The organism is Secundilactobacillus similis DSM 23365 = JCM 2765 (assembly GCF_001311075.1).
Lineage (GTDB): Bacteria > Bacillota > Bacilli > Lactobacillales > Lactobacillaceae > Secundilactobacillus > Secundilactobacillus similis.
Window position 1 is genome coordinate 1 of sequence record NZ_BBAD01000007.1, and the last position, 57671, is coordinate 57671.

The following is a 57671-nucleotide window of genomic DNA, read 5'->3' on the forward strand; positions in this document are numbered from 1 at the left end:
AAGCGACAGCAGATGACATGTAACTAGCTATCTAATTAAAATGAAAAACGCACGTCATACCAGCATCACTGGTACAACGTGCGTTCAAATTAATCATTGTCAGTCAAAATTTGGTAAATCGGTGCGCCTTCACACTGCTCAGGCACATGCGTCCCAAGTAGGGTGGCGATGGTAGGCGCAACGTCCACTTGGCGGATGACGCGCTTAGTGGTGTAGTTGGCTTTGATACCAGGGCCAGCGGCGACGAAGGTTGGGGTGACGGAAGTGCCGAAGTAGCCTTCAGCGGTGGATAAGCCATCACCGTGGAGTCGATTGAAGCCTTCGTTGACGGTGAAGAAGATGTCGCCGGCTTCGTCACCGTTAGTACCAAAGACCACGGCGTCCTTGTTGCGGACGGCCAGCCCGACAACCCGTTTGCCCGTTGCGGGGTCGCGGTAGTTGTAGAGGTCGTTGATGACCTGTTCTTCAAGGTCGTATTTGTCCTTTGGATCCACGATACCGTGCTTGTCACGGCCCTTGACGTTGATGTAGATGTAATTGCTACGAATCTGAACAGCGGTGGTTTTATCCCAATCCACTTCATCAATTTTGTTGCCATCAGCGTCCGTCTTCAGGGTGGTGTAACCGAGCTGTTCCATGACGGAGACGTTCAAGCCACCATATTCACCCAAGATTGGGGGCACGTTTTCGCCGACCAGCAATCCGTGATCAGAAACGACGAAGATCGTGTAGCCTTCATCCAAGAAGTGCAGGAAGCGGCCGATGTAGTCGTCGGTTTGTTGGAAGACCCGTTCGATGAAGCCTTGGTAGACCTTTTCATCGGTATTTTTCCAAGGTTCCAAGGTTTTACCTAAGTGCCAGAGTTGGTGACCGGCGCAATCCACGTTGTGCAGGTGGCTGAAGATGGCGTCGAACTGCTTGTGTTGTAGCAGGTACTCTAGGCAATCTGCTTGCCACTGGCAGTAGATGTCCCAAGATGGGATGAAGACTTCGCGAACGAGTTCGGCGTCTTCACCACCGATGAGGCTAACGGGTGGAATGGGGCCGACGTTTTTGATGATGTCGTGGAACAGATCGTTATCCGACCACAGCATACTGTTGGTGGTATCTAGCGCGTTGCTGATCCAGAAGCGGAGGTTTTTACCATCTGGTGAAAGTTCCAAAATCTTGTAAGAACGGCAGCTTGGCTTTGTGGCGCCCTTTTTGGTGACGTCATCGATGATGCCAGAAACCATTTTGCCCTTTGGGATGACCGCGAATGGTTCGGCGTCATCCTTGGTGTGGTAGAGGGCAACGGCATCGTAGTCACCGTTGGCACCCTTGGTGATGAGGGCGATGCGTTCCTCAGTCCCGCCGGAAACGACGAAGTGGAATTCTAAGGCACCTTCTGGGGCGTTGGCCCAACCTTCAGCGGGTTTGATGCCAGTGAAGAATTGATCGTACGCCACTTTAGCGCCAATCATCATTTCGGTGTCGTCCAGAGTTTTGATGTAGGTCCGAATCTCATTACCTTCACGGGATTTGTCGCCCCACCAGAGTTCCATCATTTCATCTTCTTCATCGGAAGCTTCACTGGATGGGTTCTTCAACACTTCACTCAAATCGGTGATGTTGCACCCAACGCCGGCGGCTTTATCGGTATGGCCGGTGAAGTGGTCTTTTTCGATATCAGCGTTGGCGTAGATGATCTTTTCCCAGTCCATTTGCGCAACGCCCATGTTGACGGAGCCGGGTTGGGTACCATCAACAACGCTCAAGAGGGGACTCTTTGAAGTTGGGGGCCATGAACAACCTGGCCAGTGCCAGACCATGGTTTTCTTACCGTTCTTGGTGGTTTCGTTCCAGATTGGTTCGGCCTTGCAGTTGCGGGAGTCCATGTTGTAGACCACGGCGTCCAGACTTTCAGGGGCTTGGCGCCAGTAGCAGGTGATGCCGTGCGTACCGGATAGCGCCGGTGGCTAACGTCGTCCAGCAAGGTGGCGTAATCGTGGGAACGGATCCCAGTAGTTTGATGCCTTTGTGGGCGGAGCCCCGTTCAAGGTATTTTTTCAGATTGGGCATCTTGCCCTCGTTTACAAGTCGGTTGGCGGTGCGGGAGTCTAACCCGTCGATGCCAAGCACGATGACTTTATCGGTACGTGGTTTTTCGGTCATTCAAATGCCTCCAGTAATATATAGTAGTTTTTTAGTTTGATGACACCTGGTTCACTGCGTTGAGGCGCTCTTGCAGGGCCTGCGTAATGACTTGGTGGTCTTCTAGGGTTGGTAAAAAGATGCTGTCGGGTTGAATCGCTGTGACCCGGTCGCGAATCCGGTTGGCCAAGCGCCCGTCCGTCAAGAAAAGGCGTTGGACGATCAGTGGTTCGCTGTCCGGTTTCACGACGTTTTGGATCAGGTGATGCCCGATATAGTTAGCGCAACGCACGGTGACGCCTAAGTCATCTTCAAGGTGTTCAGCGATGGCCTTCAACTGGGTGTAAGGTTCGTTATAGTGCGGGGTGCCGTGAGCAATCAGGAGAACTGGTCGTTCGGGGTTCTCCGCTAAGGCGTCGCTGATTTGGTCCCGCAGAAAGTCGTAAACGGCGATGGTCGTTGCCAGCGGTTTGAGGAACGTCAGCGACACATCCGGTGAGACCGTTGCCAGTATCCGTCGTGGAATGTCTTGTTTCACGTGGGTGGCAGCGAAGAGCAGCACCGGCGCAATGATAATGTGGTCAACTTGTTCCTGCAACTGGCGTAAGCCATCTTCAAGGGTGAGCTGCTTGCCTTCAAGGAAGCCGATACAAGCTGGCGTTCCAGTCGTTTCGATGAAGTCGCGGAGTAGTTGAATGTTGGCCTTAGGAAGCTTATTATGCCGGCCGTGAAGCACATAAATAATGCCTGTCGCCATAACTTGTCATCTCCTTTAACTTAAATGATGGGTGTTAAATGCTGGTGATCGTTGCTGCAAGTTGCTTGAGGGCTTCAGTCGCTTCGTCATCGGGAGCGAGTTCAATCTTTAGTCCGGGCGCGATGATGTTGGCGCCGGCTTCCTTAACGCGACCTTCGATGTCGTCAACAGCGCTGCAGAAGTCATCGTAACTGGTATCGCCGGTACCGATAACCGAAACGTTAAACCCGTTGAGATCGGCATCCTCAACGTCATCGGCAAAATCAATGATGCCGTCTGGCAACTCAGCATCGCCATCGGTGTAACTCGCAATCACGTACGCATCGGCATCGGTAAAGAAGTCGGCCACTTCGATGCCATCATCACCGTCAAATGCTTCAACGTCGGCGCCTTATCGGTGAGGGCGTCACTGAGAACGTCCACAGCTTCTTTGGTGTTGCCGGTTAGGCTGGTATAAATAATTTTCACTTTCATTTCGCAATTTCCTCCGGTTTCAATTGATCAAAGTAGTGGGTCAGGACCGCTTGGAAGTGGTCCGTGCCTTGACGCTGGTAGTACTCGTAGAAGCTTTCGCCGTTTTGCAGGTTATCTTGGTAGTCTTGTAGCAGACTGGCCGTGGCGTCAACGATTTGGTCAGCGACCACCTTGCCTTTGAGGTTCTCGTTAAAGTGACCGCCATCGAGGAGCTACCGCCAACTGAGAACTGGTAACCTTCTACCTTGTCACCGTCAGCGGTCCGGGCATGGACCTTCAATGCCGATGTCGGCAATGCTCCGGTGCGCACAGTTGTTACCACACCCGGTTAAGGTGATGGCAACTGGTTTTTCAAAGGTGAAGCGGGCGTCCAAGGCGTTGAGAATTGGCTCGAAAATTTCCTTAGTATGTGAATTGGCGAGATTACAATATTCAGCGCCGGTACAGGTTGTGGCGAGGTCCAGTAACGTTTCAGGCTTCGTGTTGAAGCGGGTGAAGATCTCGTTGGCCTTAACCGTTTCGAGGTCGGCCGCTGAAATCCACGGAATGATGAGGTTCTGTTCGTGATCAAAGCGGATTTCGTCGCGACCGTATTGACGAGCAATGTCGATAAATGCTTTGAAGTCCTCGGCATTGATCCGACCAGTTGGGACAGAAACGCCAACGTAGTAGTAACCCTTTTGGGCTTGTTCGTGGATGCCCAGTGCGCTGCCGCCGTTGGACCAGCCGCGGACTTCACTGTGACCAGCCGTTTCGAGGTCGGGAAGTTGTTCGCGGATGGCGGCTTCGAATTTGTTGATGCCCCAGTCTTGAATCAGGAATTTTAACCGCGCCTTCGCCCGACTACGACGAGGACCGTTGTCCCGGTAGAGCTGAACGACGACTTCCGCTAGGTCAGCGACTTGGTCAGGGGTCACGAAGATGTTGGTTGAAAGGCCTAGGTAAGGGACCATGCCAAGGCCGCCACCGATTTTAACGTTGAAGCCCTGTACGGTTTGACCGTCGATTGCCTTGGTCGCTGGAATCAAAGCTAAGTCGTTGATTTCCGCGTTGCCGGCGTTGTAGATGTTACTGTTGATTGAAATCTTGAACTTCCGGGGCAAGTTTGAATAATCGCGGTTACCTTGGAAGCGTTCGTAAACTTGGAGCACCGTTTCGCGGGTGTCAAATAACTCGTTGGGGTCGATGCCGGAGAGCGGGTTATCGACGACGTTTCTGGTGATATCACCCTCGGCCCCGGCCGTGGTCAAACCAACTTCATTCAGTTGGTCGAACAATTCCGGCAGTTTCACAAAGGGAATCCAGTGGTACTGAACGGCTTGCCGGGTCGTTAAATCAACGAAGCCGTGCCCGTAAGTCTCGGCGATCCAAGCAATCAAGTCAGCCTGTTTTAGGTTGATGCGGCCGCCAGGAATCTTGATCCGAAACATGAAGTTACCTTGTTCCTGCGGCTTTTGAACCGTTAGGCCAGCGTATTTAAAATACATGTAGTAACTCTTATCAACTTCCGAGAAGGGATGCTTGATCAATTCCGGAAGGTCCTTGAAGACGTCCAGGCCGTCCTCTTTTAACTTACTTTTTTCATTCTTGTTGATGCGTTGATCCGCCCAAATTGCGTCGTAACTCATAACAACACCCTCTATTCATCATGGTTAGTGGACCAAAAAACGCGCCCCTTTCCAGATTGCTCTGAAAAAGGACGCGCTTGGCGTGGTACCACCTTTTTTTAATTCAACATCATTGTTAAATCCTCAAGGTCAGCATCATCACTCGGGATGACGCTGACAGCCTGATAACGGCGGCTGATCGTTACGGGCTTACACGCTGGCTCACCCGTAAAACTCCAAGACCATCTTCGGAGGCCCCACGTGACCTGCTTGCACCATCTCAGGCTCGCTATTACTGGTGGGGTGACTCGTACTCATCTTGTCATTGTTCCTGTGCGGTATTTAATTTTGATGTTATTCTAATCAGTTTTTAATTGACTGGCAAGTGTTCGCAATAGCTAAAATTTATCACTGACGAGAATTTGAACCGGTTTGATGATGATGATTGCCGGTAATTCGCACGGATCGGCATAGTTAAATTCTATCAAGCCCCGATTTGTTGGTGATGGTTAAAATACTGCCGGAGCTCGTGCCGGGCCGCTGCCGCGATTGGCGGAATATCAGTGTTGGCGGTTCGAATCAGAAGGACGTGGATCGTATTAGCGCCCGTCAACTTTTTGGCAATCAGGCCAACGGATGCCGGGGTGGTGAGCGGACCGAGGTCGGTGGCGTAAGCATCGGACTCTCGGATGAGGTCGACCGTTGTTAACGGATCACTGCAAGTAATGGTCGGGGTCGAACTAGGGTGGGTGTCGGGGGTTGCGATAACGTGGGGATACGCAGTCAGGTCAGCTAACCGGAGTTCGGCCTTGTTAGCTAACGGGTGCGTTGGTCGCAGAAATACTTGCGTCTGATAAGTGCTGAGGGTTTCGTAAACGAGGTGCTGTTGCGCCAACGTGTTGGTCAATTGCGGCAAATCGAGGTCTGCGACAGCGAGAATGCCCAGTTGGCAATGGAACTGAGCAACTTCCGCAATGATTTTTTGGTAGTCGCCATCGACTAAGCGAAATGATTGATAGTCGGGATAGCTTGTCGTGAGTGACGTTAATAGGGGCGACAATGCCGCACAGTATTGACTGGCGATGGCGAAGCTTTGATGGTCGTGATGCACGTTCGCAAAGCGGTGCTGTAAGTTCTCAACATCGCCAACGATTTTACGAGCGTGTTTCACGAACTGGGTACCGGCGGGCGTTAAAAAGTTGCCCTGCCGCGTCCGTTTAAAGAGTTGCGCGTTGAGCTCCAGTTCTAGTGCTTTGATACCGTGAGAGAGGCTAGGCTGTGACACGTATAATTTTTTGGCAGCGGCGTGGAAGCTGCCGTTATCGACAACGGCGAGCACGTAACGCATTTGTTGAATGTTCATAAAAAATCACCTTCCTTGGGGATACAAAAAGCCCTTCACAGCTTAAATGCTATGAAGGGACGCAGTTTGCGTGGTACCACCCAGTTTTGTATGGCAGTTGCCATACCTCAATTCGGTACCGGTTTGATACCTAGTCTGGTAACGGGGACGACCGGTCAATCAGCGTGAACTGACTGACAACTCCGAGTTCATATTCGCTGTGGTCACGGGGGCCCCTTTTTCACCATCCGGGTTCTCTGACGACGTGACTAACAGTTACTCTTCTCTTCAACGTGATTCGTATTATTAGAAAATGATTAAAGAATACGGGCTAGTCTAGCGAGTTTCAGTGACCGTGTCAAGACGAAGATTTTTATCAGGCGGTGCCGAATTTAGCGATGTAGTAGTGACAAAGTGGCCGGTGATGCGGTTATCGCTGGGGTTAAAAATAACGGATCGTTAGTCTATGAAGTGAATCGCTGCTTGACAGTTATCTTGTGGAAGTGATAAATTGCCGAGTATTAAGTTTAAGGATAACTGGTATCGGCACTGACATAGCCATGTGAGGTTGGCCTAACCAGTTTTAGGAGGCGTGCTGATGCAAAGTGATGAACATTTATATGATTTAACCGTTGTTGGTGGTGGACCCGTGGGAATGTTTGCGGCCATGTATGCGGGGATGCGGAATCTGGATACCCAGTTAATCGAAAGCTTGCCAGAGTTAGGTGGCCAGGTTGAAGCACTGTATCCGGAAAAAACGATTCACGATATTGCGGGCTTTGTGTCGGGGAAGGGGTCTGAGCTGATCGCCAACTTGAAACAGCAATTGGCCGAGGTCCAAGATCAAGTGTCGATCCACTTATCAGAAGAAGTGATTGGACTTGAAAAACAGGCGATGGGACGTTTATTCTGACCACGTCTAAGCGGACGACCCACACGAAAACGATTTTGATTTCAGTAGGGAGCGGTGCCTTTACCCCACGTCAATTAGCTTGCGATTACGACCACGCGTTGGATGGTAAACAGGTCCGCTACTTCGTTAAACGGTTAGCTGATTTTGCCGGTAAAACGTGGCGGTTGCGGGCGGTGGAGACGCTGCGATTGACTGGGCGTTAGCGCTGGAGCCAATCGCGAACCACGTCTCAATCATTCACCGGCGTAATAACTTCCGGGGCTTGGAATCCAGTGTTGCACAGTTGCAGCAGTCCAGCGTGGAACTAGTGACACCGTTTAACATTACTGGGGTGACTGCTCAGGGTGAGGGCGTTCAAATCGAATTACAGGAAAACAAAGGTGACACCGCCAAGTCACTTACGGCTGATACCTTATTAGTGAACTACGGCTTTATTGCGGATAATCATTTGTTGAAAGACTGGGGCCTTGAGCTGGAGCGTCGGGCGTTGGTGGTTAACGAGTTCATGATGTCATCTGAACCCGGAATTTATGGCATCGGTGATGCCTCGACCTATCCCGGTAAAGTGAAACTGATTTCTAGTGGGTTTGGGGAAGCGCCGGCCGCAATTAATCATATTTCGACTGAGTTGTATCCGGATCGGCGGCAACCGTTGCATAGTACGTCGATGTAATGTGGTGGCTGACTGTGTTTCACGTGAAACAGGCTAGATTGTTGATTTGACAGCAGTTCAACGTATCACTAGATAACTAGTTAGCTGAAAATGATCATCATTCAGCCAATTTACTGAACAATTATCGCTAAAATGTTCCACATGAAACATTTTTGTCACTTGATTTAGGTCAAGGTAGCCAATCGTTAATCAGACTATGCTAGCGTCAAGTTGGAAACCAATGAGGGACTTAAGCTTTTTATTACTTCTTTTTTGGGTTTCCTTAAGGTTAATTCGGCATACTATAGTCATCAACAACGATAAGGAGCGTGAGGCACATGTTGCTTGATCACGATACAAAAATGGCAAATATTATTGCTGCTCAAATTACGAAGGTGTTCTACCCCTTCGTTGTAGCAAAAACCGAAACCGGTGAGTACTTACACCTCAATGTATCCGACACGGAACGTGCAGATCCGCTGTTCTGGGATGAACTTCGGAGTATCCTCCAAGCAAAATTGTGGGTTCCCGTTGGTAAGAAGTACCACCAACTACTTGATAACGGCTGGTTAGTGACAGACCCCGTTTTGGATTAACTAAAATTTGAATTGATTGCGTGCAACCGCCAGCGTGCTTGTTGGTGGTTGCTTTTTTTGCTGTCGCTTGGGTCCAGCGTAAGTGTTGGGTGCGATTGGGGGAAGGCTGTTTGTCGTCGCTTCGCTCGCCAAAGCCGCATGAAACCCGGTGCTCTCAGACTACAAAATTCGGCGCCACTTAAACTGTTATTTCCAGGGTTCCTGAAGTTGTAAGAACTTGCCAACCACGCGCTTTCTGGCTACCACGCCGAATGGCAGATAGGCTTCTGACTTCGTCGAGTCGTGCTACGCGAGACTGAGAGCTGCATGTAAGGCGAGTCCGGTAAACCCGCCAAGCCCGGGCGCCTTCACCGAACTCACCTTACACACTGCTCTCAACCCGTCTCGCTCCGCACACTGTCTCAAAACGAGAACATCAGACTAAAATGTTTGACATCGTTAGCCAACCAACGTAAGCTTTGGACAGAGATTTAGAGCTTACTTTTCGTAACCAGAAATAAAAATGGTTAATTAAAATTGAAGGAAGCGTTACCCCTATGACAAAAGCTTTGATCGTATTAACCAATCATGCAAAGTTCGACACGCTTAACCGCGCAACTGGCGTATGGCTGAGTGAAGCCACTCACTTTAACCAAGTGATGACAGACAACCAGATCGATGTCGATTACGTCAGCCCTGCTGGTGGCTACGTGCCACTGGATCCCGGAAGTATTGCAGCGGATCAGTTAGATGCTGTTAACTTAGCATTCTACACCGATGCTGATTTTCGAAACCGGGCGCTAGGACAGTCGTTGAAGCCGAGCGATGTGAACGCGGCCGATTACGATATCATTTACTTTGCGGGTGGTCACGGAACTGTTTGGGATTTCCCCAAGAATCAGGAACTGGGTCAGTTGGCGAAACAAATTTATGATAACGGTGGCATTATTTCGGCCGTTTGCCACGGGTTAGTGGGGTTGCTGGCAATTCAAAATGCTGATGGCAACGCCTTTATCGACGGGAAGCAATTAACCGGCTTTACCAACGAAGAAGAGGCGATCAATCAGTTGACTGATGATGTGCCATTCTTAGCTGAAGACGCGCTTAAGGCTGCTGGTGCCCACCACACCAAGAGTGACCCTTACACCGAACACGTTGTCACTGATGGTCGGTTGGTCACGGGGCAGAACCCACAATCCGCTAAGGGTGTTGGTGAAGCTGTGATTGCTGTATTGAACAAGTAATTAATCATTGGGGGACGGTTGCAATCCGCAGTCGAACCCTATTTTAGATAGTGGAGGGTTTTATTAATGGTCACTTATGATGAAGCATTTAAATTTAAATCAGGGATTACGGTTAAAAATCGGCTGTTTATGTCGCCGATGACGACGTTGCAGAGTTTCTTTGACGGGACGATCACAACCGATGAATTGAACTATTATGCTGAACGCGCTAACGGCGTCGGTGCGGTAATTACCGGCGTTGCGAACGTCGAGGATGGTGGTAAAGGCTGGAAGGTGAGCTGAGTATCGCCGATGATGTCTATTTGCCCGGATTAACGAAACTTGCTAGCACAATCAAAAACCAAGGGGCGCGCGCAATTCTTCAGATTTTTGACGCCGGTCGAATGAGTACGCCGGAAGCCTTGAACGGCAAGCAGGCCGTATCTGCCAGTGCCGTTGCCGCCCAACACGGGAATGGTAAGGCCAAATCGGCGGTCCCACGTGAAATGACGGTTGATGACATTCACGCCACGATTGCGGCCTTTGGTGAGGCAACTCGCCGCGCCATTCAGGCGGGGTTTGACGGGGTTGAACTTCATGGCGCCAACCTGTACCTGATCCAACAGTTCTTTTCACCACATTCTAACCGGCGGACGGACGAGTATGGTGGCAGTCGCGAGAAGCGCTACACCTTTATTAAGGAACTACTGGCGAGCGTTTTTGCGGCCGTTGACCAGTACGCTGACCGGCCATTCTTAGTGGGCTACCGGTTCTCACCAGAGGAGTTCACGGAACCGGGAATCACGCTGGATGATACGTTCTACTTGGTTGATCAATTAGCTGAAACGCGCTTGGATTACCTCCACGTGTCACTCAGTAACTACGACCGGAAGTCACGGTCAACTGAGTACCAAGACAAGTCGATCTTAGCCTACCTCCACGACTACTTAGCTGGGCGCAAGCCACTGATTGGTGTTGGCGGCGTTCGCAATCGGCAAGACGTGACAGGGTTATTACAAAATGCCGAGTTCGCCGCAGTCGGTCAACAACTCCTCGTTGACCCAACTTGGGTGCAAAAACTTGAGACTGGTCACGATGCCGACATGGTGACCGCTGACTTTGTAGATGCGATTGAATACACGCATTTCAACCGGCCACTGTATAATTTCTTGGTCGCTCGGTATGCGTCAGAACCGAATTTCTAATCGACAAACCGCTTATTTTGCGGTAGGATAAGCTACACTGAAATAGCGTCACGGATCCTTAGTCCTTACTAGGTTGAGGGGATTCGTGCGCTTTTTTTGTGCGTTTTTTGAGAAGTGAAAGCTAAACAGACGGCATTTTAGCGCATCGCTGGTATATTATAAGTGATTTAATGACCTTGTGATCGTCAAGCTTTGCCATTTGTCAGGAGAGAAAGTGAGTTGAGGAACTTTGTTTGGCATTATTTTGCAACACCTGCATCATCGAGCGCGGTGGTGCTTCTTTTTAGCCCCGCTGATTATGCTGGGGGAAGTCTTGTGTGACCTCCAACAACCCACCTTGATGTCGCGGATTATCGACCGGGGATTGGCGCAGCACGATTTGAATTACGTGGTGAGTCATGCGGCGTTAATGTTGATGTTTGCGATTCTCGGCCTTGGATTTGGCGCCGGTAGCGGGACCTTGGGGACTTACGCCTCACTAAAAATGGGGGAGGCGTTGCGGGAACGGTTACTTCGAATCGCTCTACTGAATCGCAAGCCGGGTGGTTTAGCACCCGCTACGCTGATTACCCGAATCACCAACGACGTCACCCAGATGCAAAACCTCGTGATGCTAGTCACGCGGGGCATGGTGCGCTCACCAATGTTATTGCTTGGGGGCATCGTCATGTCGGTGATCGTTTGTCCGGATCTGTCACCGATTTTATTTGTGATCATGCCGATTCTGGTGATTTTTCTGCTGGTTGTCGTGAAGCGCAGTGTGCCGCTTTATACCAAAATGCAGCAAGCGGTTGATGGTGTGAACCGGAGTATGCGTGAGAATTTATTGGGGATGAAGACCATTAAGGCCTATGTGTTGGAGCACCATCAGCTGACCCGGTTCAACACCAGCAATCATAACCTGCAGCAAACCAGTCAAAAAGCAACGCTAGCCACGGTGCCACTGTCACCGGTGATTCAACTGATGCTCAACCTTGGCGTTGTGTTCGCATTAGGGTACGGTGGGCAACTCGCAATTAGTCACACCATCAGTAACGGCCAAATTATCGCTTTCGTGAACTATATGATCCAAATCACGACGGCGATGATCCAAACCGTTAACATTATCACCTCGTTTTCGCGGGCGATTACGAGTTCAGCGCGGGTTCAGGCGGTGTTGGATGAACAACCAGCCGAAGAACCGGTACAGGTAACCAACGCACAACCGGCTGATAGTTCGTTACAATTTAACGACGTGACGTTTGGCTACGAACAGAGTCGGCCCATCTTGAACCATTTGACGCTACAAGTGCCTGATGGCCAGTGGCTTGGCATCATTGGGGCGACGGGTTCTGGTAAAAGTTCGATGATCAATTTGCTGACGCGAAGTTTTGACCAATATAGCGGCCAAATCAAGATTGGCGGTGTGGACATTCAACACCTACCATTGGCAACGGTCCATCAACAGGTTGCGGTGGCATTGCAGGACTCACTCCTATTTTCGGGAAGTGTGCGCGGGAACCTTGCGTACGGGGTGTCAAATGCAACCACTGATACGTTGGCGGCCGCTGCTCACGTGGCGGATGCCGATGAATTTATCGATCAACTCCCGGGTGAACTTGATGCGCCGGTGGAACAACTTGGGAAGAATTTTTCGGGTGGCCAACGCCAACGGTTGAATCTGGCCCGGGCGATTGCCACCGATGCGCCCATTTTGGTGTTAGATGATGCGACCAGCGCGGTGGATCAGGTGACTAACGCGCGAATCAAACAACGCCTGCAACAGACACGGGCTGGTAAGACGACGCTGATTATTTCACAACGAGTGACCAACGTGATGGACTGCCAGCAAATTATTGTGTTAACGGACGGCCAGATTTCAGCTCAGGGGACGCATGATGAACTGATGCAACGATCGACCTTCTATCGCGACCTTGTCACAACCCAGCTAGGAGGTGGGCAACATGCAAATTAATCGACGCGTGCCGCGGAATGTGCACCGGGAAAAGGTCGACGTTGGCGACTGGCGACAAACGGTGCGGCGGCTTTGGCAATATCTAGTAACGTACCGAATTCGGCTAATAGTGGTGTTTTACTGACAATTGTCACAACGGTGGTCACGGTGGTCGGGACCCGAATCAACGGCATCGTGATCGACCGCTACATTGCGCACCATCAAGTACGCATGCTGATGATCGTTTGTGGCGCGATGGCGGTGATGTACCTGATTGCCAGCATTTTTACTTACTTTCAAAACAGCATCATGATTAAAGTTGCGCAGGCGACTAGTGCCGCAATTCGCCACGATATTTTTGCGAATTTGCAGTTATTGCCCATGCGGTATTTTGACACCCACGACAACGGCGACGTGATGAGTCGGTTGACGAATGATGTGGATAACATTAACACGGCGTTGATGCAGACCTTCGTGCAGTTATTTACCGGAATCATCAGCATCGTGGGGATGGGTATCGCTATGTTGATTTTATCGCCGGTACTGACCGGCATCACGTTGTTGGGGAGTGTGGCGACCTACTTCTTTTCACGCGGCATCGCAAAAATCACGCAAAAGGCGTTCATGACCCAACAACAAGCGTTGGGGAGTCTCAACACGCAAATTGAAGAGTCGGTTTCGGGGAAGCAAGTCGTTCAATTGTTTGACCACGTCGATGACACCATGGCAACTTTTGACGCCACCAACCGGGACTACACCCAAGCGGCGTTTCGGGCACAGGCCCTGTCCAGCATCATCGGGCCGTTTAACAATATGACCAATAATGTCGTTTACGTGCTGATTACGGCGGTGGGGGCACTGTCGATTTTAGGCGGTAATCACCTGATTACGGTGGGGATTATTTTCACCTTCCTGATTTACCTCCGCAACTTCACGGGTCCCATCAACAACTTACTGGACCTGATCAACACCCTGCAACTCTCGCTGGTCAGTGCCCAACGGGTTTTCGAAGTCATCGATGCCGAACCGGAACGCGACGTGCCAAATGCCGCCCAGATGCTGACGACTAAGGGCCAAGTGACCTTTGACCACGTCTCGTTCGCGTACGATGATACGCGGGTGATTCTAAAGGACATTAATTTGACCGCCGCACCGGGTGAAATGGTGGCGCTGGTTGGCCAAACGGGTGCGGGCAAGACGACCATTATGAATCTGTTGACGAACCTGTATCCGTTGCAAAGTGGTCGGGTGCTATTAGACGGTCAAGATGTCACCATGTTACGACGGGCTGACCTTCGCCACTTAATTACGGTGGTGCAACAGGAATCGTTTTTATTTGGCATGACGATTCGCGAAAATTTGCGAATGGGTCGACCAGAGGCAACGGATGCGGAAATCGAACAGGCAGCTCAAGCGGCCAATGCCCACAACTTTATCAGCCAGTTACCAGACGGGTATGACACCGAGCTACGGGAAAATGCCAGCGCGCTGTCACAGGGGCAACGGCAATTACTCAGTATCGCCAGAGCGTTCGTGGCCGCCGCACCGATTTTAGTCTTGGACGAGGCCACTGCTGCCATCGATAGTAATACCGAAGCGGACGTTCAGCGGGCAATGAGTCGCCTGATGACCGGCAAGACTAGTTTTGTAATCGCCCATCGGTTATCGACGATTCAGGCTGCTGATCAGATTTTAGTGATTGATCAGGGACAGGTGGTTGAGCGTGGGACGCATGAGGCGTTGTTGGCGCAAAATGGGGAGTATGCAGAACTTTATAATAGTCAGTTTGAAGGTTGATCGACTTACGTTTGTGGCTGGCCTAGGTGTTGGCTGTTTATCGTCGCTTCACTCGCCAAAGCCGCATTGAAAAGCGCTCGTTCAGGCTACAAAATTCGGCGTCACTTAAACTGTTATTTCCAAGGTTTCTGACTTCGTCGAATCGTGCTGCGCTCAACCCGTCTCGCTCCGCACACTATACTCTGCTATAATAAATAAACGTGCACAAAACGAGATATAACCATTATTTTAGGAGGTACCAAGGTGAAAGTAACAGTTAAGAAAACATCGGAATTGACGGTGCCAGAGTTATTGATGATCACCAAGGAGCGGATTCGGGTCTTCGTGGTTGAACAGGACTGCCCGTATCAAGAAATTGATGATCAAGATGACCAAGCGCTACACGTCATGCTCACGGTTAACGGCGAGTTTGCGGCGTATACTCGAATTGTTGAGCACGCTGACCACGTTCACATGAGTTTTGGCCGGGTGCTAGTGATCAAACGGTTCCGGGAACAACACCTTGGCTACCAAGTTGTGGCGGCAACGATTGCTGAGATTAAAGCGCGCTACCCAGAACGGGACGTGAAAATCGCTGCGCAGAACTACCTCAAGGCATTTTACGAATCCTTTGGGTTTAAGGCGGTTTCGGACGTTTATCTGGAGGATAACATTCCACACATTGATATGGAACTGCGGTTGTCGGAACCAACCAGCGATGAGATGTAGCGTTAATCAACTGAATTAAATTGAGAACGTCGTGGTGGCCTGAACATGGTTAGCCACGGCTTTTTTTACTTGGCATTTGCCAAAAAGCTATTTTACCAAGAATCTAATACTAATTATAAAAAATGTCATTTTTTGATTGACATTCTTTTTTGAGACCGATATGATAACCCCACAAGCTAACCAATTGAATGTGAATCAAACACGTTGAAAAGAACAGTAACGCTGGCAACCTTCTAAAGAGACTACCGAGTGGTGAGATGGTAGGTTGGACGTCAGGGTGAAGATCATCTTGGAGTGGCGGTGACGACAACAGTTGCCGATGGGAGCGCCCATTACAGCGACGGCTTATCTTCGGCAACGAACGTAAGCTTGAGGCTTTATTTTGAGAAGCAAATAATAGGTGGTACCGCGGAAACGCCCTATGGACTGTGATAGTCTGTGGGCGTTTTTTCGCGTTTAACGGGATTTGATAAACAAACTTAAAGGAGTGGTCAGGATGATTAATACAAGCACAAACAGCGTTGTTTCAAGTACATATGATTTGGTGAACATGCACGATATTCAGGAGCCAGAACCATTGTGGGCCAATATGCTCGCAAAACACCACTCATGCAGTCGATGTTTTTGAGCCGCAACGTTACGGGTGGTAACGTCTTTTTGAAGTTGGAAAATACCCAGTTGACCGGCTCCTTCAAGTTTCGGGGCGCCAATAATAAAATCAACCATTTGACGGATGCCGAAAAAGCGCGTGGCGTTATTGCGGCCTCTGCCGGCAACCACGCTCAAGGTGTAGCACTGACTGGTAAGTTGCTGGGCATCGAAACAACCGTCGTGATGCCTGAAGAAGCCCCCAAAATGAAGCGGGATGCCACAGCCGGTTACGGCGCAAGTGTTGATATTCACGGGGCAACCTTTGACGACTCATACGCGTGGATGGCGAAACGGGCTGAACGCGAAGGTAAAACCATCGTGGATCCGTTCAATGACCGATACGTCATTGCGGGTCAGGGGACGATCGGGTTGGAGATTCTTGAAGATATGTGGGACGTTGATACGGTCATCGTGCCCATCGGTGGCGGTGGGATGATTTCTGGCATCGCAACGGCGTTGAAGTCATACAACCCCAGCATCCACGTTGTTGGGGTGCAGTCCGAAAACGTTCACGGCATGGCGTCATCCTTAGCAGCGGGGCAAATCATGACTCAGCACGATGATTTCACACTGGCTGACGGGACTGATGTTGCCACACCGGGGGATTTAACCTTTGAAATCTGCCGAAACTTAGTGGATGAAGTGGTACTCGTCAACGAAATGGATATCGCGCGGGCGATGAAGGACCTTATGCAGCGGACAAAGGTTGTCGCAGAAGGCGCCGGGGCCTTGCCAACCGCAGCCTTGGAAGCCCACAAAATTGATGATTACTGGGTTAAGAACAAGAAAGTAGTTGCCTTGGTTTCGGGCGGGAACGTTGATTTAGCCGGTTAGCCGGGGTCATGGGGAAGTTTTGTTAACACATTTGAATATGAACTTATAGCGGCATGACTTTCGATTTTGGAAGTCTGTGCCGCTATTGGTTTAAATTCAGGAGGTAGTTGCGCTAAACTAGTTATTGAGGGAGGGACGACCCATGATTCAAATAATTAACGCAACCTCGAAAACGGATTTCGATGCCGTTCGAGAACTCTATTACGAGACTTGGCAAGCTGCCTATGCGGGGTTGCTACCGGCCTCGTTCTTAGCGCACTTGACTAAGGCGCGATGGCATCCGGAAACGCAGTGGCGAACGCTATTATTGGCGGTGACTGAAACCGGGCAGATCGTTGGCGTCTGTCGATATGGTAAGGCCCGTTTGCCAAAATACAGTGCTGGGGTGAACTGCAGTCGATTTACGTGTTACCAGCGTGGCAACATCAAGGCGTTGGTGCCCAATTGATACGGGTTTCGCAAGCGCGGTTGGCGGCCGAGTACGACCGAGCCTATTTAGCGGTACTGGACAGCAACCTAAGTGCACAACGGTTTTATCAGCAAATTGGGTTCCAACTGACAGCGGATGTTCAGCACCAACAAACGCCCGATGGTGCGCTAACGACGGTTATTATGACAACAACGTTCTAACGATAAAAAACACCCAAACTAACGCTGGTAAATCCACTTCCGAGCGATATAATGGAGGATATCAATGGCGTGAACGCCGTAATTGAGACCGACATCGTGTCGGAACAGGAGGAGTAACATGAGCTACCAAGTTGATTTTAAGACGGTTTCAGAGGTGGGATTGGCAAGTTCACCGGTTGCCCCAGCCTTGGCTGGTTTGCGGGCGAACGAAGCGCGGTATTTTTGGAACAAATTCAAGTTCACCTTCGTGACTGAACCAGCGGCCGACCATCCAGAAATTCTGGCGTACGTGAACGATGTGCTCAGTGAACGGGAGCTGGAAATCGCTGCGAAACCGCTAGAAGTCGCTCAATTTGAAGTTGAGGGGACGAAGTGGACTTACGTCTTCTATGAAGATGGCTTGAGTATCAACGTGATGTACAGCCTTGATCCGGAAGGCAAGCGAGCGGTGGGCTTTAAATTGTCAGACGGCATGGAAGTGCCAGCTGAATTAGCTGATAAGTTCAAGTTCGCCCGGCAACGGTCAAAGTTGGCGGGGACGATTCGCGGGAGTTATTTCAAAATTAAAGCGGAACATTAAGTAGGACATACAAAACACCGACGCCATGCGCCGGTGTTTTTGTATGTTTGAGGGAGTGTTCAAAATTAAAGTGGCTTGATGGGTGTAATCAAGGTTAATGCATGACTTGAACTTGGTGCTTATCAGCAGTGACGTAAGTGCCGTTGCTGAGTTGAAGGCGAACGTGCTGGCCGTCTTTAACGATTCGTTTAACGGACAGTTTAGCCTTAGCGTTGTAGTGGGATGCCTTCTTGCTGAGCCCCTTATCGCGGAAGCTGTTAAGGCCCTTAGGTGCGATGACCTTAACGCGGGTAACCTTGCTGGTGTACTCAGTTGCCGTGACGAGTCGCTTGTTGGTAGTGATGTAACCCACCTTGTTGAAGGTCTTAGATTTACGGTTCAAATCCTTCACCTTGTAACGGTAGCCATCCTTGGTGTGAACCCGGTTCAGCAAGCTAAAGCGTGGCCAAAGGTTTTGCTTAGCAGCCTTAAACCAGCGGTGAAGCGTGGACTTCGTGAAGTGGGTGGACTTGTAGAAGCCGAGTTTGCCGGTGGCGTAGAGGTGCTTGGCCTTTTTACTTGGCGTTGGTTTAACTTGATGGCCGTGATTTGGTTTTTCGGGTACGGGTGTTGGCGTTTGATTGTTATCAGGTTGGCTTGGTTTTTGATCTGGTTTGTTTGTGGCGTTGTTATTGTTGCTACCACCGTTTTGAGTACCAGATTGGTTACCGTTATTGCTGTTGCCATGGTTACCTGATCCATTACCGTTATTGTCGGTTGAATGGTCGTTGTTGGTTTCGTTGAATAGGTCGACTAGAATTTCTTGGCCAGTCTGAGTACCGATCATTGCTTGGTTGATTGTTGCTGGCCTGTTACCATTTTTAAAGTTCAAGGTGACGAAACCATTCTTAGAAGATGGTTGTTCATCAAAGCTAAGTGTAAGCGTTAATACACCGTTTTTAACGCTTTGACGAAGAATTTTAGTACCACTGTTAGCTGGTAATTTAACATCAGTTAAAGTACGACCAGCTAAGTTAATTCGCATATCGGCAGTTCGTACAAGGTGTTTTAAATTACCAAGCTTTAAGTCAGCGTGGTTACCTTTTTGAGTTAAGGTAATTGCTTCGACGTCCCGGTGCTTTTTACTTAAGTCAGTTTGATCAAGAAAGGCGGATTTATCAAATACCTTACCGGTCATTGAAGCTGGTTGCTCAGCTTGGAGTGCGTGTAAAATAAGCGGGCTAATATCGGCGTTACTACCGCCTTTGAGACGACGGCCATTGTCAATAGTTTCGCCGCCAAGTGCCATGAAGATGTTGGTGTTTGATTCGGTAGTATCTTGACCGTGGTCCCGAGAAACACCACCATGGTCGGCATTGGCGATAACCAGCGTGTCATGAATATGGCCAGTCGCAATCAACTTATCCATAATGCCTTTAAAGAGACCGTCATAGGCGGCGTATTCATGCCAGTACTTATCATTGTAAAAACCAGTACCGTGACCAGTGTGATCCATGTAATCGGTTTGAACATAAGTCAGTGCAGTATTATCAAACTCGGCTTGGCCGATGTAGTCGGCTACATCCTTGAATGAATGCTTCAAGACGGAATACTTCGATGTTACCGCTGCGTCAGGTTCAACGATTCCGTTGATTAATGGTCCCCATTCAGAAAAAACCATCTTGGATTGGTTGGGGTTGTCAGCCTGAAGCGCCTTGAAGACGGATGGGTATTTTGGCGTTGCTTTATCAAGGTCAGAGAAGTAACTGTTACCGGCAATGCTGTTGGTAATTGATAGTCTTTGTCCATTGCGCCCCAAGTTACACCATGTAACATGGACGTGTAGTTTTGGGCGGAAATGGAAGGTACAACTGCATGAGCAGTCGTACTCATTGCAAATTGTTTGTTGAAGAGATCCATTGTGTACGTGTTTTCACGCTTTGCAAGGGTCTCGGCGTCAGTTTTCCAAACAGGATGGTGATCATTGTCTGGAGCGTAGTACATTCCTTTAGGGTCCCAAGGGTTCCCACCGCCATCGGTTGTTAAGACAATGACGTGTTTGTAAGGATGGATGACAGCTTCCTGCGCAACTGCTGCTTTTTTATCAGCGGGTGCAAGTGCAATGTCTCCGGCACCAACAATACCATCGCCGTTGTAGTCGGCAGATTTTGAGCCGTGAATCGTAATGTTTTGGTCACCGTCAATCTTTAGCTTAGGTGATTGAACCGGCGTGTTATTGATGGAAAACTCAGTCTTACCGAAGCTAATTTTGGTTTTGCTTGTAGTACCAGATGCTACTGGTTTAGCTCTGAGTTGAATTTTAGCTAATCGAGTTTGACCGTAGTTTTTAAAATCGTTACCGGACATTGGTCCCATTGAACGAACTCGAATGACCCCTGGACCAGCAGGAAGTGCAATGGTACCAGAGTGTGATTGAGTTGCACCAACGTAATCGAAACGTTCGGGATCATAATGAATTTCGTAGGTAGCATGGTTAATATCACCAGATTCCAACTGACGGCTGTGAACGTTAAATTCATAAATGTGTCCTGCAACAACATCGCTAGCACCTAATAATCGCGCTTCCATTGATTGTTCAACAATAGGAGTGGGTGCAACGTTGACCTGAGCGTTATCGTTTAAGGCCTTAATCTCGTCACTTGAAAGTGCGTGGTCGTAAACTCGAGCCGTTTTAATTTCTCCAGTCATGAAGGATTCGGCTTTAAAGTTATCGGCACTATCGCCACCAAGAACAAAGTGGTTGATGTTAGTTCCCGTTGCTAATTTTAACTTACCAGCAGGAACGGGAATTGTACTAACCAAACTACCATTTAGATAAAGCTTAACGGCTTTACCTGCTTTATCGATGACCCCGACAGCATGGACCCACTTGCCGGGTTGTAGTGCAGCATGTGGTTGTCTGTAACCGCCGTCAACGTGGGCGAAGAAAGTCACTTGACCGTTTACGGTACCTAAGCCGAAACCACCGCTGTTTTGGTTAGACAAGATATCATGTTCACCAGAGGTGCTGGCTTTAGGATCATAACGGAAAAAGGCTTCGATTGCCATGCCGTCGCTAAGTTTGGTGTATTGATCCTTATCAACGGGCAGACTGTAAGCTGATTTACCATCTAACTTAATGACCTTTTGATCACCCTTTAAACCCGTTGCCGTAGCAATGGTTGGAGTACCAATGGTGTTGATGGTTTTGAATTGCTGTGCCTGATCGGTTAATTTACCGTTAGACAACTGCAAGTCGGAAAATGCTTTAGGCAGGCTAACTTGGCGAGCTGTTTGCGTGATGCTTGGGGTGGTAGTACTAGCATTAACCGCAGCCGGTACAGCAACGGACAACAAGGTGGCGGAACAGAGTAAGGCACTTGCGATAACTCTTGGTTTCACTATTAATCACTCCAGATATCAGATTTAGATGGGTGGGTGAGCAGACAAAAACGATCAATTAGTGACAGTGCATAGGCGAACAACTTAATTTTTTATGATTAGAATTTGTAAGTTGACTATGCAGTTGCCGTAATTGGTCGAATTCACGTTGCTTAACCTCAACTAAGAGTGTAGCAAGTGGATGTAAAGGTTCGTTGTTGGTTGTGTAAAAGATATGTATCTATTACTTAAACGTTATGAAATTTTGTAGAAAGTGATTTAATTTTGTGATAATTGATAATCAAACTAAGTTATAAAAGTGAATGAATATCTTAGAATTAGTGGGTAAATACAATGTCGAATTACGCCAATTAAAATTAACCGCCTATAAACGTTGTTATATCAAGGATAATCAACGCTTGAAACATGAATGATTCGGTGAATCAATGCATAAAAATTAACGTCTTTCTTCCTATTATATAGTGTTTACAAAGCAACATGAAAAAGTCCCCGCTAGCATGATTGCTAGTGAGGACTTCTAATGATTTAAATTTAGTTACCCATGTAAATCCGAGTAATTACCGATTCACCAGTTTTTTGAATCCACTGGTTTGAGGCAATCATGGGGTGGTAAGTATCCAAGATGAAGGCGGGTTCCAATGATTGGGCGGTCCCGAAGTTCAGTTGGTTATTATCGATGCACAGGCCAATATCGGTGGATTTGGCAAGCAACGGTGCAACGGCGGTTAAAGCTTTGATGTTCAGTTGGCTCAGGGTGATGGCGTCAATGTTGGCAGTCCGGGCGATCTTGATGCGTTCTTGGATGCCCTTCAAGCCGTAAGTTTCAAAACCACTGAGGTTGATCATGAGTTCGATGTCGGTGCCAGCTAAGCGTTTACTCACCTGCTTCAACAGTTTGTTGAAGTTAAGGGTGGTGTAGGGGTGACCCTCTGCATCGAAGTCGTTAATGATGATCGTGTCAGCACCGTTGTCTGCCAAGGTTGCGGCAGTGTCGGCGATGCTGGTTGCGTCAGTAAAGGTGGGTGCTGCTTCAGCCAATAACTTGACATCAGTAGTGGTCCTCATGCACTTAAGATACTGGGCATATTCGGGTAGGCTGAGCGCTTCATCAGTGTTGGGGCCTAATAATTGAGCAGCCACGGAGTTTTGGTCTAAGTAGAGTGAATCAAACCCTTGGGATTCAAAATATTTTGCCATTGGTGCATTAGCGGTTGCTAGGATAATACTAGATGTCATTGATATCATTCCTTTCAAAGAATTAAGTGAGTTATCGGCTGTGGTGGTGACGTTTGAGAACAACAAGAAAGCGCCCTTTGAAGAAGCGAGTTCTTCAAAGGGCGCTTTTAACGCGGTACCACCTTTATTTTACAGTTATTAATTGACTGTCTTATCTGATACGCGGTTGCGTACCAGCTGGGATAATGGCCAGAGCCAGAAATCAAGTTGCCGTGGAGCTACTTTCATCGTTGGGTTGGATTCCGTTTCAGCTTACCGGAACTCTCTGAGCCGAACCTGCGCGATTACTTTTTCCACGTTGAATTTCTTAATCGTGTTCTCATTTCTGTTTAATATAGCACAGTTTATCACAAAAGGATAGGGGTAAAGCAAATTTAAATTTAGATTAGAGAAGCTTAAAGCGTTCGGATGTATTAATAGGAAGTTTTTGTATATTAATAGTTATTTTAGCGGGGATTTTATTGATGATCAAATTAGTGGTCATTAACGGATTAACCGATAGTGCTGGTATCAAGGCTATCCTGAATTAAAAAAGTTAAAATATTTTCACCGGCGTTATTAAGTAGTATAAAAAAATAAAATGCATAACTAAATTAAAAAAACATTAGATTTCGTGTTGACAATTCTCGCGGAGATGTTAAAGTAATACACATCACGAAGCACATAGCACAAACGCAACACCAACAAGTTAATCTAATTTTCATTTTCGTTTCGTGAGATTAGGTTTGATATCTCGAAAGGATGTGAATCAATATTGTGTGCAAATAAAGTTGAATCAGGGCCGCGATCCTTGTCGATAGTTTAAAGCAACAAGGCGTAGACAGAATTTTCGGTTATCCAGGTGGCGTTATTTTAGGATTATTCGATGCCATGTACGATGACGATTTCAACTGTATCCTCGTTCGTCACGAACAGGGCGCAACACATGCAGCTGAGGGCTACGCTAAAGCAACTGGTAAGACGGGTGCCGTTATCGTCACAAGTGGTCCAGGTGCTAGTAACACAATCACCGGTATCGCTGATGCCATGATGGATTCCGTACCATTAGTTGTTTTCACTGGCCAAGTTGGACACGCCGTTTTAGGCACTGAAGCTTTCCAGGAACTTGACATCATCGGCGTTTCAAAGCCAATCGTTAAAGCCAACTTCCAACCTAAGAACGCTGCTGAATTACAACAAACGATCAAGCGCGCCTTTGAAATCGCACAAGAAGGTCGTAAAGGACCAGTATTGATCGACTTACCGAAGGATGTTCTTGGTGGTGAAGCAACATTTGATCCAGATGCGAAGGCGCAGCCAGAAGCAAAGGGTCAAGACTTCTCAACTGAAACGCTTGAAGCCGGATTGAAAGCTTTAAGTCAAGCCAAGAAGCCAATTGCAATCGCCGGTGGCGGGATCACATTATCAGAAGCAACCGACGAATTCAATGAGTTTATACATAAATGGCAATTACCAACCGTTTCAACCTTACTAGGATTAGGGAACGTGAAAGATGACGATCCATTATTCTTAGGCATGGGTGGTCATCACGGGACCTACGCATCAAACATGGCGTTAGCCGAAACCGACTTTATCGTCAACATCGGTTCTCGATTCGATGATCGGTTAGTCCCAACTCCAGCAGGCTACACGGACGGCAAGACAATTCTACATATTGACATTGATACGAAAGAATTAAACAAGACGTTCGAAACCAAGTTTGCGGTAAATGCAGACGCTAAGGCCGCTTTAAAAGCTATCTTAGCAAGCGATACCCAACCTGGTGACACTTCTGAATGGCGCAAGACTACCGCCGAATGGCGGGGCACGAAGCCTGATCGGGCAAAGGGTGCAGATCAACCTGATACCTTTGATCCAGAAGAAGTAATTGCTGCCGCTGGTCGGGCAACGAACGGTGACGCAACCGTTGTTACCGACGTTGGCCAACACCAAATGTGGGCCGCTCACGCTTATCAATTTAACCGACCACGTCAAATCATCACTTCTGGCGGATTTGGGACAATGGGGTATGGCTTACCAGCCGCTTTAGGAGCTAAGTTAGCTCGACCTGACAAGGAAACGATCTTATTCGTTGGTGATGGTGGCTTCCAGATGACGAGTGAAGAACTCGAAGTTGCTGCTACCGAAGACATTAACATTAAGATCTTCTTGTTAAACAACAACGTGTTAGGCATGATTCGGCAATGGCAAGGCGCCTTCTTCGGTCAACACTATTACCGGTCAGAATTCCATCAACAACCAGATTTTGAGAAGTTAATGGAAGCGTACGGCTTAAAGTACCGCAAGTTATCTAAGGATGAAGACTTGGATGCTCAAATGAAGGACATTTTTGCGGATCCAGCAACGACTTTAATTGAAGTCCCAGTTTCAGACGCAGAACAAGCCTACCCATGGGTTACCCCAGGTCACAAGAACAACGAAATGATCGGCATGTAACTACCCGCTCACACTTTAAGGAGGTGAGGCGTATAAGGTCACAGGAACGTTCATATAACAGCGGTTGTTAACCACTGTTGCACCACAATTATAAAAAATTCATTACATATATCGGAGGAATTCACATGAGTGTAGAAATGTTGTACGAAAAAGATGTTACCACTAACTATTTGCAAGGTAAGAAAATCGCGTTTATCGGCTATGGTGCCCAAGGTCACGCCCAAGCTAACAACTTACGCGATTCAGGCTACGATGTTATCGTCGGTGTTCGTCCAGGTAAGTCATTTGACGCTGCCAAGACTGACGGCTTCGATGTATTCACCCCAGCAGAAGCAGCCAAGCAAGCTGACTGGATCCAAATGTTAACTCCTGATGAAGTTATGTCAGACGTTTACAAAGAATCTATTGCGCCTAACCTTGAAGAAGGTAACGTATTAGGCTTCTCACATGGTTTCAACGTGTACTACAAAGAAATCGTTCCTCCTACCAACGTTGACGTTGTTATGATGGCCCCTAAAGGCCAGGTAACCTTTGCCGTCGTACTTACAAAGAAGGTTTTGGTGTTCCCGCATTATACGGTTACGAACAAGACTTCTCTGGCCATGCCGAAGACCTTTCAAAGGAATTCGCCAAGGGTAACGGTGCCGCTCGTGCCGGCCTCTTGAAGACTACGTTCAAGGAAGAAACTGATGAAGACCTCTTCGGTGAACAAAACGTCCTTATGGGTGGTGTTACTTCCCTTATCGAAACTGGTTTCGAAGTCTTGACTGAAGACGGGTACTCACCACAGTTGGCTTACTTCGAAGTTGAACACGAAATGAAGTTGATCTGTGACCTGATCTACGAAGGCGGCTTCAACAAGATGTACGCCGATTGCTCAAACACTTCAGAATACGGTTCATACGTCATCGGACCTCGTGTCATCGGCCCAGAATCAAAAGCTGCTATGAAGCAAGCTTTGAAGGAAATCCAAGACGGTACCTTTGCCAAGAACTTTATGGATGACTACCGTGCCGGCTTCCCAGACTTGTACAAGATGCGTGAACGTTCAGCTAACTCACAATTGTCACAAGTTGGTGCAGAACTCCGTGCCCACATGCCATTCGTTAATGAAGCTGACAAGTACAGTACGCCAGAAAACTAATCTAATTCCTTTCGCGAGTTAATTAGATTAATAAAAGAGAGATTCGAATTCGAACCCAGAGAGGTTTGGGTTGGGGTCTCTTTTTTTAGAGTGCGAAATAGGGCGCCCAGAGACCGGAGCATAAGTGCTTCCGCTAAAAGCCCTAGGGCGTTGGGGCTTTTAGGCGGAAGGCACTTATGTGCAGGTCTTTGCCCTATTTCGCACGTTTCGGCGCGGAGGCCAGAAGGCACTTAAGTGGGCAAACTTCACAATGAAAACTGAATCCCAAGAAGTCAAAGCCAACCAAGCGCCGAAAACAACGTAATAGCAAAGCGCGTTGCCGGTACCACCTTGTGTAAGCGAACGGCCCGGGTCTGGCTTTTGGGTGGGACGCCCTTAGGTGCAACTCTCAGTTTTATTTCGCACGTTTCGGCGCGGAGGCCAGAAGAAGCTTAAGGCAGACAAACTTCACAGTGGAAGCTGAACCCCAAGAACGCAGAGCCAACCAAGCGCCGAAAACAAAGTAACAGCAAAGCACGTCGCCAGCATCACACAACGTACTCTAAAAAGCTAAAACTAGTTCCTCCAAAATAAAAGCACGACTAGTACAAACCATTCCCGCCATCCAACTACGACGGGAATCCTACATAACTAACTCATTATCGAAAGAGGTGCTCCAATGGAACGAATCCTAAAATTTGACGACGTCTCCGTCACCCGTGGCGTTGCCCGTCAAGGCTACAAAGAAATCTTAAAGCACATCAACTGGGAAGTGAAGAAGGGTGAAAATTGGGCCATTCTAGGCTTAATGGTGCCGGAAAGACAACCATGTTAAAGATGATTCAGGGTGATTTATGGCCAACTAGCGGTCACCTTGAAGTGTTAGGTGGCGTCTTTGGTCACGTCAACATTCCCGAATTAAAGACTAAGGTTGGCTGGGTCAGCACGGCGCTACAGGATCAACTGCATCCTGGCGATTCAGTTGAAAGTATCGTGTTATCTGGTAAATTCGCCAGTATTGGGGTGTATCAAGAAGTTACTCAGGCCGACATCGATGAAGCGCGGCAGGTGTTAACTGACATGGGTGGCGCTAAGCTGTTAGGGCGCCCATACGCCATCCTCTCGCAAGGGGAACGCCAATTGATTTTGATTGCGCGGGCAATGATGGCCCATCCGCAACTATTGATCTTGGACGAACCATGCAACGGCCTCGACTTATTTGCGCGCGAAGAATTACTAAAACGAGTGGCCCAAATCGCCGAAATGCCGGATCATCCAGCATTATTAATGGTCTCGCACTACACAGAAGAAATGCTCCCATGCTTCCAAAACGTGCTGTTACTTCGGCATGGCGAAATCATCAATCAGGGTGCGCGACATGATATTTTAAACGAAAAGACGCTCTCTGACTTTTATCAAAAGCCGATTCAAACGGTAACGATGCAGGGAGATCGGTTGGCGGTGTATCCAAAGTAGAGAGTGTGGAGAGAGGCGGTTAGGGACTGGAGCCCAAGGGACTTCCACCATAATCCCCGGGTTTTGGGGATTGTGGTGGAAGTCCCTTGGGTGCAAGCCCCTGCCTCTCGGAACACGTTTAGGCTTGGGGACAGAAACGCAGAGAGTGTGGAACAAAACGGGTTGAAAGCGGAGCCTAAGTTACTCCCGACAGAAAGGCTTGGTTTTCGGCTTTATGTCGGGAGTAACTTAGGTGCAGTTTTCAGTTTTGTGGAGCACGTTTAGGCTCGAGGACAGAAACGCAGTGCACGGAAATATGTTAGATATAGGTCATACCATCCCAAGACGTCATCGCCAAAAAATATTTCCACCATCATCTTACTCACATCGCCTAAACTTCGCCCTCAAACACGCCAAATCAACTCACACCAATAACCGCAAACTAATACACAATAAAATCGCTCCATATCACCTGGCATGCACAGTCACACCAGCAATATGGGGCGGTTTTCTTTGAGCTAAAGTATTTGTTCGCTTTCCAGATTCCTGCTACAATAGGGCAGCATTTTGAGGGGAAGGTGATCATTGTGAAACAAATTGTCTGGCACGAACGCACAGCGTTTGGGGCCTTACTGACCATGGCCGCAGGTGGGCTTGATGCCTATTCCTACCTTGAGCACGGAGAAGTATTTGCTGGATTGCAAACGGGGAATTTAATTCTATTCGGTGTTCAATTAGGCCAGGGTCACTTCGCTGGCAGTGGACGTTATTTGATATCGTTGACAGCGTTCTTTATCGGGACAATTATTGTGCGCGCCCTTCAAGAACATGCGTGGTTGGGGGCGCATGATAAGACGCGTAGGGAAACGATCGTGCTCTATGCGGCAGCGCTATTACTAGTCAGTGCGGCCATCAGCCCGTGGGTTTCTGATCAGGTCGCAACGGTGTTGTTGTCAATCGCAGCCGCTGCTGAGTTGCAGGAGTTCAGAAGGTTAAATGCAGGGCCGTTCACGCCGTTAATGATGACGGGGAACCTGCGAACACTTGCTGATAGCTTTTTCAGTGCGACGTGGCGCCATGATGCCGCGGCAAGTCAGCAATTACGACGCACTGGCACGATTATGTTAACCTTCGCAATTGGCGCTGGCTTAGTCGCATTTTTGCGTCAGTGGATGAGCGAGTTCACCGTGGTTGTGCCAGCGGTAGGGTTGTTAATCGCTTGGGGTTATCTGTTGATGACGCCAGCGGAAACGGGTGATGCGTAACCTACTTTGCACAGTTTGGATAGTTGCGGTCGATGATTCGACAATCATAGCGTCCTGGCGATTTGCCGGGACTTTTTAGGTTACCAACAACTGTACTTTCAAAACAAAACCTTCCTATTATATGTCCAATTTGATAAAGGTTATTTTACGAGGGATGCCAATGAATGTTAAGATTAAAATACAATGTGAAATTATATCCAAAATATGCTATATTTAAGTCATTAATTGCTGTGTAGAAGGACGTGACAATGTGAAGGCCTTATCTGAATTAAAGGAACGTGGAAAGTACATCATTGTTCAAGTGATTGGCGAGACGCGACTCGTTAAGCATTTGGCGGAAATTGGCATGATTGCCGGGAAGAACGTGACGGTGATTTCGTTAGCCACGGATAGCTCTGGATGATGATCTACTTCCAGGGTCAACGCTTGGCTATCAGTAACGATATTGCGCAGCGGATCGTTGTTCGAAACGTTGATGATAAATCCCCAGTAAAATTAAAGTCCTTAGCTGACCTGCACGTTAAACAGGCGGGAGTCATTCGAAAAATTCTGGGTGACCGAGCGTTACGGCGGCGGTTAATGGATATGGGATTGACGAATAATACGTTAATCAAAATCAAGCAAGTGGCACCGCTGGGCGATCCAATCGAGTTGATCGTTCGGGGCTATAAACTGAGTTTACGTAAACAGGAAGCCGCTTGCATTTTGTTAGAGGAGGTTGATGACGAATGGACATGAGTACGACCCTTGCCTTGGTAGGCAATCCAAATAGTGGCAAGACCACGTTGTTTAACGCGTTGACCGGCTCTAACCAACATATCGGCAACTGGCCGGGTGTGACGATTGAACGAAAGAGTGGCAAGCTAAAGCAAGATCATCAGATTGAAATTCAAGACTTGCCCGGTATCTATTCGCTGTCGCCATATAGTTCTGAGGAAATTATTACCCGGAACTACCTGCTTAACGACCAAGCGGACCGGTTGCTTGACGTGGTGGATGCGACTAACTTGGAACGCAATCTCTACCTCACGCTTCAGCTAATGGAAACGGGAATCCCGCTGGTCATGGGACTCAACATGATGGACCGCCTGCAAAAAGAGGGCAACCGGAAAATTAATTTAAAGAAACTCGAATACATATTAGGGGTTCCCGTCGTCAGCATTAGTGCGCTGAAGAAGCAACATATGCCGCAACTGATCAACCAGCTAGAAGCAACGAAGATCCCGGAATATAGCTATCCGGAGTATGATGCCGACTAGAATCCGCCATCAGTATGATTAGTGACCAAATTCGTGAAGTCGTGCCGGCGAAGCAACTGCGCTGGTACGCCATTAAGCTGTTTGAGCGGGACGAAGAAATCAGTGGCACCCTAACGTTAACGCCGGAACAGGAACGCGAAATTGAGGCCACCATCAACACCACCGAAAAAATCTACGATGATGTGAGTGACAGTATCGTCGTCAATGCGCGGTACGACTTTATCGCGCGGGTGATGAACATGTGTGTGATCGATGCGGATGATTTCCGAATGTCGTGGAGCGACCGGGTTGACCGAATCGTGACGAACCGGTTTCTGGCGTTACCGATCTTCGTGTTCGTCATGTGGGTCGTCTACTACCTGTCGATTCAAACGGTTGGGACGATTGGGAGCAACTGGATGAACGACGTCCTGTTTGGTAAATGGGTGCCGGATTTCGCCACCAACGTGCTAACGATGTGGCACATTCAACCGTGGCTGAAGAGTTTGGTGGTGAATGGTATCATCAACGGGATCGGTTCGGTGCTAGGCTTCTTGCCGCAGATCATGATGCTATTCCTATGTTTAGGCATCCTTGAAGATTGTGGCTACATGGCACGCATCTCATTCGTGATGGACCGCGTCTTTCACCGGTTTAACCTCTCCGGCAAATCGTTCATCCCGATGCTGATTGCGACTGGTTGTGGCGTTCCCGGTATCATGGCGACGCGAACGATTGAAAGCGAAAAGGACCGTCGAATGACAATCATGCTAACGACGTTCATGCCGTGTTCCGCCAAGCTAACCATTATCGCGCTGGTCAGTGGCACCTTCTTCCCGCAAAATACCTGGGTGGCGCCATCAGCTTACTTTATGGGCATTCTCGCGTGGTATTTTCCGGCATCTTCCTTAAGAAGACGAAGTTGTTTAGTGGTGCGCCGGCGCCGTTTGTGATGGAGCTACCCGCTTATCATTTACCGCGCTTTACTAACATGGTTCAAAGCGTTTGGTTGCGAGCGCGGTCGTTCGTGATCAAGGCGGGGACGATCATTTTCCTATCCTGCGTGGGCATCTGGTTCCTGTCGAGCTTTAACTGGCGGCTCCAAATGGTGGGACAGAATCAAAGTATGTTGAAGACGTTGGGTTCACTGATTGCACCATTGTTTGCGCCACTTGGTTTTGGCGATTGGCACGCAACCGTAGCCGTTATCGCTGGGTTGGTTGCTAAAGAGAACTGTGTGGGTGTTTTGCACATCACCTTTGGCGCCGGCAGTAATCAGGCGGCCTTTGCAACGGCGCTCCGGACAGTGTACACACCGATGGCTGGTTATGCGTTCTTAGTATTTAACCTCCTGTGTGCCCCGTGCTTTGCATCGATTGGGACGATGTACAAGGAGTTTGGTGATACGGGCTGGACGTTGCGGGCAGTGGGGTATCAAACCTTAGTGGCCTACATGGCGTCAGTCGTCATTTATCAAGGGTCGCAAGTGTTTGCGGCGAACTTCTCACCAGTCGGCTGATTATCGCCGCGATTGCGTTGGGATTAATGATCTACGGTGTCTTCTTAAAACGAGAACAAGCAGAACCCGAGTTAACGTTGAGCTAACGCGAGTGGTGACAAACGAAGGGAGTTTTGGCGATGTCGACAATTATCTTAGCAGCGTTTATCTTGGTTGCGGTAATTTTAGTTGTTTACTTACGCTTCTTCAAAAAAGGTGCCGAATCTGGCTGCCATAGTTGTTCGGAGGTCGGCTGTCCGTTGGCGGATCAGGCAAGGTTGATGAAGAATAAGAAGGCGTAGAGTGCGAACTGAAGCGGTTAAAGAGTGGAGTACAAGCGGCCCCTGATAAGACTACCCGGTTTTTGGGTAGTCTTATCAGGGGCCGCTTGTATGCAACTCTTTGCTTCAGTTCGCACGTTTCGGCGCGGTGGCCAGAAGGCGTTAAAGGCTGACAAGTTAGCCAAATTAAACGAACCCCAAGAAGACCAATTCAATAAGCGCCGAAAATAACGTAGCAGGAAAGCACGTCGCCGAAACCGGACGGAAATCGAGGCGCATTATATATGCAACGCTTTGCTTCAGTTAGAATCTCGCCAGAACCAAATAGTAAATAGAAAGGGCGTAATACTAGATTTAATTGAAAAGTACCGATAAGTACCTACTCATTACAAACCAACCCCAATCACGCATTTCTAATCAAAACAGTCAATTTAAGTTAACGTTAAGCTCCAGTTAAGTTGCCATTAAGCTCGCCTCGGTAAACTAGAGTCATTAAGTTGATAGAGAAAAGCAACTGCCAATAACGAAAGGATGTCTTGCCTTATGACTGTAACGACCGCACCGATGAACAACAACCCAATGAACGCTGTTTTGAGAACGAACCAACACCTTGTAATTAAAATGCCACCAGTGACCTTGCCGGAGGATCCAAAGCAGCGGATTTTGCCAAGATAGCAGAGAGTGGAATGAAACGGTTTGGGAACGGCGTGTAAGGTGACTTTAGTGAAAGCGCCTGGGCTTGGCGGTTTTACTGAAGTTACCTTACACATAGTTCCCAGTTTCGTGGAACTCGTTTCGGCTTGAGGACAGCAATGCACTTAATACCCGTCTGTGAGCGGGTTAGTGCTAGAAAGTAGTGGCATAGGATTATTAGTGAATTTGATAGAGCGCAAATAAAAAAGACGTCATCGTGAAGATCCTTTGTGGGGATTTTCGTGATGACGTCTTTTAGATGGGTTGGATTTTTACTTAGTATTAAGGGTTTGGCTCGATGCTGTCCTCGAGCCTAAACGTGTTCCGAGAGGCAGGGACTTGCACCTAAGGGACTTCCACCACAATCCCCAAAAACCGGGGATTCTGGCGGAAGTCCCTTAGGCTCCAGTCCCTAAACGCCTCTCTCCACACTCTCTCTACTTTGTAAAATCAACCTCCTTAGTCTCCTTAATCGTAACCAAAGAAATCAAGCAAGCCACGGCCATGATACCGAGGTAGGCACCAACTGATTGGATGCCCCAGTTGGTTGAGAGCCAAGTCGCGATGGTTGGGGCGAAGGCTGCACCGACGATGGCGGCAACGTTATATGAGATACCGGCACCTGAGTAACGAACCTTAGTTGAGAAGAGTTCTGGCAACACTGCGCCGACTGGGCCAAAGGCGGTTCCCATCAAGATGAAGCCGATAACGAGAAATGCCATGGCGCCAACGAAGTTTCGTTTACCTTGCAGCAGGTAAGGGAAGGCAACTGAGAAGACGACCAGTAAAGCGGATGCGGTGATCAACACGCGCCGCCGACCTAATTTATCAGCAAATTGAGAGGCAATCACGATCATCACGGCAAAGACGATAACGGCGGCCATCAACATTAACAGGTACTCTCGGTTGGTAAAGCCTAACGTCGTGGTAGCGTAGGTCAATGACCAAGTTGCCAAAGTATAGAACAACGTATAAGTTACTGAAACGATGAAGGTGCCTTGGATCAATTGACGCCAGCTGGTCTTGAAGACCGTTGTTAATGGCGACTTGGTAACGTTGTTTTGTTCTTGTGCTAAACGGAACAGTGGCGTTTCTTGCATCCGTTCCCGGACCCAGAAACCAACGATAACCAGCAAAGCTGAGGCCAAGAATGGGATCCGCCAGCCGAAGCTGATCATTTGAGCAGGGGTCAACGTTGATTCCAAGATGAAGAATAAGCCGTTACTAAGGAAGAAACCTAATGGCGCACCCAATTCTGGGAAGGCACCGTAGAGGGCCCGCTTGTTGGCTGGCGCATTTTCAGTCGCCACCAAAGCGGCACCGGACCATTCACCACCAAGGCCGATCCCTTGGATAAACCGACATGCACACAGTAAAATAACTGAAGTGATGCCTAACGTGGCATATCCTGGCAAAACACCGATCAAAACGGTTGAGCAGCCCATTAATAATAGCGAGACAATTAAAGTGTTTTTACGGCCGATCTTATCACCGAAGTGACCAAAAACCAGTGACCCTAAAGGCCGGGCAACGAAGGCCACCCCGAAGGTCAATAAACTCAGTAACGTGGCAATAACGGGTGTGACTTCAGGGAAGAACACCTTTGGAAAATACGCCGCTGCGGCAGTCCCGTAAGCGTAGAAATCGTAAAATTCGATCGCCGTCCCGATCATTGACGCAAAAATAACGGTTTTAACTGGATCTCGTGTGATGCCCTTCTTAGTGAGGGCACTTGTAGCATCAGTTTCTTGCATAATATCGCCTTCCTGAATAAGTATTTGGGTAATTCAATGACACTATGTGACGTGAAACAAACGACTCCTTCCCGTATCCAAACCGATAACAACAAAAAAGCCAAGAACCATCTGGCCCTTGGCTGTCCAAGCAGGGCCCGCAATTTGCGGGCATTCAAATAATACCCGCAATCTAAATAATAATAATTTGGGCAATCTTCTTAATGATTTGAATGTTTAAAGTTGCTTGGCTCATGGTTGCACCGTCCTTTGAATAACTAGAATGGTTGTAGCTTAACAGACTGAAAATGAAAAGTAAATGAGAAAATGATAAATTCGCTTAGCATTTACCAATGTTTGTGCAAGCCAATCGTAGACTTATCAAAGGATTGACCGGTAATTTCGCTTGTCTGAAAATAAATTGAAAAACTTTTTTTAGTGGCGAATAAGGCCAAAAAGCGTGTGCGCAATAGTCAACCTTAAAGCTATATGTATGAGAAAATGATGTGATAATCAATAAGAAAAACGGCTATTACAGCACGGATACCGGGAAACCACTGGTTGACAAATTAATTTTTGATGATAGTATTTTTAATAATCGGACGTTATCGGGGGCGGTCTAATTTGCTCACTAGCGTTCAAATTAATTGAATATCGGAGGTTAATGTCAATGAGTGATACCTTGAATTTCACCGTTAGCGGTGACGACATGCAAAAGCGCAGTGACGAAATTAAAGTCGGCGTGGATCGTGCACCAGGTCGGAGCCTGCTATACGCTACCGGGATGGTTAAGAATCCCGAAGATATGAAAAAACCGTTTATTGCAATTTGTAACTCCTACATAGAAATTGTTCCAGGACACGTGCACTTAAGAGAATTAGCTGATATTGCGAAGGAAGAGATTCGCAAAGCGGGTGGGATTCCATTCGAATTTAATACGATTGGGGTCGATGACGGGATCGCCATGGGCCACATTGGGATGCGTTACTCACTGCCAAGTCGTGAAATCATTGCCGACTCTGCTGAAACGGTGATCAACGCGCACTGGTTTGATGGTGTGTTATTCATGCCAAACTGTGACAAGATCACCCCAGGGATGATCATGGCGTCATTACGGACCAACGTGCCATGTGCGTTCGTTTCTGGTGGGCCAATGAAGGCCGGCCTTGATCCAAATGGGAAGGCTGCTAACTTGTCCACCGTGTTTGAAGCCGTTGGGGCCTTCAAGGATGGCAAGATGAGCAAGGAAGACTTCTTGGAATTGGAACAAAACGCCTGTCCAAGCTGTGGCTCGTGTGCCGGGATGTACACCGCCAACTCAATGAACTCCTTGATGGAAGCCATCGGGTTAGCCTTACCATACAACGGGACTGCCTTAGCGATTTCTGATGAACGGCGCGAATTAGTTCGCCAAGCTGCCCGCCAAGTCATGACCAACGTTAAGAACGATTTGAAGCCACGTGACATTATCACCAAGGAAGCGCTAGACGACGCCTTTGCTTTGGATATGGCCATGGGTGGTTCAACCAACACTGTTTTGCACGGTCTTGCCATTGCGCACGAAGCTGGCATTGACTACAGCGAAGCTGAAATCAACGAAGTGGCTAAGCGGACACCGCATTTGGCCAAAATTGCGCCATCTTCTGCTTGGAACATGGAAGACGTGCACGCCGCTGGTGGGATTCCTGCCATCATGAACGAACTGATTGAAAACGGCTCATTACATCCAGATCGCATCACTGTGACCGGGAAGACGATCCGCGAAAACGTGGCTGGTGCGCATACGCTGAACCCAGAAGTTATTCGGCCACTGGATAACCCATACTCTAAAGAAGGCGGCTTGTCCGTCCTCTACGGCAACATCGCCAAGGATGGGTCAGTTATCAAGGTTGCCGGGGTTGATCCTGACATCCACAAATTCGTGGGGACGGCTATCTGCTTTGACTCCCATGACGAAGCCGTTGAAGGCATCGATAACGGGTCCGTTAAGGCGGGCAACGTTGTTGTCATCCGCTACGAAGGCCCTAAGGGTGGCCCTGGGATGCCTGAAATGTTGAACCCAACCTCAGACATCATTGGTCGTGGCTTAGGTCGAACCGTTGCGTTGATCACTGATGGCCGGTTCTCCGGTGCCACTCACGGGATCTGTGTTGGTCACGTGTCACCAGAAGCCGCTGCCGGTGGTGAAATTGCCTTGATCCATGACGGTGACAAGATCACCATTGATCTGACGAACCGGACGATGGACGTTGACGTTTCTGAAGCGGAATTTGCTGAACGGCGTAAGTCATTGAAGCCATTCCAGCCTAAGGTGCGCTTCGGTTACCTGGCCCGTTACCAATATCTGGTAACCTCAGCCAACACTGGTGGTGTCATGTTAGGCGCCGACGAGTTGTTTGGCAAAGCCGACGACGAAACCAAGGATTAAACCATGAGGGGCGGTGTTCGCAATGGCGGAAAATGCAACAGCTGAAGCGGCGGACAAAGCCGCTGATTTACAGGACCGCATGATCGATGCGTTGCAGTCGGTGATCGATCCAGAACTAGGCGTTGACTTAGTGAATCTAGGGTTGATCTACGGCATGAGTTTGACCGATGGCGTGGCCACGGTTAGAATGACGTTAACGACCATGGGCTGCCCAATCACTCAAGTGTTATCCAACATGATCGAAAGTGCGCTGGAAAAGCTGCCGGAGATCGAATCAGTTAAAATTGACTTGGAGTGGGAGCCCGCTTGGACCCCGCAACGAATGAGTCGGTATGCGCGGATGGCGCTGGGGTATCATGGGTAGTTGAGAGAAACTGAGTAGAATGGTAACAACATAACAATTGAATTAATCACAAAAGACACACTGTCAAAAAGCATTTCGCCAGTGTGTTTTTTAGTATTACATATGGTAGGTGAGGACAATTGAAACAGCCAAATTGGCAACGCAATCTCTACTTTTTATGGTTTGGTAACTTTATGACGGGGATGGGGTTTTCAATGACGATGCCCTTCCTGTCGCTGTTCGTGGCAACGTTGGGGAACTTTACGCGACCGCAATTAAACCTGTTGAGTGGTTTTGCCTTCGCGATTACCTTCCTCGCCAAAGCCATCGTGTCGCCGTACTGGGGCAAGTTGGCCGATCAATATGGCCGTAAGTTGATGTGTTTGCGCGCTTCGCTGGGGATGGCGTTTACGATCACTGCCTGTGGGTTCGTCCCAAATGTATGGGTTTTGATTGTGCTCCGGGCCATTCAGGGGTGCTTCTCAGGTTATATTAACAACGCGAACGCGATTGTCGCAGCGAGTGTACCCATTGATCATAGTGGGAAGGCGTTGGGAACGTTGGCGACTGGTAACGTGGTCGGCACGCTACTCGGGCCCTTGGCTGGCGGTGTTTTGGCACAGACTTTTGGTTACCGAAGTTCGTTTTACGTCACCGGGGTCATGATGGTGATCGTGTTTGTCACCACGCTGGTATTCGTCCATGAGGACTTCACGCCAGTCGACAAACAAGCAATGGTGCCAACCAAACAGATTTTTCGGGAGTTAAAATACCCGATGTTGATCTGGGGCCTCTTCATCACCACGCTGGTGATTCAAGCGGCCAACATGTCGATCACGCCAATTATCAGTTTGCTGATCAAGGATCTGTTGCATCATGGCGGTCAAGTTGCGATGGTCAGCGGGGTGATCTCATCACTTCCGGGGATCGTGACGTTGGTTGAGTCGCCGTTGTTGGGGGCGTTGAGTGATCGAATCGGACCGGAAAAGGTGCTGGGTGTCGGTTTAGTTGCCGCCATTATCTGTTTTATCCCGATGAGTATGGTGCATAACGTTTGGCAACTGGGTGTTTGGCGCACGTTATTGGGTGTCTCGGATGCGGCGATGTTACCAGCCATTCAAACGTTGATGACCCATTACGTGCCGAAATCGGCATTTGGTCGAATTTTCAGTTACAATCAATCGTTTCAAGCGATGGGCAGTGTCAGCGGGCCAATGTTGGGGTCGGTTGTTGCCAATGCAGTCAGTTATCAAGGGGTGTTTATGATGACCGCCATTTTGGAAACGCTGAATCTGATGTTTTTGGTACCGGCGATGTGGTCGTTGTTTAAGGCTAAGCGGATTGAACAAAATTAAGAGTGAGACAAAACTCGTTTAGGTCCCAGAATATAAGGCAATCGCGGCGTTGACTCTGTTTTGGGGAGTCAACGCCGCGATTGCCTTATATGGCCGGGACCTGAGTTTTGGCGCAGGTTTAGGCTAGATAATAGTCGTAAAATGACATGAAATTTTTAATTGGTTTTGAGTTAAGAAACAACGTTGATACTTACCGATGACAGTTTCAAGCTGTCATCGTAGTTGAACCATCTTAAAAGCGCGTGATTGTCAATTTCGACAGTCACGCGCCTTTACTTTGGGGAAGCAAATTAAGGTGTTACCGATTACTCGTGCCGGCGCCGGTGACCGAGGCCGAACAGACTGAGGAGGGTGGCGAATAACAAGCCAAGTAAACTAGTTGTAGCGGATGTTTGTGTAGCATCATCTGTTTGTGGCAACGTTGCCGAATTGGTGGTCGTTGTCGCGGATGATTGCCGAGGATCATTGGCAGTTGTACTAATCGCCACAGTTGCTGATTGAACGCTGGCAGCGGTCGACGAAGTTGTGTTTGCCGCTTGAGCTGGTTGCGCCTCTTCAACTGTCGTGTTGTCCTGTGCTGCCGGGGTTGTTGGTGTCGCAATCGTGTTGGCTGGGGTTTCATCGGTGATAGTCGGTTCGGTTGGTGTACCAGTTGGTGCCGTTGGCGTAGTAGGTGGCGTAACCGGCGTTGTTGGCTCAGCTGGTCCAACCGGATCCGTTGGTGGTTTGGTATTGTCGTAGTAGTCCTCTGGTGTGACGAAGACCCCTTCAGGCACCTGTGTTTTGACCCAGATGCCGCCACCAGGAATCCCAGCGGTCCCAGGTCGACTTGAAGACCGGCCTTTAAGCCTCGGTTGGGTTCAACCCATTAGCGCTGATACGGTAACTGATATAGGCAGTTTGGCCAAGCATGGCCTTAGCGTCAACTTTGACCGGAATGGCAAGCTGTTGAACGTCGCTAGGAAGGTAATTGTCGCCGTTATAGGTGATTTTAAACCCGATGACTTGGCCGAAGTCAGGCACGTTGGTTGCGGTAACGTACGTGGTTGGATCACTTGCTAGCGCGTATGTTACCGTGGCGGCCTGCCAACCATCAGGTAATGTGATGGCACCGGTCAACGTGACGGGCATCGTGGTTCCCCGGTTAACGTCTGAATCTAAGATAGCCGTGTCGTTCAGTGCTGGTAGCGTCCCGATAATCGTCACATCTTGAAGGGCACCATCGGAGGCTGGTGTCAGGCTTAGACCGAAGTGGGCAGCCTGCCCGGCTTGGACTTTAACTAAAGCGCCAGTGTCACCAGCGAGGTTAGTTGCCGTTGCTGCAGCGTGAATTTGGTGTGAATCAACGGTGGTTGCGAATGACTTGCGGAGTTGGAACAGGGTGGTCGTGGTTGCATCGGCGTCAAGGTCATCGTTATCGGCAACCGCCTGGACGTCAGAGGCGCTCGCTGGGTCAATCGTGCCCGGCGTCACGGTGTCGGCCTCCTTAACGGTTGAATAAAGGGTCGGTGTGATGGTGCCGAGGCTCAAACCAGCATCAATGTTAACGGCCAAATCGAGTTTGTTTTGGTTGGTAGGCGCTAGATTCGTCCGCGTCCAATTGATGGTTAACTGCGTGCTACCGTCAGTTTGAACTGTGGCAGTCACTTCCGGATCATTACCGGTATAAGTAACCCCCGCCGGTAAGATTAGGAGGCTCTTAAGGTCGCTAAATGCCTGTAAGGAGGCCTTATTATTCTCAACCATCACGTGAAGCACATTATCACCAGTTGAGACGAAGCCGTTGGTTTGATTAGCGAAATTCAGGGTTTCGTTCAACACGCGCGGCGTATTTTCAGCTGGTTTAACGATTTCAGCCGTTTTGGGCTGCATGTAGCGGTTGTAGGCTTCTCGATAGTCGCTGGCCGAACCCGGTTCAATTGGTTGGCTACCGTTTACAAGGTGAACTTCTTGGCCCACTTTAACAAGTGGTGTCCGGATGGTGAATCGGGCACTAGACTTTGGACGTAGGCACCGTCCTTGCTGTATAAGATGTCGATCCAGCCCATACTGGTCCAACCGGCTTCTTCAACGGTAAAGTCGTTCGAAACGGTGCCGTAATAGCCGGCTTTAGGTGACATGTTGAAGTCCATGCTGGTACTGAATTTAACGGGAATGTTGGTGTAATCGAATTGTAGTTGGGCCACACCGCGTTCGTTATCGACCAAGGCGTTCATATCGAGAATCGGTGAATCATTGATGGTTTCTTGGGTGTAAACGGGTATTTCTTCAAAGTGAGTTTCATCTTGATAGCGGACGTAGACGTTTAGCTTGGGCGTGATGTTCGGTGCGTAGTAGTTATCCGCCAAGTAGGATTTTAAATGATATATTTTCAAGTCGTTAACGTTCAGGTGAGGGTCAACATTATAGGTCACCGTGTACTTGATGATTGGGTTCATCTTTGATTGAAAGACGCCGTAGAAATTGGCCGGGCCAGTTAAAACCTTGTAGGCCAGGTTGGCATCAGGCGTCACTTGGGGATCAACGTTATCCTTACTACCAGCAAGGTTACCGTTGCCATCAGCTGGCCCCCAACTGTACTGGTAAAGTTGGCTGCCGTCCGTTGGGATGTAAGGTAGTGCGAGGTCCATGGCGGTAGTGATCGTGCTGGCCGCAACGTCGGACATGACGGTTGTGCCATCAATGGTCGTTGCTTGAAGTTGGGAGACGGTGGTCAGTTCAGTTCCCGCAGGCGCATCGGCGTCGATTTTAGCTACTAAGTTAAAGTAGTCTGCAAACAGGTTATCGCTGGCCGCTTGCTGTTCAGCTAACGTTGGCGCTGGAATGGTGAATTCGATAACGGTTTGCCCAGTATTGGGATCAACGCCGTACTTGTAGGTCGCTTTGGATTGCGTGACCGTATCGATTCGGTCAAACGACAGCCCCTTAGGGAGTAAATACACTAAGTCGATCGGCGTATCCGGGTCAAAGTAGGCTTGGCCGAGTAATTGTTTTGGCGCCGAAATACCGATCTGGTAGGCCAGATAGTCACCAGCGATCCCCGTCATTTTGGTTTTGTCGATCGTGCTATTACCATTTTCGTCAATCAATAAGTTGCCATCAGCATCGTGTGGGAGCACGCCAATCAGTTCATTGGTGACGCCGTAAACCGGTTTGGTGGTGATGGTGACGGTTTGGGGACCAGAGGTTGCGAGTTGTTGGTCGCCGTCAAAGTAACTAGCAGCCATTGAGATTTTAGTGCCGTTTAAGATGGGTTGATCATCGGTGGCGAAGTTGTATTTTTTTGAGATCGACAACCCGTTCGTTGGCGTATCGAAATCGTAGATCAGCTGTGTGCCGGTCTCACTGAGGGTGGGTGTGACGCCATCGATGGTGAGGTCGGTATCTGCTGGTAGGGTGAAGTTAGTGGGGAGGTCGATGATGATGTGTTGCTGAGTTGTCGTTTTATCGATTCCCGAAATAGCCAGATTTAAATCAAACGTTGCGGTTTCGCCAGATTGAATTGTGTCGACGGCTGGCGTGAGCTGAAGGTCGGCTTGGACGACGGATGCGTTGACGGCAGCGCGAGCCGTTTTGTAGCTGACGGTTGGTGTCGTCGCTGATTTAACGGCAGACGAAGATGCCTCAGTCGTGGTACTCGACTGGGGTTGATTGGTGTCAGGTGTAGTTGTTGGTTCGGCTGAAGGCACAGTGGTATCGACTACCGATGCTTCATTAGATGGTGTTGTTACGGTTTCAGTTGAGGTCGCTGTTTCACTGCTTGAAGCGGTCGTGGAACGATCGCTAGTCGTAGTTGCGCTTGGTGTTGAATTGGTACTTGAATCGGTCGTGGTTCGCAAAGTTGTTGACCCGGTTAACTGGTTACTAGTTGTAGTTGTTGCGCTGGTGGTTGCAGTGGTGTCATCGGTTACCGTATCGGCACTGGCCTGCTTAGCCCCCACTAAGAACAGACCGCTCAAAACAGCACTCGAAATAAGCAACCGTTTAACAAATCCGGTTGATGTCATATTAAATTCCCCCGTGTAAAAATGCCGCTCCTGAAATTAGATTCCCCAAAGTAATTTCGTGTCATGTATCCGATTACAGAATAGCATATTTCCGGCAAAAACGGGAATCATTTATACAAATTTTTCGTGCATAATCGCTGATTGGTAGGGGCTGTTTGATGAGATCAAAAAAACAACGCCGCTGATTTGATCAACGGCGTTGCATTTGAAACGGTCATTAACTTAATCGTTGCGACGTTTGCGACTTAAGCCCAGACCACCAAGAATGGTAGCGAGTAGTAAGCCAATGAGGCTGGTTGTTGCAGGTGCTTGCTCGTCAGTTTGTGGTAACGTTGCGCTGGCGTTGTTGACGGTCTTAGCGGTAGTGGCATTGGTAGCGGCATTGGTAGCGGTAATTTGAGCTGCATCGTTTGCCGCCTTCGTTGCCGTGGCGTTGCTAGTTTGACTCATCGTGGTTGCCGATGCGTTATCGTTATCAGTTGCCTGAGCTGGGTTACTGTCGTTCTCAGTAGTATCGTTATCGGTTGCGTTATTATCAGTTGGCGTCCCAATGGTATTAGCTGGAGTGCTTGGCTCCGTGGAATCATTGTCGGGTGCATCTGGCGATACTGGCGTTGATGGTGTTGTTACCGGCGTCGTTGGCCCTGTTGGATCCGTTGTTGGGCCGGTCGGGTTATCGGGCGTTTTAGTGTTGTCATAGTAATCGTCAGGAGTAACGAAGACGCCTTCTGGGACCTGCGTTTTGACCCAGATGCCATCGCCTGGAATACCAGGCTTGGTGTAGTCGTAGTAATCGTCAGGTGTGACGAAGACTGGCTCTGGTGTTTTGGTAATGGTTTTAACTTGAATACCGGGGCCTAGTTCACCACTTGGCTGAAGCGCTAAGCCGGCCTTTAAGCCTTCGGTCGTTGCTAACCCGTTGGCGGTTACGGCGTAGCTAATGTAAGCAACTTGGCCGGCTTGGACGTCTTTGGCGACAGTCACTGGGATCCGTAACTGTTGCGCGGCATCGCTATTGAGGAAGCTATCACCAGCGTAAGTGATTTGGAAACCGACCACTTGGCTAAAGTCGGTGTCTGCATCAGCCGCAACGTAGGTCGTTGGATCGTCAGCCAAAGCGTAGGTGACGGTGGCTAAATTCTCCCAGGTCGCTGGCAGTTCAATCGGACCGTTTAAAGTTACTTGGCCAGTGGTCCCACGTGGCGTGGTGGAATCTAAAATCGCTGTATCGCCAGTTTGTGGCATGGTTCCCGTAATGGTGACGTTTTGTAGGGCACCATCGCTGGCTGGTGTCAGGCTGATTCCGAAGCTAGCGTTATTGCCAGCTTGGGCGTTGACTAAATTACCGGTATCGCCAGCCACGTTGGTAGCGGTGGCGGTGACGTGGATTTGGTGGGAGTTTGTGATTGAAGCAACGGCTAAAGTTTGTTGGAGCTTGAAGACTTTGGTGGTGTTTGCATCCTGATCAATGTCTGAGGTATCTTCGACCTCTTGAACATCGGTAGCTAGTGATGGGTCAATCGTTCCTGGTGTTACAGTGTCGGGTTCATTTACCGTTGAATAGATGGCCGGAGTGATACTGGTTAGGTTTAAACCTGCGTCAATATTAACTGCAATATTTAGCTTGTTTTGTTCATTAGGTGCTAAATCAGTTCGATTCCAATTAATGTTCAATTGCGTTGTACCATCAGATTGAGTAGTGGCTGTGATTGCATCATCGTTGCCAACATAATTTACGCCGGCTGGTAGTAAGACCACACTCTTTAAACCACTAAATTCTTGTAAGGAAGCTTGGTTATTTTCGACCATGACTTGAAGCGTGTTTTCGCCAGGGATGACCTGACCGGCTGTTTGGTTGTCGAAAGTCAGCGTCTCATTGAGAACTCGTGGTGTGTTTTCGCTAGGTTTTACAATTTCAGCGGTTTGAGGTTGCATAAATTGGTTGTAACTGGCGGTCGTGTCATAGGTAGGATCGCCTTTTTCAACCAGATTACCAATTTCGTCAGTTAGATGTTCTTCGTAACCAACTCGGCCCACACTACTTGCGGTGAGATAAGCACCATCCTTGCTATAATGAACTTCACTCCAACCACCAAGGACTTGCCATCCTGCAATATCAACCGTGAAATCGTTAGAAACTTGGCCATAATAACCAGCTTTTGGTGACATCCAGAAGTGAGTGTTAGTGTTAAGGCCATTTGGTATTTGAGTATAAACAAATTGTAACTGAGCGACGCCACGAGCGTTATCAATCAGTTGATTCATATCGAGGATGTTAGTGGTAGAAATTTGGCTTAATTCAGGAATAAGTTCGAACTTTTGTTCATCTTGATACCGAACGTAGACGTCTAAAATTGGCGTTTCTGACAAAGGGACATCGTTACCTTTAATAGCTGCCGAAGGTGAAGAAATCATCATTTGATTGACGTTTAAGTGAGAATCTACGTTGTAGGTAGCAACGTATTTAGTGATTGCTCTTGTATCGTCTACACCGGTGTATGAATCTGTGTAAAAAAACATGTCCGCGCCAGTTTGCATTAGAAACTGTAAAGTGGCATTGGGCGTTACTTGTGGATCAGCTCGGTTGGCACCAGGCTCCAGAGTACCTTTACCATCGGCGGGTCCCCAGTTATATTGATAGTAAACTGATCCTTCAACAAGGTTATTGGCGGAGGCGGCACTAAGCGTGGTTGTGATGGTACTTTGAGCGACTTTTGAAGTAACTTGATCTTGGTTGACAGAAGTTGCAGTAATCAATGATTCGGTAGTCAACGCGGTTAATTCAGGTGTGTCAGGATCAATTCTTGCGACTAAATCGAAATAACCAGAAAATAGGTTATCGGTAGCGGCTAATTGAGCCTCCGTGGTCGGCGCATCAATGGTAAAGGTAATCAAAGTTTGGCCTGCGGTGTTTGTTGCTGTTGTGTAAGTAGCCTTAGTGGCAGTTTCGTTATCAACTTTCCAGAAAGTTAACCCCTTAGGCAACAGATAGCTTAAGGTGATGGGTGAGTTTGGATCAAAGTAGGCTTGCCCGAGGATTTTTTTAGGTGCCGAAATACCTACTTGATAAACAACGTAATCGCCAGCAGCACCGGTTAATTTGTCCTTTTCAATTACAACGTTACCGTCAGCATCCAGCAGTACATTGCCATCAGCATCAGATGGTAAGATACCGGCCATTTGATTGGTTACACCGTAGTTCGCTTTAGAGGTAACAGTGACGGTTTGTAGCCCAGAGGTCGCTAACTGAGTTGTATCATCAAAGTAACTGGCTGCCATGCTAATGGTGGTGCCATTGGTAATGGGTTGGTTGCTAGTATCAAAAATGTATTTTTTTGAAATTGAGAGACCGTTAGTTGGTGTGGCAAAATCGTAGATCAGCTGAGTACCGGTCTCGTTTAAAGTTGGTGTGACACCATCAATCGTTAAATCGGTGCCATCGGATAACTGGAAGTTATCTGGTAAGTCGACCACCACGTGTTGTGGGTTAGTGGTCTTATCAATTCCCGAAATTGCCAGCTTTAAATCAAAAGTAGCGGCTTCGCCCGATTGAATCGTGTCGGCTTCAGGCGCTAATTGTAGGTCGGCTTTAACAACGGATGCGCTGACCACCGCGTCCCGAGCCGTTTTATAACTAACGGTTGGCGTGGTGGTTGCTGGCGTTTGTTTCGTCGTAACGGCAGACGAAGATGCCTCAGTCTTGGTGCTCGACTGGGGTTCAGTAGTAGTTGTGTCAGTGGTTGTCGTAGTTGGTGCTGGTGTTTCAGTTGCGTCAATGCTTGAAGGTGAAGCTGCTGTAACCGCAGGATCTGGAGTAGCATCGGTAACTGGAACCGTTGAGTCATCAGGTGTCGTTGTAGTATCCGTATCAGTAGTTGGCGTAGTGGTGCTCTCACTACTGGTGGCCTCGGCTACAACTGCGTCAGTCGAAGAAGCCGGGGTTGCTGTTTTTAAAGTAGTTGACCCCGTTAACTGATTGCTAGCTGTAGTGGTTGCGGTACTAGTGGCCGTAGTTGTGCCTTCGTTAGTGGTATCTGCGCTAGCCTGACTGGTCCCCACCAGAAATAGGCCGCTTAAAACGGCACTCGAGATGAGTAACCGTTTAACAAGTCCGGTTGTTTTCATATTAAATTCCCCCAAAGTAAAATGCCTACCGTGAAATTAAATTCCCCAAAATAATTTCGTGAGTTGTTGCTATTATTATCCGACTGTAGAATAACATATTTCTGGGAATAGTGGGAGAACTTTTTGCAAATTCTGTGATAAAACGAACATTATTTTTTTGATGGGAGCGGGTTTCGGTGGTTAGGGAATAAAAAAGGATCGAACATGGTGGTGTTCGGTCCTTTTTGTTTTTTAGGTTGTGGTTGATGTTGGTTTGGTGCGCTCATGTTCTTGAGCCGAAACGTGTTCCAAGAGGCAGAGAGCTGCACCTAAGGCACTTCCACCACAATTCCCAAAACCCGGGAATTCTGGCGAAAGTACCTTAGGCTCCGCTCTCTAAGCGCCTCTTTCCACACTGTGCGTTGCTGTCCTCGAGCCGAAACGTGTTCCACAAAGCAGAGAGCTGCACATAAGCCACTCCGACCACAAACCCTAAAACCGGGGTTTCTGGCCGGAGTGGCTTATGCTCCAGTCTCTAAACGCTTTGTTCCACACTCTGCATTGCTGTCCTCAAGCCGAAACGTGTTCCACAAAGCAGAGAGCTGCACGTAAGGCAACTTCGGTAAAACCGCCAAACCCGGGCGCTTTCACCGAAGTAACCTTACGCTCCGCTCTCTAAACGCTTTGTTCCACACTCTCTAATACTTCAAACGAAGCATCCACCTTCTCCGCACAACTCCGGCCCTCAAACACGCCCCAGATGACTAGGCTTGGTCCTCGGCGGCAGTCGCCTGCTACGAAGACTTGGCTATCGTTGGTGGTGTAGTTTTTGTTGACCTTGGTAATGCCGAAGTTATCGAACAGCCACTGTTCGGCGCCGGTGAAGCCCATTGCTAAGAGCACTAGGTCGGCCTTGACGCGGCGTTGGCTGCCGTTAACTGGTTTGAAGTGGTCTGTCGTACTGATTTCGACTTCGTTGACCTGACCGTGATCGCCGAAGAAGCCAGTTGCCGTTGCGGTGTATTCGGTGATGTCACCGAACAAGGCGCGGGCTTCCTGTTGGCCGTAGCCGTTCTTTTGAACCATCGGCCATTCTGGCCATTGGTTGGTTGCGGTACGTTCGTGAGGGAGCTCAGGGGCGATTTCTAACTGCGTCACCCCGGCAGCACCTTGACGAATGACCGTTCCGATACAATCGTTCCCGGTGTCGCCACCGCCTAGCACCAGCACGTGTTTGCCTTTCAAGGCATCGGTGGCACTCGTCCCGTTTTCTAGAACGGACTTGGTGGCCAAGGTCAGGTAATCAACGGCTTGGTAGATTCCGCCGAGTTCACGACCCGGCACGTCCAAATCACGCGCTTGCGAGATCCGGTACAGAGCACGATGCGGTCAAATGCTTTGCGGAGTTCAGCGACACTAATGTCCTTGCCGACTTCGGTATTATTGACTAACTTAATGCCAACTTCACGGAGCGCTTGGAACCGCCGTTCGACGATTTTTTTGTCCAACTTCATGTTCGGAATACCGTACATGAGTAGGCCACCAAACCGGTCGTCCCGTTCGAAAATGGTAACGGAATGCCCCAGTTGGTTTAACCGCCAAGCAGCGGCGATTCCGGCAGGGCCACTACCGACCACGGCAATTTTCTTGCCAGTTCGGTGTTGGGGCTTGCCAGAGTCAACGATCCAGCCGTTTTTGAAGGCTTGTTCGATGATGAATTTTTCGTTGTTGCGAATCGTGATACCGGGGCCGTTAAGTGCTTGCACACAGGCGGCTTCACAAGGTGCGGGGCAGACCCGGCCAGTCATATCTGGTAGGTAGTTCGTTCGGGTCAATCGCTCGAACGCTTGGCGATCCCGGTTACGGTAAACTAAGTCGTTCCATTCAGGAATCAGGTTGTCATTGGGGCAACCACTAACTGCCCGACCGCCACCGTAGAAAATACCGTGGTGGCAGAACGGAATCCCGCAGTTCATACAGCGGGCAGCCTGTTCTCGCCGGTCAGCGTCATCAAGATCGAGTTCCATCACGTCAAAATCCTTGATCCGTTGCATGACGGGGCGAACGGGGTTGTTCTTGCGTGAATATTTAATAAAGCCTCTTGGATCTCCCATTGCGCGTTCCTCCTAATCTTGATTGGTTGCGGCGTAGAACGCCTTTTCAATGACTTGTTCTTCGGTGCCGCCATCGGTTGCGAACTTGGCGATCAAGTCGCGCATCCGGTGGAAGTCCCGTGGATAAACCTTAATAAACTTCTGTTGTTCAGTTTCCCAGTTATCTAGGATTTCTTTTGCGAGTGAGGAACTGGTGAAGTAGTAGTGTTTTTCAATCAGTTGTTTGAGTTGACTGTCATCACCAGCTTCGTTGAGATGGTATAAATCAACCAGTTCAGGGTTGCAATGTTGTTTAAAGTCGTTCGCCCAGTCGTAAACGTAGGCGACCCCACCGGACATTCCGGCGGCGAAGTTTCGGCCAGTTTGACCAAGGATAACGGCGGTCCCACCAGTCATGTATTCACAACCGTTGTTGCCGATCCCTTCAACCACGACGTTCGCCCCGGAGTTCCGAACGGCAAACCGTTCGCCGGCACGGCCGTTGAAGTAGGCTTCACCACTAGTGGCACCGAAGCAGGCCACGTTACCGATAATTGGCGCGTGGGCGTACAAATCTTCCGCACCTTCAGGGGAGGCGACAATCAACCGACCACCGGATAAGCCCTTTCCAACATAATCGTTAGCTTCACCGTTGAGTTTGATTTCCAGCCTTGGGTGATGAAGGCGCCGAAACTTTGGCCCGCAGTCCCGGTGTAGTTGAACTTCAACGCACCAGGTTCGAGGCCGTCATTACCGAAGCGCTTGGCGATCCAACCCGCTAAGCGTGTGCCGGCTGACCGGTTCGTATTATTGATCGGTAAGTCAACGGTCGTTGTGCTGCCATTTCTAAGACTGGTTTCACTAACGAGGTTAAGGTCTGGCCAGTTGGATTTGGCCTTAAATGGATCCTTGACCTTGCGATCGATGGTGATGGTCTTGTTGATGATCCGATCGTAGTTAAGTGACTTAGCTTTGCCGGATGGCACGTAGCGTGGGTGTAAATGTTCGCCATGGCCAACCATTTCGTCAACGGTTCGGTACCCCAGTGCGGCCATCTGTTCACGCAGATCCTGTGCTAAGAAGGTCATCATGTTGATGACGTGTTCGGGGCGCCCAGCGTAGAGTTTCCGGAGGTCAGGGTTCTGGGTGGTGATGCCGATTGGGCAGGTGTTCAGGTTGCATTTACGCATCATGACACAGCCAATCGCAACCATGGTCAGGGTGGCGAAGCTAAATTCTTCGGCGCCCAGCATGATGCAACGGCGATGTCGCGACCGGTTAATAACTTCCCATCGACTTCTAGCGTGGTCCGTTGCCGGAGGTGGTTCAAGGCCAACGTTTGGTGCGCGTCAGCTAAGCCCATTTCCCAAGGCAAGCCACAGTCACGAGTTGAGTTTCGTGGTGCGGCACCAGTCCCGCCATCGTAGCCTGCGATGACCACGGTGTTGGCGCCAGCTTTGACCACCCCAGCGGCAATTGTCCCAACACCGGTTGAAGAAACTAACTTGACGTTGATGGTGGCATCGGGGTTGACCTGTTTGAGGTCGTAGATCAATTGCGCCAAGTCTTCAATGGAGTAGATATCATGGTGAGGTGGCGGTGAAATCAATTGCACACCGGCGATGGAGCCCCGGATACTAGCGACCCATGGGTAGGCCTTTCCGGCAGGTAGTTGACCACCTTCACCGGGTTTTGCGCCTTGGGCCATCTTGATTTGCAGTTCGTCAGCACTCATTAAATACTCGGTGTTGACCCCGAAACGAGCGGTGGAAACCTGCTTGATGCGGCTGTTACGGTTAAGTCCATCGGCACCAACCTTAAACCGGCGGCGGTCTTCGCCACCTTCACCGGAGTTGCTGCGGGCACCAAGCTTGTTCATGGCGATCGCAATCGTTTCGTGGGCTTCTTGTGAAAGGGCCCCGAAACTCATGGCGCCAGACTTGAAGCGTTTGACGATCGAACTTACGGGTTCGACTTCACTGATTGGCACGGGTTGGTTCCCATTGCGGTCAATGTCCCACATCGACCGCAACGTAACGGGTTCGCTCAGTGCTTCCTCGTTCATTTGAGCGGCGTACTTTTGGTACTCTTGATAATCGCCCGAACGAACGGCCTTTTGGAACTGGTAGATCGATAGCGGGTTGTACAAGTGGTGTTCGCCGTCTTCCTTAAACTGGAAGCTCCCGCCTGATGGGAGGTCGTCGATGGTGTGTGGATCGTAGGCGGCACGGTATTTAAGTTCATATTCATCTTCAATTTGGTTCAGCGTTAAGCCACCGATCCGGGTTGGGGTGCCGGTGAAATACTGATCGACTACGGCGTCCGAGAGGCCAATGGCTTCGAACAGTTGGGCGCCTTGGTAACCAGCGATGGTGGAGATCCCCATCCGGCTCATGATCTTAATGATCCCCTTAGTAGCTGCGTGACAGTAGTCATCCAGGTGGTCGGCGTAACCACGTTGTGTCAAAGTTGCGAAAGCGCCGTATGGGTGAATGGCGGTGGCACCATAACCAACGAGGCAGGCAAAGTGGTGCAGTTCGCAGGCTTCGGCGGTATCGACCACGAGGGAAGCTGCGGTACCCTTACCTTGGCGGACTAGGTAGTTGTGTAAGCCGGAAACAGCGAGTAACACGGGGATCGTCATTTGATGCGTGGCAACGGGACGGTCAGATAAGACGATGATCGTGGCGCCGTTGTCGATGGCATTTTCAGCCTGTTTGAACAGACTTTCTAAGGCGTGCGCCAACCGGTTAGGGGTTGCCGTCATGTCGTAGGCTAACGATAACTTAGCGACTTTCAGCGCTGGTAGATCCAGACTGAGGATCTTAGCGTAGGCTTGGTCGTTTAAAATCGGTGCGTCGATCTTGAGCTTTTGGCAGTTGGCTGCCGTATCTTCGGTGACGTCGTTGTCACGACCCAAGAAGAGGGTGGTGCTGATGACGATCTTTTCACGCAGTGGTCGATCGGTGGATTGGTCACTTGCGCGAAGGCCTGTTTAAAGTAGGTAAATAGTGATTCAGACTTTTTGCTGAGCACGGCTAATGGTGAGTCAAACCCCATGGCAACGGTAGGTTCACCACCATTTTGGGCCATCGGAATCAATGCGGTTTCGATGACTTCGTGGGTGTAGCCGTTGCGACGCCAGAGGCGCTTAAGGTCAGCATCGCTGATTTCAGGTTCTGGTTTAACGTCGGGTAAATCGTTAAGTGACAACCGATTGGCCGTTAACCATTGCTGATAAGGGTGTTCGGCTGCAAACTGTTGCTTTAATTCACTTGAGTTGTAGATGCGGCCAACGCTGGTGTCAACCAGGAGCATTTCAGCTGGTGCCAAAATCCCCTTCTTTTGAATCTCGGTTGGGGCCACGTCAACGACGCCGGATTCGGAAGCGACGATCAGCTCGTTATCCTTGGTTAAGGTGTAGCGCGATGGCCGTAAGCCGTTTCGGTCAAGGAACGCGCCGACTTGGATGCCATCCGTGAAACAGAGCGCTGCTGGGCCATCCCAAGGGGCCATAAAGGTGGCGTTGTATTCGTCAAATGCTCGTTCATCTTCCGGCATTTCAACACCTTCGCCCCAGGCTTCTGGGACCATCATCATGAGCGCTTTAGGAATCGAACGACCATGGCGGTAGAGGTACTCCATACAGTTTTCCAACTTGGCAGAGTCGGAATCGTCTTCATCGTAAATGTCGATACCATGGCTGGTCATCCAGTTTTCAGCACCCTTCAAGGTGTTGATTTCACCGTTGTGGGCGAGGAACCGGAATGGTTGCGCGCGATCCCAGCTTGGGAAGGTGTTCGTGGAGAACCGGGAGTGGATCAGACAGATGGCACTCTTCATCTCAGGATCGTGAAGGTCGGGGAAGAACAGGCCAACTTGGTAGGCGTGCAGCATCCCCTTATAAACGATCGTTTGACTAGAAAGGGAGCAGACAGCCAGTGATGGGCGGTCAAAGACCTTTTCCAGTTTACGACGAAGGGCGTAGAGCCGGTCTTCAAAGTCGCGGCCTGCGGTAACGTCAGCGGGCCGTTGAATAATCACTTGCGCAAAGCCAGGCATCGCTTTTTGGGCGGCCGGCCCACAGTTTTCGTAAACGAACGGCACGAACCGGGTCCAGAGTACTGGGAAACCAGCGGCATCGATTTGATCGGTCACGGCACGTAACATGGCGTCACGCTTGTCTTCATCGTGAGGCAAGAAGAGTTGGGCTACGGCATAGTCGCCAGCAGCGGGCAACGTTAATGAAACGTTAGCCATTTGTTGCCGGAAAAAAGCATCTGGCATTGCCATGAGAATACCAGCACCGTCACCAGTATCGGGTTCCGCACCGGTACCGCCACGGTGATTCATGCGCTGTAACATCGTGAGCGCTTTTTCAACGAGTTGGTGGCTTGGTCGACCATCAACTTGGGTGATGAACCCCATCCCACAAGCCGCATGTTCAAACTTGGGGGAGTACATTAAGTTTTGATCCTGTGTAAGGTTACGCATCAATTCACCTGCTTTATGTGCTTAACGAGTTGCAAAAAATTAACTTTATTTGAGTACCTCTAATAGTATTCTAATCTCGAACTGAAAACAATGAATTTTTAAATAAATATGTATTTTATGCAAATACAAGCATTTTGAAACCGCCTTTATCGGTTACTAAGCAACGTTTACTAGTCATCATATAAGCCGGTATAAAGGCGTTTATAGCACGTGTAATCGAAAAATGCATCTTGAAATATGAAAAAATCACCAATTTAAATTTATGCAAAAAGAATATAATCAGCGGTTATTAGTTACTTTACGGGGGATGGCTTTTGAGTAAATAACCACTTACTTTTTGTTAAGATTATGGCCAAATTCGGGATTAACCATTGCCAAAATGGGGTTATCACCGTTATAATTTAACTTAATTTTAATTTAGCAAATTGACCAAGGCCTGACTCGTGCAGTCACGTCTTTTGTGACGATGAGGCAGTACATATTACTGGGGATAATTGCACCAACTACATAGTGTCTTGGTCACCACACTTGAAAGGAGTGGCGATCGCTTATGGCAACGTTACAAGTTACTGATCTGCACGTTAGCGTGACAGACGATGAAACACAGGAAGCCCGAGAAATTTTAAAGGGTGTTAATTTAACAATGAATACTGGTGAAACGCATGCTATTATGGGACCCAACGGTACGGGGAAGTCGACCTTATCTGAAACGATTATGGGCAACCCCGCCTACCAAGTCACCCAGGGAGACGTTACCTTAGATGGGGAGAGTTTATTGACCAAACCGGTGGATGAACGGGCACGTGCGGGTGTCTTCTTAGCCATGCAGTATCCGGCCGAAATCAAGGGCGTTACCAACGTGGAATTTATGCGCGCAGCCGTTAATGCTGGGCGGCCAGCCGACGATCCGATTTCGATTCGAGCCTTTTTAAAGGAATTGGATCACAACCTTGATATCTTGAATATGTCGGATGATATGACCGAACGTTATCTCAATGAAGGCTTTTCCGGCGGTGAGAAGAAGCGAAATGAAATTCTGCAACTGATGATGATCAAACCGAAATTTGCGATTTTGGATGAAATCGACTCCGGCTTGGATATCGATGCGCTACAAGTGGTCGCTAAGGGCGTTAACGCCATGGCCGGTCCAGACTTTGGCACGTTGATGATCACCCACTACCAACGGTTATTAAACTACATTCATCCGGATCAGGTTCACGTGATGATGGATGGCCGAATTGTGAAAACCGGTGATTTTACGCTCGCAGAAAAACTAGAAGCCGAGGGTTACGCAGGTTTGCGTGATGAACTTGGCCTCAACGTAAAATTAGTCGATGACGAGAACCCAGCTGAGAATGGGGGTAACTAAAATGGCAGTAACGACTATCCCAACGCTTGACCCGCAGTGGTTAACGGCCGCTCGATTTGCGGACGAACCGCAGTGGTTAACCGAACAACGGCAAGCGGCTTGGACCCAGTTAGCTGATTTACCGTTGCCGCGATTTACCAAAGTCGCTTACGGTGACTGGCCGCTAACGGCGTTTACCAACGAACTGGCAAAACCGGCCGCGCCAATCGATGACGCAACGGACGACTATCAACTTGTCAGTGTCGGGCAAACTACGCAGACCCTGACGTTACCCGATGCGCTCCAACAGCAGGGCGTAATTCTGTGCGACTGGCCAACGGCACTGCGCGAACACGAAGCGCTTGTTCGGCGGTATTTGTTCCAAAAGGCGGTTCGGCCGAACGAGGATCGGTTAACGGCACTGAACGCGGCGTTAATGAATGCCGGTGCGTTTTTATACATTCCGGAAAATGCAGTCCTAAAGACGCCCATCAATCTTTGGCAACTCCAAGATAGTCGCCAAGCCGCCAACTTTATCAGTCACACGGTGATCGTCGCTGCCCCACACAGTGACTTTCAGGTGTTGCAACACCTTTCCACGGTTGGAGAAGTTGCTAATCCCGCTCACGTGACGGTGGAAGTGATTGCTGAAGCTGGCAGTCACGTTCGCTTCTCATCACTGGATGCATTTGGCAAAACGACCCACGCTTACGTCAACCGCCGCGGGCACCTTGAACGCGATGCCGAAATCGACTGGACGATGGGCGTCTTTAATGAAGGTAACGTGATTGCGGACTTCAACTCTAACTTACGCGAACCTGGGTCCCACACCGAAGTTCAAACGGTGGCGGTTTCGACTCATGATCAGCAACAGGGGATCAACACGAAGGTCACGAACTATGGTCGCCATTCCGAAGGGAACATCCTTCAACGAGGGGTCGTACTTCAGGATTCAACGTTAGTCTTTAACGGCATCGGTAAAATCATCCATGGTGCACACGGTGCGAAGGCCCAACAGGAAAATCGGCTGTTGATGCTTTCGCCAACCGCCAGTGGTGATGCGAACCCAATTCTCTTGATCAATGAAAACGACGTGATTGCCGGCCACGCTGCCAGTGTTGGCCGGATCAATGAAAAGCAACTGTACTACTTGATGAGCCGGGGACTTCCTGAAGCCGTCGCGAAACGTTTAGTGATTCGTGGGTTCTTGGGCGTGATCCTCTCAGCGATTCCAGTAGTCAGCGTTCGGCAACGGATGATCGACTTGATCGATCAGAAACTTAATCTAGCAGAGGCGGGTGATCAGCGTGACTGATGTCAAAGAGGTGTTAAGTGAACACGATTACGAATTTGGGTTCCATGATGATCACAGACCGGTTTTTTCCACTGGTGAAGGGTTAACGGAGGAAATCGTTCGAGAAATCTCGGCGGCGAAGGACGAACCACAGTGGATGCTGGATTTTCGGCTGAATGCCTACCATATCTACCAACAAAGTCCAGAACCGCCGTTTGGACCGGACTTATCCGGACTGGATTTGAAAAACATGCACTACTACCAAAAGGCAACGGATGATAAATACGATGACTGGTCGGATGTGCCAGAGGATATTAAAAACACCTTTGATCGGTTGGGCGTGCCTGAAGCCGAACGTCAATGGTTATCCGGTTCAGCAGCGCAGTACGAATCCGAAGTGGTTTACCACAACATCGTGTCCGAACTGGAAGCCCAGGGTGTCATCTTTACGGATACCGATTCAGCGTTGAAGAAGTACCCCGAGTTATTCAGAAAGTGGTTCGGTAAGTTAGTCGGTCCCGAAACCAATAAGTTTGCGGCGTTAAATGCAGCGGTTTGGTCTGGCGGCTCGTTCATCTACGTACCTAAAGGCGTCACGGTAGACATGCCACTTCAGTCCTACTACCGGATCAACACGGCAAACTCCGGTCAGTTCGAACGCACACTGATCATCGTTGATGAGGGTGCTCACGTAGAATACGTTGAGGGGTGTACCGCACCGGCGTACCAAAAGGACAGTCTCCATACGGCGGTGGTGGAATGTAACGTGCTCCCCCACGCCTACTGCCGCTACACCACGATTCAAAACTGGTCCAACAACGTCTACAGTATCGAAAACAAGCGCGCGCAAGCACTAGAAGGCGCCGTGATGGAATGGATCGACGGCAACCTCGGGTCAAAAGTGACGATGAAATACCCGTCAGTTTACCTCAACGGTGAGGGTGCTCGCGGTTCGATGCTCTCGATTGCCGTTGCCGGCCGCAACATTGATTCCGATACCGGTGCGCGGATGATTCACAACGCGCCAAACACCTCATCGTCCGTTATCTCGAAGTCGATTTCAAAGGATGGCGGTGCAGTTGATTACCGGGGCCAAGTTCGCTTCGGTCGTCACTCGGATGGTTCCTTCGCCCACGTTGAATGTGATACGATCATCATGGATGACCAATCAACAAGTGATACGGTGCCTTACAACGAAATCTTGAATAACAACGTGACGATGGAGCACGAAGCCAAGGTTTCCAAGATTTCTGAAGAACAGTTATACTACTTGATGAGCCGGGGCATTCCAGAAGCCAAAGCGACCGAAATGATCATCATGAGCTTCATGGAACCCTTCACCAAGGAATTACCAATGGAATACGCGGTGGAATTGAACCGCTTGATCACGTTTGAAATGGAAGGGTCCATTGGTTAAAGTCATTCAGGCATAAGAGGAGGAACATGCATGACAGCACCATTTAAAGAACGCGGCCTTGCTGCATTGGAAAATGTCATTGATCCAGAACTAGGCGTTGATATCGTCAACCTAGGTTTGATTTACAACGTTGAACTCGATGACCAGGGCGTTTGCCTTGTCACGATGACGCTCACCATTGCCGGTTGTCCGCTAACAGATTATCTTGATCAAGCCATCAAAGATGAACTTAGTGGTTTCGATGAAGTTACCCGCGTCGACATTAACCTGGTCTGGGAACCTGCCTGGTCCATGGACAAGATGTCACGTGAAGCACGACTTGAACTTGGCATTCACTAATCGATGCATTGCCTCAGCTGATTATTGGCTGGGGCTTTTTTGTTGTCGTTTGTGTCTAGCGTAAGCATCATTGATGTGAGTTTGTGATTTGTGTGA

The 57671-nt window shown here is 49.1% G+C and carries 34 protein-coding genes and 10 pseudogenes; 26 read left to right on the top strand and 18 right to left on the bottom strand.

Features of this window, described 5'->3' with window-relative positions; genetic code table 11:
* Window positions 1–89: 89 nt before the first annotated feature.
* From JCM2765_RS02575 to JCM2765_RS02595, 8 genes are all read right to left on the bottom strand, one after another.
* Window positions 90–1889, bottom strand: a complete 1800-nt coding sequence (locus tag JCM2765_RS02575) for an alkaline phosphatase family protein (protein ID WP_225351929.1) — start codon at window positions 1887–1889, stop codon at window positions 90–92.
* A 13-nt stretch (window positions 1890–1902) separates the two neighbouring features.
* Window positions 1903–2154, bottom strand: coding sequence for an alkaline phosphatase family protein (locus JCM2765_RS17785; protein ID WP_225351930.1), 252 nt, complete (start codon window positions 2152–2154; stop codon window positions 1903–1905).
* A gap of 31 nt (window positions 2155–2185) precedes the next feature.
* A complete protein-coding gene (locus JCM2765_RS02580) occupies window positions 2186–2890 on the bottom strand; it encodes a sirohydrochlorin chelatase (RefSeq protein WP_054733398.1) in 705 nt (234 codons plus the stop codon).
* A gap of 34 nt (window positions 2891–2924) precedes the next feature.
* Window positions 2925–3239: a flavodoxin domain-containing protein gene (locus JCM2765_RS02585; protein ID WP_225351931.1), complete on the bottom strand. Its 315-nt coding sequence runs from the start codon at window positions 3237–3239 to the stop codon at window positions 2925–2927.
* On the bottom strand, window positions 3203–3364 hold the full coding sequence (locus tag JCM2765_RS17790) for a hypothetical protein (RefSeq protein ID WP_225351932.1): 162 nt from the start codon (window positions 3362–3364) through the stop codon (window positions 3203–3205). The genes JCM2765_RS02585 and JCM2765_RS17790 overlap by 37 nt, the downstream gene beginning before the upstream one ends.
* The gene (locus JCM2765_RS17795; protein ID WP_225351933.1) at window positions 3361–3534 is read right to left on the bottom strand and encodes a hypothetical protein; all 174 of its coding nucleotides are present in this window, start codon (window positions 3532–3534) and stop codon (window positions 3361–3363) included. The genes JCM2765_RS17790 and JCM2765_RS17795 overlap by 4 nt, the downstream gene beginning before the upstream one ends.
* 84 nt (window positions 3535–3618) lie before the next feature.
* Complete coding sequence (locus JCM2765_RS02590) at window positions 3619–4992, bottom strand: nitrite/sulfite reductase (protein ID WP_225351934.1); 1374 nt, start codon at window positions 4990–4992, stop codon at window positions 3619–3621.
* Between the two features lie 463 nt (window positions 4993–5455).
* Window positions 5456–6334, bottom strand: a complete 879-nt coding sequence (locus tag JCM2765_RS02595; protein ID WP_054733401.1) for a LysR family transcriptional regulator — start codon at window positions 6332–6334, stop codon at window positions 5456–5458.
* A 577-nt stretch (window positions 6335–6911) separates the two neighbouring features.
* Here JCM2765_RS02595 and JCM2765_RS02600 point away from each other — a divergent pair.
* The 11 genes and pseudogenes from JCM2765_RS02600 to JCM2765_RS02650 all read left to right on the top strand — a co-directional run bounded on the left by JCM2765_RS02600 (window position 6912) and on the right by JCM2765_RS02650 (window position 18014).
* Window positions 6912–7899: pseudogene (locus JCM2765_RS02600) on the top strand (NAD(P)/FAD-dependent oxidoreductase).
* A 317-nt stretch (window positions 7900–8216) separates the two neighbouring features.
* Complete coding sequence (locus JCM2765_RS02605) at window positions 8217–8474, top strand: hypothetical protein (RefSeq protein WP_054733406.1); 258 nt, start codon at window positions 8217–8219, stop codon at window positions 8472–8474.
* 536 nt (window positions 8475–9010) lie between these two features.
* Window positions 9011–9697, top strand: a complete 687-nt coding sequence (locus tag JCM2765_RS02610) for a type 1 glutamine amidotransferase domain-containing protein (protein WP_054733408.1) — start codon at window positions 9011–9013, stop codon at window positions 9695–9697.
* Between the two features lie 66 nt (window positions 9698–9763).
* Window positions 9764–10881: pseudogene (locus tag JCM2765_RS02615) on the top strand (NADH-dependent flavin oxidoreductase).
* A 229-nt stretch (window positions 10882–11110) separates the two neighbouring features.
* A complete protein-coding gene (locus JCM2765_RS02620) occupies window positions 11111–12835 on the top strand; it encodes an ABC transporter ATP-binding protein (protein ID WP_054733410.1) in 1725 nt (574 codons plus the stop codon).
* Window positions 12825–14611, top strand: a pseudogene (locus tag JCM2765_RS02625) (ABC transporter ATP-binding protein). Before JCM2765_RS02620 ends, JCM2765_RS02625 begins: the two are co-directional and overlap by 11 nt.
* 294 nt (window positions 14612–14905) lie before the next feature.
* The gene (locus JCM2765_RS02630; protein ID WP_082404967.1) at window positions 14906–15319 is read left to right on the top strand and encodes a GNAT family N-acetyltransferase; all 414 of its coding nucleotides are present in this window, start codon (window positions 14906–14908) and stop codon (window positions 15317–15319) included.
* Between the two features lie 496 nt (window positions 15320–15815).
* Window positions 15816–16804: pseudogene (tdcB, locus tag JCM2765_RS02635) on the top strand (bifunctional threonine ammonia-lyase/L-serine ammonia-lyase TdcB).
* Window positions 16805–16946: 142 nt separating this feature from the next.
* The gene (locus tag JCM2765_RS02640; RefSeq protein ID WP_054733412.1) at window positions 16947–17252 is read left to right on the top strand and encodes a hypothetical protein; all 306 of its coding nucleotides are present in this window, start codon (window positions 16947–16949) and stop codon (window positions 17250–17252) included.
* Window positions 17210–17434, top strand: a complete 225-nt coding sequence (locus JCM2765_RS02645) for a GNAT family N-acetyltransferase (RefSeq protein WP_162231388.1) — start codon at window positions 17210–17212, stop codon at window positions 17432–17434. The genes JCM2765_RS02640 and JCM2765_RS02645 overlap by 43 nt, the downstream gene beginning before the upstream one ends.
* Before the next feature lie 118 nt (window positions 17435–17552).
* On the top strand, window positions 17553–18014 hold the full coding sequence (locus JCM2765_RS02650) for a DUF8821 family protein (RefSeq protein ID WP_054733414.1): 462 nt from the start codon (window positions 17553–17555) through the stop codon (window positions 18012–18014).
* 94 nt (window positions 18015–18108) lie between these two features.
* Here JCM2765_RS02650 and JCM2765_RS18960 read toward each other — a convergent pair whose 3' ends face one another.
* The 3 genes from JCM2765_RS18960 to JCM2765_RS02665 all read right to left on the bottom strand — a co-directional run bounded on the left by JCM2765_RS18960 (window position 18109) and on the right by JCM2765_RS02665 (window position 22631).
* Window positions 18109–19674, bottom strand: a complete 1566-nt coding sequence (locus tag JCM2765_RS18960; protein WP_054733417.1) for a DUF5776 domain-containing protein — start codon at window positions 19672–19674, stop codon at window positions 18109–18111.
* Window positions 19647–21395, bottom strand: a complete 1749-nt coding sequence (locus JCM2765_RS02660; RefSeq protein ID WP_054733420.1) for a LamG domain-containing protein — start codon at window positions 21393–21395, stop codon at window positions 19647–19649. The genes JCM2765_RS18960 and JCM2765_RS02660 overlap by 28 nt, the downstream gene beginning before the upstream one ends.
* Window positions 21396–21926: 531 nt before the next feature.
* Window positions 21927–22631, bottom strand: a complete 705-nt coding sequence (locus JCM2765_RS02665) for a hypothetical protein (protein WP_054733423.1) — start codon at window positions 22629–22631, stop codon at window positions 21927–21929.
* A gap of 774 nt (window positions 22632–23405) precedes the next feature.
* Between JCM2765_RS02665 and ilvB the strand changes: the two genes are divergently transcribed.
* The 8 genes and pseudogenes from ilvB to JCM2765_RS18655 all read left to right on the top strand — a co-directional run bounded on the left by ilvB (window position 23406) and on the right by JCM2765_RS18655 (window position 32602).
* Complete coding sequence (gene ilvB / locus JCM2765_RS02670; protein ID WP_054733426.1) at window positions 23406–25067, top strand: biosynthetic-type acetolactate synthase large subunit; 1662 nt, start codon at window positions 23406–23408, stop codon at window positions 25065–25067.
* A 125-nt stretch (window positions 25068–25192) separates the two neighbouring features.
* Window positions 25193–26211 (top strand): annotated as a pseudogene (gene ilvC / locus JCM2765_RS02675) (ketol-acid reductoisomerase).
* Between the two features lie 658 nt (window positions 26212–26869).
* A pseudogene (locus tag JCM2765_RS02680) lies at window positions 26870–27666 on the top strand (ABC transporter ATP-binding protein).
* A 566-nt stretch (window positions 27667–28232) separates the two neighbouring features.
* Entirely contained in the window at window positions 28233–28910 is a 678-nt protein-coding gene (locus JCM2765_RS02685) for a YoaK family protein (RefSeq protein ID WP_225351935.1), read from the top strand.
* A gap of 250 nt (window positions 28911–29160) precedes the next feature.
* A pseudogene (locus JCM2765_RS02690) lies at window positions 29161–29648 on the top strand (FeoA family protein).
* A 491-nt stretch (window positions 29649–30139) separates the two neighbouring features.
* Window positions 30140–31640: pseudogene (gene feoB / locus JCM2765_RS02695) on the top strand (ferrous iron transport protein B); the annotation flags it as partial.
* Between the two features lie 146 nt (window positions 31641–31786).
* On the top strand, window positions 31787–31948 hold the full coding sequence (locus JCM2765_RS16990; RefSeq protein WP_156301651.1) for a FeoB-associated Cys-rich membrane protein: 162 nt from the start codon (window positions 31787–31789) through the stop codon (window positions 31946–31948).
* 522 nt (window positions 31949–32470) lie between these two features.
* Window positions 32471–32602, top strand: coding sequence for a hypothetical protein (locus JCM2765_RS18655; RefSeq protein WP_263849298.1), 132 nt, complete (start codon window positions 32471–32473; stop codon window positions 32600–32602).
* Between the two features lie 455 nt (window positions 32603–33057).
* Here JCM2765_RS18655 and JCM2765_RS02700 read toward each other — a convergent pair whose 3' ends face one another.
* A complete protein-coding gene (locus JCM2765_RS02700) occupies window positions 33058–34374 on the bottom strand; it encodes an MFS transporter (protein WP_054733428.1) in 1317 nt (438 codons plus the stop codon).
* A gap of 649 nt (window positions 34375–35023) precedes the next feature.
* On the opposite strand from JCM2765_RS02700, the gene ilvD reads away from it, so the two are divergent.
* The 3 genes from ilvD (at window position 35024) to JCM2765_RS02715 (ending at window position 38479) form a co-directional block, all read left to right on the top strand.
* Window positions 35024–36781 (top strand): dihydroxy-acid dehydratase, encoded by a 1758-nt coding sequence (ilvD, locus tag JCM2765_RS02705; RefSeq protein WP_054733431.1) that lies wholly within the window; start codon window positions 35024–35026, stop codon window positions 36779–36781.
* A 22-nt stretch (window positions 36782–36803) separates the two neighbouring features.
* A complete protein-coding gene (locus tag JCM2765_RS02710) occupies window positions 36804–37145 on the top strand; it encodes a metal-sulfur cluster assembly factor (RefSeq protein WP_054733435.1) in 342 nt (113 codons plus the stop codon).
* 119 nt (window positions 37146–37264) lie between these two features.
* Window positions 37265–38479 carry a multidrug efflux MFS transporter gene (locus tag JCM2765_RS02715; protein ID WP_225351936.1) on the top strand — a complete coding sequence of 405 codons (1215 nt, stop codon included), beginning with the start codon at window positions 37265–37267 and terminating at the stop codon, window positions 38477–38479.
* A 305-nt stretch (window positions 38480–38784) separates the two neighbouring features.
* Here JCM2765_RS02715 and JCM2765_RS02720 read toward each other — a convergent pair whose 3' ends face one another.
* The 6 genes and pseudogenes from JCM2765_RS02720 to gltB all read right to left on the bottom strand — a co-directional run bounded on the left by JCM2765_RS02720 (window position 38785) and on the right by gltB (window position 53177).
* Window positions 38785–39255: a hypothetical protein gene (locus tag JCM2765_RS02720; RefSeq protein WP_054733438.1), complete on the bottom strand. Its 471-nt coding sequence runs from the start codon at window positions 39253–39255 to the stop codon at window positions 38785–38787.
* A gap of 67 nt (window positions 39256–39322) precedes the next feature.
* On the bottom strand, window positions 39323–40438 hold the full coding sequence (locus JCM2765_RS02725) for a hypothetical protein (protein WP_054733442.1): 1116 nt from the start codon (window positions 40436–40438) through the stop codon (window positions 39323–39325).
* A complete protein-coding gene (locus tag JCM2765_RS02730; protein WP_054733445.1) occupies window positions 40414–42486 on the bottom strand; it encodes a hypothetical protein in 2073 nt (690 codons plus the stop codon). The genes JCM2765_RS02725 and JCM2765_RS02730 overlap by 25 nt, the downstream gene beginning before the upstream one ends.
* Before the next feature lie 222 nt (window positions 42487–42708).
* Complete coding sequence (locus JCM2765_RS02735; RefSeq protein ID WP_054733448.1) at window positions 42709–46611, bottom strand: LPXTG cell wall anchor domain-containing protein; 3903 nt, start codon at window positions 46609–46611, stop codon at window positions 42709–42711.
* Window positions 46612–47265: 654 nt separating this feature from the next.
* Window positions 47266–48704: pseudogene (locus tag JCM2765_RS02740) on the bottom strand (glutamate synthase subunit beta).
* Between the two features lie 12 nt (window positions 48705–48716).
* Window positions 48717–53177, bottom strand: a pseudogene (gene gltB / locus JCM2765_RS18965) (glutamate synthase large subunit).
* 550 nt (window positions 53178–53727) lie between these two features.
* On the opposite strand from gltB, the gene sufC reads away from it, so the two are divergent.
* Genes sufC through JCM2765_RS02765 form a run of 4 tightly spaced genes read left to right on the top strand, consistent with a single transcriptional unit; the run spans window position 53728 to window position 57575 of the window.
* Window positions 53728–54546 carry a Fe-S cluster assembly ATPase SufC gene (gene sufC, locus JCM2765_RS02750; protein ID WP_054733450.1) on the top strand — a complete coding sequence of 273 codons (819 nt, stop codon included), beginning with the start codon at window positions 53728–53730 and terminating at the stop codon, window positions 54544–54546.
* A 1-nt stretch (window position 54547) separates the two neighbouring features.
* Window positions 54548–55840, top strand: a complete 1293-nt coding sequence (gene sufD / locus JCM2765_RS02755; protein WP_054733454.1) for a Fe-S cluster assembly protein SufD — start codon at window positions 54548–54550, stop codon at window positions 55838–55840.
* Window positions 55833–57236 carry a Fe-S cluster assembly protein SufB gene (sufB, locus tag JCM2765_RS02760; protein ID WP_054733457.1) on the top strand — a complete coding sequence of 468 codons (1404 nt, stop codon included), beginning with the start codon at window positions 55833–55835 and terminating at the stop codon, window positions 57234–57236. The genes sufD and sufB overlap by 8 nt, the downstream gene beginning before the upstream one ends.
* Window positions 57237–57266: 30 nt before the next feature.
* Complete coding sequence (locus JCM2765_RS02765) at window positions 57267–57575, top strand: metal-sulfur cluster assembly factor (RefSeq protein WP_054733459.1); 309 nt, start codon at window positions 57267–57269, stop codon at window positions 57573–57575.
* Window positions 57576–57671: the final 96 nt, after the last annotated feature.

Coding starts and splice junctions, on each gene's coding strand:
- JCM2765_RS17785 (WP_225351930.1), bottom strand. CDS start 2,154: ATGACCGAAAAACCACGTACCGATAAAGTCATCGTGCTTGGCATCGAC.
- JCM2765_RS02580 (WP_054733398.1), bottom strand. CDS start 2,890: ATGGCGACAGGCATTATTTATGTGCTTCACGGCCGGCATAATAAGCTT.
- JCM2765_RS17790 (WP_225351932.1), bottom strand. CDS start 3,364: ATGAAAGTGAAAATTATTTATACCAGCCTAACCGGCAACACCAAAGAA.
- JCM2765_RS02590 (WP_225351934.1), bottom strand. CDS start 4,992: ATGAGTTACGACGCAATTTGGGCGGATCAACGCATCAACAAGAATGAA.
- JCM2765_RS02595 (WP_054733401.1), bottom strand. CDS start 6,334: ATGAACATTCAACAAATGCGTTACGTGCTCGCCGTTGTCGATAACGGC.
- JCM2765_RS02605 (WP_054733406.1), top strand. CDS start 8,217: ATGTTGCTTGATCACGATACAAAAATGGCAAATATTATTGCTGCTCAA.
- JCM2765_RS02610 (WP_054733408.1), top strand. CDS start 9,011: ATGACAAAAGCTTTGATCGTATTAACCAATCATGCAAAGTTCGACACG.
- JCM2765_RS02630 (WP_082404967.1), top strand. CDS start 14,906: ATGATCACCAAGGAGCGGATTCGGGTCTTCGTGGTTGAACAGGACTGC.
- JCM2765_RS02640 (WP_054733412.1), top strand. CDS start 16,947: ATGATTCAAATAATTAACGCAACCTCGAAAACGGATTTCGATGCCGTT.
- JCM2765_RS02650 (WP_054733414.1), top strand. CDS start 17,553: ATGAGCTACCAAGTTGATTTTAAGACGGTTTCAGAGGTGGGATTGGCA.
- JCM2765_RS18960 (WP_054733417.1), bottom strand. CDS start 19,674: ATGGTTTTTTCTGAATGGGGACCATTAATCAACGGAATCGTTGAACCT.
- JCM2765_RS02665 (WP_054733423.1), bottom strand. CDS start 22,631: ATGACATCTAGTATTATCCTAGCAACCGCTAATGCACCAATGGCAAAA.
- JCM2765_RS16990 (WP_156301651.1), top strand. CDS start 31,787: ATGTCGACAATTATCTTAGCAGCGTTTATCTTGGTTGCGGTAATTTTA.
- JCM2765_RS18655 (WP_263849298.1), top strand. CDS start 32,471: ATGACTGTAACGACCGCACCGATGAACAACAACCCAATGAACGCTGTT.
- JCM2765_RS02700 (WP_054733428.1), bottom strand. CDS start 34,374: ATGCAAGAAACTGATGCTACAAGTGCCCTCACTAAGAAGGGCATCACA.
- ilvD (WP_054733431.1), top strand. CDS start 35,024: ATGAGTGATACCTTGAATTTCACCGTTAGCGGTGACGACATGCAAAAG.
- JCM2765_RS02710 (WP_054733435.1), top strand. CDS start 36,804: ATGGCGGAAAATGCAACAGCTGAAGCGGCGGACAAAGCCGCTGATTTA.
- JCM2765_RS02730 (WP_054733445.1), bottom strand. CDS start 42,486: ATGACATCAACCGGATTTGTTAAACGGTTGCTTATTTCGAGTGCTGTT.
- JCM2765_RS02735 (WP_054733448.1), bottom strand. CDS start 46,611: ATGAAAACAACCGGACTTGTTAAACGGTTACTCATCTCGAGTGCCGTT.
- sufC (WP_054733450.1), top strand. CDS start 53,728: ATGGCAACGTTACAAGTTACTGATCTGCACGTTAGCGTGACAGACGAT.
- sufD (WP_054733454.1), top strand. CDS start 54,548: ATGGCAGTAACGACTATCCCAACGCTTGACCCGCAGTGGTTAACGGCC.
- JCM2765_RS02765 (WP_054733459.1), top strand. CDS start 57,267: ATGACAGCACCATTTAAAGAACGCGGCCTTGCTGCATTGGAAAATGTC.